The following is a 57671-nucleotide window of genomic DNA, read 5'->3' as shown; positions in this document are numbered from 1 at the left end:
GCATTGATCAACACCCCTTACGGCTGATCAAGAGTGCCAGTTAGTGATCAAGGCGGCAAAAGAGCAGTGGATCCTCGCTGGATCCCGCTTGCCCGAGGTGGTTAGAATAGGGGCTTCCATGGGTCACAGGATGAGCAAGGATGTTACACAAGCAAGTCAGTTTTATCATCGATAGCAAGGGCAACAAGCAGGCTGCCGTCGTCCCCATCGAGATCTACAACGAGCTGATGACCCTGCAAAAGGCACTCTCCGACAACCGGCCGGGGGAGCGCGAGCTCTACCACTTCAACGGCAAAGGGGCAGAGGCCCACGGTTATCCGGTGGGCAAGCGGCAAAATCCGGGCTTTATGGTGCTGGCCGGTTCCACCGCCAATGGCGAGGATGCCGCCTCCCTGCGTGAAGCGGTGATCGAGCTGCGTCACGAACTGCTGGAAAAGGGGGTCATAGTGCCCCGCAGTCAGGGTGGCTTTGTCTTTACCGCCGATCAGCTGTTCAACAGCCCGAGTCTGGCGGCCAGTCTGGTGGCGGGCAATAACCGCAGCGGTCTGGATGCTTGGCAAAACAGCGCAGGCTATACCCTCAAGCAGTCGGGTTTCGGCAAGAAATAATCCCGCGTTTCGACAGCAAACCAATTAAGCGTTAATTGACCTGGATGAATTTTTCTTTTCATCCAGGTGCTAGCATCATTGCCAGATGGTTCTAAAAGGAAGAGACCATGTCTGCGCTCACCCCTGTTATTTTGCTGCTGTCCCTGTTTATCCCTCCCGCCCATGCCAGTAGTGGCCCAGTTCTGTTGACATCCTCCGCCATCGGACTTTTTTGTGTCGGATTGTTTGTGTTGGCCTACGCCCTGGTGATGGCTGAAGAGTATCTGCAACTGCGCAAGTCCAAACCCGTGCTGGTGGCCGCCGGGGTGATCTGGATCCTGATCGGTATCGCCTATGCACAGCAGGGGATGAGTCCGGCGGCCGAGCAGGCCTTCCGCCATACCCTGCTGGAATATGCCGAGCTGATGCTGTTCCTGCTGGTGGCGATGACCTATATCAACGCCATGGAGGATCGGCGGCTGTTCGATGCCCTGCGCGCATGGCTGGTGCGATCCGGCTTTCACTTGCGCACCCTGTTCTGGTTGACCGGCGGGCTTGCTTTTTGTATCTCGCCAGTGGCAGACAACCTGACCACTGCGCTCTTGATGTGTGCCGTGGTGTTGAAGGTGGCCAACGGTGATCGGCGTTTTGTCAATCTTGCCTGCATCAACATAGTGATCGCCGCCAACGCCGGAGGGGCGTTCAGTCCCTTTGGCGATATCACCACCCTGATGGTGTGGCAGGCGGGCAAGGTGCAATTTGGCCAGTTCTTCACCCTGCTTATTCCCTCTCTGCTCAATTTTCTGGTCCCGGCCATCCTGATGAGCCTGATGGTGCCGCGTCATGTGCCGGAGGCTGATAACGAGGTGGTCGATCTCAAGCGGGGGGCCCGCCGCATCGTCGCGCTGTTCTTGCTGACCATCATCACGGCGGTGCTATGCCACAGTTTCCTCCATCTGCCACCCGTACTGGGCATGATGCTGGGGCTCGGTTATCTGCAGTTTTTCGGGTTTTATCTGCGCAAGTCGTTACCGCGCTCGCTGGCCCGCAAGCGTGCGCTCTATGAACGCAATGGTGATGAGGTACGGTTGCGCAGTCTGGGTTCTGTGGTGCCATTTGACGTGTTCAACAAGGTGGCCAAGGCGGAGTGGGATACCTTGCTCTTCTTCTACGGGGTGGTGATGTGTGTCGGTGGGCTGGGCTTTATGGGGTATCTGGAGCAGGTGTCACACTGGCTGTATGCCGGTGGGGATCCCACCATGGCCAACATCTTCATCGGGGGCTTGTCGGCCATCGTGGATAACATTCCCGTGATGTTTGCCGTGCTGTCGATGAACCCGGATATGGCGCTGGGGCAGTGGTTGCTGGTGACCCTGACCGCCGGAGTGGGCGGCAGCCTGCTCTCCATCGGCTCTGCGGCCGGTGTTGCCCTGATGGGACAGGCCCACGGCATGTATACCTTCTTTGGCCACCTGAAGTGGCTGCCTGCCATCTTGCTCGGTTATCTGGTGAGCATAGGGGCGCACCTCTGGCTCAACAGCGCCCAGTTCTGAACGTCTGGCCACCAGTACGAAAAGAGGCTTCCGTTGACGGAAGCCTCTTTCTTTTTCCTGGCCGGGGGAGGGGGATCAATCGCCTCGCTTGCCGGTCAGCAGCCAGTAACTCAGGGTGGAGCCCACGCCGCAGCAGGCGATGGCAATGGCCATGGGCAGCGGCGAGTGGGGCGGATTGAGGTTGACCAGAATGCCGACCAGGGCGCCGATGCCAAAGCGCAGGGTGCCCGCCAGTGCCGAGGCTGTGCCCGCAGATTGCGGGAAGTGGCCCATCAGGCCGGTCATGGCGTTGGCGCCCACCAGACTGATATGGCCGACAAACAGCACCACCGGAATGACGATGCCCCACAGACCGCCGGTCTGGCTCCAGGCGTTGTAGACCAGCAGGGCGCCCGCGCAGGGCAGCACCAGCAGGCCGTATTGCAGCATCCGCTCGGCGCCCACCCCTTTCACCAGTCGGCTATTGACGAAGGTGACCACCATCATCAGCAGAATATTGAGGCCAAACAGCCAGCCGTAGTGCTCGGTCGGCACCTTGAAGTACTCGATATAGACGTAAGGGGAGCCGCTTAAGAAGGCGAACATGCCGGAGCTGGAGAGGGAGCCGCACAGCACGTAACCCATGGCGCCGCGATGGGAGAGCACCCCCCAGTAGTTCTTGAGGATCTGGCCGATTTTGAGCGGCTGACGGTGCTCCGGTTTCAGGGTTTCCTGAATTTTCCACTGCATCACCAGACAGATCAGCAGACTGATACCCACCAGCAGCCAGAAGATCACCCGCCAGTCGGCGTGGGCACTGATATAGCCGCCCACCACAGGCGCCACCAGCGGCGCCAGCGTCATCACCAGAATGACGAACGACATGGCGCGGGAAAACGCATCCTTCTCGAACAGATCGCGCAGCAGGGCATTGACCACCACAGAACCCGCCGCACCGCCTGCCGCTTGCAACATTCGATAGGCCAGCAATTCAGGCAGGGAGTCCGCCATGGCGCAGCCCACCGAGGCGATGGCAAACATCACCAGCCCCGCCAGGATCACCGGCTTGCGGCCATAGCTGTCGGCGAGCGGGCCGTAGAAGAGCTGGCCGATGGCAAAGCCGCCCAGAAAAGCGCTGATGGTGAGCTGGGCACCGTCGATGCTGGTGGCCAGATCCCGGGCAATGGCAGGAATGGCGGGCAGATACATATCCACCGCCAGCGGGGTCAGGCCCGCCAACGCGCCAAGCAGAATAAAGAGAACGCGGGGTGAGAGAGGGAGGGGATGTCTGTGGGGCATAAGTTATCCGGTCGTGAACTATGGCGGCAGAAGAAGAGCGGGAATTCTATCAGCTTTAGCGTCGTCGGGCATGGCGTTCCTGCCCCCTCACCGGAGGGGGCAGGTGTTAGCCTTGGCGCTGGCGCCGCAGGGTGCGGATCTGACTGGCCAGCTGCAGGCTCCAGAGCAACCAGGCGATGAGAGAAAGGCCGTAACCGAGCCGCTCCGACCAGCGGGCGGTCAGGGTGAAGGTAACCTGATGGCGACCTGCAGGCACCCACACCTGTATCAGCCCATTGCGGGTGCTGCTGATGGTCAGTGGCAAGGTTTCATCCAGCTTGGCTTGCCAGCCCGGGTAGTCAAATTGGTGCAGGATCAGTTTGGTAGGAGCAGGGGCATCAACGGTCAGAACGATCTGCCGTGGCTGCCAGTTGAGGATCTGCCATGAGATCCCTTGCTGCTCTGTGGTGACTGCGGGTTGAAATTCATCTTTCCAGGCCAGCAGGGTCGGTGAAAACATGCCTTTTGGCACCTGCTTTGGCCGGTATTCGCGGGCGCTGCGTTTGCTGTCAAACTCCCCGTCCAACGCGCTCTTTGGCGGCGCCTGAGTGAGTGGCGACTCATGCACATAGACCGCCTGCGAAAGCAGGGTGAGGGCCAGTACCGCCCACCAGAGCCCTTGCCATGGTCGATAGGCGGGGGCGCCCAGCGCCACCACCGCCACGGTAGCGATCACCAGCAGCAGATTGAGCCGCCAGGGAAACTGGACCAACTGTAGTGGAGGTAGCAGGTGCCAAAGTGGCTCGCTCAAGGGGAGCATCATTAAAAAGCTGAGGGTGCCCAGGGTGCCCCAGATCAGCAGTTCTGGATGGCGTGGCTCCCGTGCCGCGGCCCATGCCACCAGTAGCAGGACGAGGGTGAGTAGGGTCAGCCAGGCCAGATGGCCGCGAAAACGCCAGTCACTACTACTTTCGGGCAGACGGTCAAGGAAATTGCGCTGAAACTCGAACATGCCAATGCGCATCTGCTCCATGGAGATCCCCCCCTGATCCAGCAGAGCGGGCAGCAGTAACAGGCTGGCCATCGCCAACCCCCAGAGCTGGCCCAGCAAGGTGCCGATAAATGGGGCGGCGGTGACAGGGATACTGACAAGCGTTGTGCTCCTCTTGTAGCGCCAGACCAGCAGCAGGCTGCGCAGGGTGAGCAAGCCCAGAATGAGCAGGGTGCTTGGTAGATGGGAAAGCGTCAGCATGGAGACGGCCAGTGCGAGCAGCAGTAGCGCAAAGGGGGCGCCGCGGCAGAGGCGATCCTGCGCCAGCAGTGCCAGCGGTGCCCAGACGAAGGCCCAGCTCTCCGCCAGGGCAAAGCGGGCGTAGATATCGATGGCCAGATGATAGGGCAGCGCCATATAGAGCAGACTGGCCGCCAGCGCCCGTCCGTGGCCGGCAAAGGGGCGCAACCAGAGATAGGCAAACAGGCCGGAGAGCCAGAGTGCCACGCTGCTGCTCCAGAGCAGCGGCGTCATCGCCTCGTGGGCCAGTGGGGTGGGGCCGGCGAACAGGGCGCTCACATAGTAGGGCAGGGGGGGATAGAAGAAAAAGACCGGGCTGCCAAAGGCGCCGTTCATCTCCATCAACCAGCGCGGATAGAGCTCACCTTGCCACAGTTGCACGGCAAAGAAGTGACCGGAGAGCAGGTGGTGAAACAGATCATGGCCCTGACTGCCGCCACGCAGCCAGAATGGCAGCAAAAGGAGGGCACAGGCCCCGGTCAGCACCGACAAAACCCACAGCCACTCTCTGGTTACACGCATAAGGAGACTCGTCTGTTATGGATGCGCAGTGAGTGTAACCGAGTTGTTCCCCTCATTTTTAGTTGTCTTGGCGGATTTTTGTGCTCTTTCTATGTTTCTTGTCACTTTACCCATGGGGTGTCTGCAGCGAGGGAATGGCGAGCCAGAGTCCGGGCTCGGCGGCAAAGCGCGGGGCAAACCAGTGCTGGCGCACTGCAGTTGGCATCTCGCTCGCAGCGATGGGGCGGCGACTGAGGCGGCAGGCTCCCTGAGAGAGCGCCAGCGCCGCATCTCCCTTGTACCAGCCATCGGTCACCGGCAGTGCCGTGGTTTCCCGCAGCAATCTTACCCCCCACTGGGTCACCAGCGCCGGGCAGCTTTTCTCTGCGAGCCTTGCTGCCTGCACCATGGCGGGCGGACGGGGCAGGGTGAAGGTCGCGCCGAGCAGCAGCAATCCGGCGACTGCGACCACCCACTCGCCACGGCGCGGCAGCCAGCCTGTCAGCAGCACGAGACCGAGCAGGGTGACGGGGGCCAGATGGCGGGGATTGTCAGGGTTCTGGCCAAACAGGGTCCAGAGCAGCAGGGCGAGCCAGTAGAGCGTCCAGAGCGGAGATAGGGCTGCCTTGTGATCTTTTGACCGTTGCCAAAGCGGCAGCACCAGCAATGCCCCCATCAATAGCGGCCAGAGCGGGGTCAGCTGATCGTTGAAGGTGCTCGCCCAGCTCAGCAGTCGATCGCCGTGGGCCGCCGCCGTGTTGCCCCAGAGGGTAAAGTGGCCGTCGGTAAAGCGGCGCCCCTCGCTGAAATAGGCCCAGCCATCGGCTTGCCAGACAAAGAGCAGACTGATAAGCCCAACCAGCGCGATGGGGAGCACAAATCTGATGCGTGTTCCCTTTTGCGCCATCCCCAGCCACAGGGGCAGTAGCGCCAGCACAAAATAGGAGGGTCGCAGCGCCAGCAATAGACCCAGCAGCAGACCCGCCAGTGCAATTCTGCGCTGCTGCAAGGCCAAGAGCGCCCCGAGCCAGGCGGCGAGCGCGGGCCCGTCCGAAAGGCCGGAGAGCGCCAGCGTCGGGGTGAGCGGCAGTGCCAGCACCAGCAGCCAGACGGGTGCCAGCAGGCTTGGCCGTTGCCATAATCTCACCGCCAGCAAGGCGGCGAGCGGCGCCAGCAAACTGCTACCGAGCAGGCTTGCCCACTGCACCGCACGGGCCGGATCGTCCACCAGCAGATTGATCAGCCGCGCCAGCCAGATAAAGGCGGGGTAGCCCGGAAAGTGGGGGGAGAACTCCAGCACGCTAAAGCGCGTCACCCCGTGGGCGAAATTGAGGGCATCGTCGGAATCGAGCGCCACCGGGAAGGCCAGCAGCCAGCCGAGCCAGACCAGTTGCAGCAGGATCAGCAAGTAGGGTCGATTAGCGAAGCGTAATCGGCCGTGGTGACGCCCCCCTTCTCCCCTTGCGGGAGAGGGGCCGGAGATGAGGGGGCCGTCGGCATCAATGAGAGGTCATCAAAGCGGCGCCAGCACGGCCATCAGCGCTTTTTCTGCATCGCTAAAGGCGGCGGCGTCGGCGGGCTTGGCGCCCACCCCGAATACCCCCGGGTTACCGATGGCGTCGAGCACCTTGGCCAACGCCTGTTCGGCCACCTTGCGATCCACTTCACTGAGGGAGGGGAGGATCAAGTCGAGGAAGCGCTTGCTCTTGACCACCAGCACCTTGGCGGTCTGGTAGTCGCCAAGATTCTGGCTGGCCCCTTCGAGGCGGCGCTCGATCTCCGCCTTGTAGGCCCGGTTGAGCAGGGCGGCGGTTGCTGCGGCGTCTTTCCCCTTGATGGCGGCGGCCAGCGGCCCTTGCAGCTCCACCTTGTGGTGCTGTTCCAGATAGGTCAGCTCGTCGGCAATCTCGCTCAAGGTGGCGCTGGCATCCTTGCCGTCAGTGGCGGCGGTCAGCAGTGCCTCGCGGGCGTCGATCAGTGGCTCCTTGCCGGCGGCGGCGTAGGAGTAAGCCTGCGCCTGCCCGCTCAGGGTCAGCAGCAGGGTGAGGGCGAGTAAACCCGGGCGGATGGTCATCCTGTTCTCCTTTCTTAGCCAAGAGGCTATTCCAATGGCGCGGCCCTCAGGCCACGCTCTGGGTCTCGATCACGGTGTTTTCGTTGCGATGGTTAAAGATGGCGTGGCGTCTGTCCACCCCGTCGATCACCACATTCAGGGGCCATCAGGCCACGCTCTGGGTTTCAATCACGGTATTTTCGTTGCGATGATTGAAGATGGCGTGACGTCGGTCCACCCCGTCGATCACCATGTCGGCGGCCATCATCCCCATCTCCATGGCGGTGTCGGTGAAGATGTAGCGGAATGTCCCCTGACGGCCGGTCATGATGAGGTTATTGATCGGCATCAGCGCCTTGATCGCTTCGTTGCGGCGGGCCTGATAACCAAGATCCATCAGCGGATAGGCGTACTCGCTGCGGGCTTCGAAGGTCTCATCGCCAAGCTTGGCGGTATCTACGCCGAGGCTCGCCAGATCAGCGATGACCCGACCGCGCAGATCGGCCAGCGGTGCCTGCCAGGTGGCATCGCCCGGGTTGCAGGGGATCTCCAGCATCACCGAGGTCTGGCCCTGAGGCGCCATAAAGGGGCTGCGGCGGCGCGGCTCCTGCAGGCGGGTGGCCAGAATATGGGGGTCGGAGAGGTACTGCCAGGTGTTGTCCGACAGGTTTTCCTGTTTCAGCGGCATATTGACGAAACGCAAGGAGCGGTAGTGCAGATCGCACGGCAAGCCCAGATGCTGGCAGGTGAGCGGCAGCGGCAGGGTGGAGATCACCTGATCAAAGCGCTCGCTCTGCTCAACGTCATCTTGTTTCCAATACACCCGTTCGATGCGGCCATCGGCCTGCTCAAGGCGGGTGATGGTGGCGCCGGTTTTCAGCTCAACGCCTTCGGCAACTAACCGCTCGCCCAAGGTGGTGAAAATCTGGCCGAAGCCATATTTGGGGTAGCGGTATTTGCGGGCATAGGTGCGCACCGAGAGGTTGCCGTTGCGTCTTGGCAGCAGGCGGCGCGCCACGTCTTTGAGATCGATCAGGCTGATGCGTTGGCCGGCCCAGTCGGCGGAGAGCTTGTCCGGGTTGATGCCCCATAGTTTGCCGGTGTAACCCTCGAAGAACTGGCGGTAGAGGGTGCGACCGAAGTGACTCTGGATCCACTCGGCAAAGCTCGCCTTGGCAAAATCATCCGGCTTCTTGCTAAAGGGCAACAGCAGCAAGTCTTTTACCGCACCGGCCATCAGGGCGAGCGGCGCCGTCTTGAGCAGGTTGGGCAGGTTCAGGGGGTAGTCATAGGTGCGCCCGCCAAAGCGGATGACGCTCTTGCGCTCGGCGTGGAGCAGATCGTCCCCCATCAGCTCGTCGATAAAGGCGAGCAATTCGGGGTTCTTGGTGATAAAGCGGTGGCCGCCGTAGTCAAAGCGATACTCCCCATCGCGTCCCTTGAAGGTCTGGGTGGCGCACATGCCGCCGACCACCGGCTCCTGCTCGAACAGGGTGACGGCAAAACCGGCGCGGCGCAGGCGCCAGGCCGCCATCAAACCGGCGGGGCCAGCGCCCAGCACTGCAATGCTTTTCTTGTTGTTATCGCTCATGACCTATTCCGAAACTGCTTGATAGATAAGGGAACCGCGCCAAGGCGCGGCTCCTGAATAGTGTTGTTACCCCGTGGCCTTGTTGCCACAGGGCGTGTTGGCTCAGCCCTTGCTGGATGCGGCGTTCACCTGCGGGCGATAGCTGCGCTGCCAGAGGGTAACGAAGATCGCCAGATAGAGGGCCCAGGTCAGCAGCTGCAAGCCAGCTGGTGAGGCATTGTAGCCAAACAGGGCGCGCAGGAAGGTACCAAATACCCCCTGATCGTCGAGAATGTGGCTGATGTCGAACACCGGCGTGGTCCAGAAGGTGATGATCTCTGCCGCCTGCAACATGTTGACGGCAGACGAGAGCAAGCCTGCGGCGATGATGATGATAAGCAGGCCGGTCCAGCGGAAGAAAGGAGCCAGCGCCACCTTGCGGGTGGAGCGCAGCAGCCCCCACACCAGCGCGATGGAGACCAGCAGCCCCGCCAGCGCGCCTATCAGGCCGGATTGCAGATCCACCCCTTGCCCCGAGTAGAGCAGGGCGGAGAAGAAGAGCACGGTTTCAAACCCTTCGCGTATCACAGCAAGGAAGGCAAGCAGCACCAGACCAAACAGGTTGCCGCCATCGATGGCCGCATCGATGCGCGCCGTCATGGCCCCTACCTGGGATTTGGCCTGCTTTTGCATCCAGATCGCCATATAGGTGAGCACCAAGGTGGCGAAGATCAGGATCCCCGCCATCAACAGGTGGTTGTAGCGCTCGCTCTCGAACTGGCTCACCACCACCTGGAACAGGAAGGCGACGATCAGGGAGGCGACAAGGCCAAGCCCCACCCCCAGATAGATGAATTTGTTGTAGCGGCTCGCCCCCAGCTTGGCGAGGTAGGAGAGGCAGATGCCGACCAGCAGGAAGGCTTCCAGCCCCTCGCGCAGGGTAATCAGAAAACTTGCAAACATCAGGATTGAGGCTCCGTAGCGGGCGTGACGAGGAGAGGCTGCAAGGTAAGTTGCAACCGATTTAGCTGCACTATGGGTGGCTCCGGCAAGCTGGGCTCGGCGGCGCGCACCGCATCATTGACCCACTTGGGGTAGGTGCGGAAATTGAGTTTGATATCGGCCTTGAAGGGCCCTTGGGCATCAGCGGGCAGCGGCCAGGCTTCATCGCGCCAGCCATCGGCCGGAATGCGGGTATCTTCTAGCAGTTTGGCGTAGCGCCAGAACTTGAGCCCCACCGGCTTGCCCTCGGCATCGCCGAACACTTTTCTGAACAGTCGCGCATCCTCGGGGACAGCGCCATCCACCGGCTGGCCGCTGGCAAGCACCACCTTGCCGCTGGCGTCGGTGACGGTCAGCTCCAGCCAGAGTTCACGAAAATCGGCCACCCCGGTGGGCAGAGCATGGCCCGCGCCGGTATTGGCGACTCTTACTACCAGCGAAGGTTGGCCACTCTGGTTTTCAATGCGGGCTGAGAGGGTAGCGCTGGATCGCAAGAGCGCCAGGCTCTCCTGCTCAAGGTCGGGATTGCGCAGCCCCACCAGCTGGTGCTGGGCGCCGGTGAAATTGTGGCGATAGAGCCGCGCTTTCATGGTGCCATTTTCGGTGGACTGGCCCGCCACCGGCGCGCCGCCATTGCCCGGCGCCGGGTTCATATGGCAGTCGATGCAGGTGCGCCGCTTGGCGGGATCCTCCGCGTTCGCGAAGCTGGATTTTTCCCACTCGTCCCAGGTGTTGACGATATTGGCGCCGGTGCCCGGGGCAAACTCGTTGTGGCACGATTTGCACAGGGCTGCGTCGCGGTAGAAATTCTTCTGGTAGGAGGCTTTGTGGGCCGCCGGACGGGCGTTGATCTGCCGCTCCGCCAGCCAGTGCTGGAGGCTGCCGCCCGGTGCATCCTCGAACACATAGCTCTCGCGGTCTTTCAAATTGACCGTAAAGGCGCTGTTGCCGCCCGCGTCTTCCACTTTGGTGATGCGATGGCAGAGTACGCAGCCGGTCCCTTCTTCAACCACCGCTTCGCCAGCCTTGTGGGCGGCAATCAACGAGGCACCGCCCTGCTCGAACATGTGGGAGCCCTTGGGCAGATCGAGTTGGCCTGTCATCACCTGCTGGGGCATATGGCAGCCCTGACACCACTGCCCGAACGCTTCCCCCTCGGTTTCGCGGGCCTGCGCCTGCACCACCTTGTAGTAGGGGTGGGAGTTGCCCATCAGCCGGTGGTTGCTCTCGCTCCAGTCCTTGAACGCCTGTTGGTGGCAGTTCTGGCAGGAGGCGGAGTTGAGCCACGCTTTCGGGTGAGTGGTCGGTGCCTTGGCGGGATCCGTGCGCGGGGCATCGAGCCGCAGCCAGTTGGCGAGATAGGGGAGGTTGCCATCGGCGGTGACGAAGGCGTGCAGATCTTCCATCATCGCTTTCACTTCCGGTTGGGGCCTCGCGGGGTCAACTGTCTCGGCCCCATCGCGGGTGTCATGCCCCATGCCGCCCTGGGTCTGCTGGGTCATGCGCAGGTATTCGCCGACAAAATCCCCCGCCACCATGTTGCTGAGGTTGGCGTGCCCGTTGATGGCGTTGTCGCCGCTCTTCTGGCGATGGGCCGACATCAGATAGCGGTTGGTGAAGTTGAACCCGTCCAGATGGCAGGAGTTGCAGCTCATCCAGTTGTCCCCCGCCATGGGGAAGCGACTGTTCGCCGCGGTATTAGCCTGGTTGAACAGCCGCTCGCCGCGCTGAAGCGGTTCGGGGCGGGGATCTGTCTCTACCAGCTTGGCGAAGTGGGGCACATCGACGGTGACCCGGGCAAACGGGCCGCTGCCGCCGCTATTGAGGCGGGTGAGATCCTGCCCCATGGCGTTGTGCACCAGAATATGGTCACCGTCGATCAGCAGATCCCGCGGATTCTGGCCCGGCAGGTGGCGCAGGAGCTGGGTCGCCTTGGCGCCCCCCTGAAACTTCTTGCGGCGGTGGCGGTTGTTGTTGGACTTGCCGCTGCGGGAGAGATCGAACACCAGCAGATCTTCCGAGCCCGCCAGGGTCAGATAGACCCGCTTGCCATCGGCGGCGAAGCGCGCGGCGAACGGGTTGGAGACGATCTGGCTGCGGTTGCCGACGCTTGGCAGATTGATCTGCAAAAAGAGCTGCTTTCTTTCATCGACCCGCTCTTTCGCCTCATCCAGATCGATGATGGAGACCGCCGGAAAGACGGTGCTCTGAAACTGGAAGGGGTGATCGAAACTCCACAGCACGTGGGGCAACCAGGCCTCGCTGCCATCGGGGGAGAGGGCGATGCCATCGAGCAGGCGTGGCAATCCTTGAGAGTCGCTTGGGGTGTCGCTGTGGGTCTCGGCCAGGGTAATGAGCTTGGGCTTGGGAAGCGAAGATCCCTTGGCGCCGTGGCCAAGCTTGGCGAGATCATAGATAGCGAGCTGGCCGGTCATGGCGTGGGTGAGCAGCAGGCGATCGTTGTCGGTCAGGGCCAGCCCGCGGGGTGTCTCGGCGGTTTTGGTATCCAGCTGGAGGTTGCCCGACCTGTCGTAGGCCTGCAGGCGAGCTGATTCGAACAGTGTGACCCAGAACCACTGCCGCTTGGGGTCAAAGATGACCCCGTAGGGGCGATGGCCGGTGGGGATCGCCTTTTCCAGGGTGAGATCATCATCCAGCAGCAGCAGGCGATCGCCGCTGTAGTCGGTGACCAGCAGGGTGCCGTCATCGGCGCGGGCAAGCTGGCGCAGATCGCCCCCCAGCTGCACCTCCTTGAGCCACTTGCCGCTATCGCGCTCAAGCAGGGTGACCGAGCCTGCGCTCAGGTTGGCGGTGACGAGGCGCGGGCTTTGCCCCTCCTCATAGGCGATCATCCCGGCGCCCATCTGCTGGGCCAACGCAAAGGGGCTGGCCAGCAGCAAGATGAGGGTCAGCAGGGGTGACAAATATGCAGAGAACGATGACTTCAACATGGGATCAGGAGCGCCATTTCAAGATGGTCCAGCGCCAGGCGTGGCGCAGCACCAGAGGAGTTAACGCCAACGCGCTCAGCCAGTGGGCCCAGCTGGCGAGGTTGCCCATGGCATCGCCCGGGGTGCCGTGCAGCACCAGCAGCAGGCCGCTGGCCAGACAGACCAGCAGCAGGGCTTCGATAATCCGCCCCGTGGTGCGCAAAAAGGGTTTGCTGCTGCGGTTCAACAACGAGCGGTGGGAGAGCCAGAAGGCGCCAAACAACAGCGGAAACAGGGTGAGCGAGAGCATCACGTGCAAAAACAGATTCCAGCGCGCCAGCGACCAGATCGGGGTCAGCGGCTCCCACAGCAGCAGGCCGGAGAAGAACATCAGGTAGAGGGTGCCCTCGGCGGCCTGATGGTGGTAGGCCAGCCACTGCCAGAATTGTCGGGGTGAGAGGGAAAGGCTTGTCATAAAGGCTCCAGCACCCGGGCGGGGCAGCCCGGGGGAGCAAGTTTATAACGCAGTAAGAGTAATGAAAAGTGTTATCAATTGTATTGCTGGTGAATCAAGGCTGAACAAGCACAGTGATCAAGCCCGACTATTTGTGATCCGCCATCCGCTCGGTCACCGCATAGATGAGCGCGGCCAGCGAGAAGGCGAGAAACACCACCACGGACCACTTCATCTCCACCTCATTGGTGATGCCATCTTCGAGAAATGCCTTGAGCACCTCGACCCCGGCGATGGTGACCAGCGAGTTGATGACGATGAGCTTGAGGGAGGCAAAGTTGATCTTGCTGAGCCAGTTGTCGCCGATAGCCTCGCGCTGCTCCTGAGTCTGGATAAATTGCACATAGCCGCAGACTGCCACCAGGATCAGCATCTGGGCTACCAGCACGAAGTCCACCAGTGTCAGCACGCCGGTGATGAGGTCCATGTAGGGGATCTCGATGATGTTGATGCAGAGCAGATAGAGCTGCATGGCAAACTTCACCATCAGCAGGGCCACGCACACCAGAATGCAGACGTAGAAGGGGAACATCATCAATCGGCTGCCATTGAGCATGAAATTGAATCGACGCATGAAAACTCCGATGTTGGGAACAGGGGTAAATAGAGTGAGTATGACGCGAGCAGCCCGCAGCGTTGTACCACTGTGGGGACTCATTATGCCGGGTCGCCCCCTGCTTGCGCCTATAAAAAAATAAAAAGCCATCATAAAAAATAAAACCGCATCCCGCCGTCTTATTTATGATTTTTCCCTGCCGTAACATGCCGCTTCTCGATTCCGGGGGCGATAGCCTCCCTCCTATTTATCAGGCTAGGCCACCGTTAGTGGCCGCTTGCCAGGAGTGTTGCGATGCGTATTGGTCTGCTATTGGGTATGGGTGTACTGGTTGCAAGCGGGGTTCAGGCGCAAGATCTGGGGGCAATTCCCGGGGAATCTGGTTTTTCCGGCAGTGTGCTGGCAGGGGCCAGCGTTGGCGAGACCAGGTCCAATTTTGCCACGGGAAGTGCAGGTAGCGAGCGGATTGACGCACTGGGGGCGGCGGTAAAGCAACACAATGTTGCACCGGCGATCAACGGGGATCTGCGCTACACCTTTGCCTCCACCGGCAGTCAGTTATTCTTGGGCAACCTCATTCAGGATGCCATTCGCGGCGACGGCACCCAGCAGTTCGGGCTGCGCCAGCAGCTGGGTGACAAGGGGATCGTGGCCGGTTCGCTGGTGTTCAATGCCACCCCGGTCAAGGTGTGGCGCGATCCCTTTGCGGTGGGGGTGGCACGTCAGGAGAGCGAGGTGCGCTCCCACGGTGCCCGTCTGGCATGGGACAACATCTGGCGCAGTGCGCTCAGTGGCAGCGTCACCAGCCGCGACGTCAAGGTGGATGAGGAGTCCAGTGGCGAGCAATATTGCCGTGCGGTGATGGGGATGCTGGATCGCAATGGCCGGGTCAACACCGCCGAACTCTCCTACCAGTTCCGGCTGGCAGACGATCAGTTCCTCGAGCCGGCATTGCGCTACCAGAAGGCGGATCTGGCGGGCAGTGCCGAGTCTTATGTGAGCAAGGGGTTGCAGCTCACCTACGCCAAAACCTCGCCCCGCTGGTCGTTTGTCAGCAACCTCTATCTGGGCAAACGCGACTATGACGAGGCCAACCCGCTGTTTGGCCAGTGTGCCGACAGCCGCGACATGGCCATTGATGCCACCCTCTTCTGGCACCAGCTGTTTGGCATCGTACCGCTCTCTGCACTCCTCAGCGCCAGCTAAGCCAATGCAGACTCCGGGATCGACTTTTACGACATTCGCTCCACCAGCATGACCACGGGCCTGCTCTACCGCTTCTGATCCCGGCATCCGGCAGCGAGATGAGGTGCACACACTGGGGCTGGTCAATCCAGCCCCTTGTTGATGGGGTGGCGCGCAATAGACAATTCAAGCTGTGTGCAGGCTGGTCATCGCATGCCGACAAGAGACGTTATGGCAGAGGACATTTGAGGGGAGCGCGTGGCAGGGAAGGGGGCGAACAGCAGATACGAAAAAGCCCAGCCAAAAGGCTGGGCTTTAGAATTTGGCTCCCTCGACAGGACTTGAACCTGTGACATACGGATTAACAGTCCGCCGTTCTACCGACTGAACTACGAGGGAAAAGTGGCTCCTCCCAAGGACTTTAACCCGTTATCTACGGATTGGATGTTCGCCGTTCTACCGACTGAACAAAGGAGGAATTGCCTGTCTCGTTAAGACGGGGCGGATAATAGTAATCTATCTAATAAAAGTCAATCAGAAAGACATGCAGAATCAGGTAGCTTGCAAACTGAATCGCTAGAAAAAAAACGCCGCAGCTATGGGCTACGGCGTTGTCATATGATACCGATTAATTAATCATCTCATGGCCGTTGCTCATCAGCCATCATCTCCAACCGAAAATCCTCGTTATCAGCCTCTATCTGCAGCTTTCGATCTTCAACTGCATCGGCAAGTGCATCCAGTCGGGTCACCCTCGGCGCAGCTCTTAGCCTATCTGGCACAGCAACCCCAAAATGCTGCCCAATCAACTCAAAAACCCTGTAGAGAAACTGATTACGCCCCCAGTCAGGAGTCTGCGCAATCAGGGAGAATAGTTGACGCTCGAACTGGGGCGTTTGGGCCAAGCTAGGCATATACTGTTTTATCAAGTAGGGGAGCTCGCGACTCCCGTACTTGGGTTTACGAGCCTTCATGGCGGAGCTAAGATAATGGGCCTCCGCAAGAATTTGACGGCCATATTGTTGTTCAGGCATGTGATATCTCCATAGAATTCAGACGACTTTTAACTTCATCAAGACGCTCGGGCTTGAATAAAGGCTCAAGGGGGTATTCAGGGACTTGTCGTAGCAGCAGAGCCAACACCCGCAGCACCTCGCCAGTAACAGGCACGACATTCTCTGGCAGAGCGGCCCGCTTGCTGTTCTTGCAGGTGTCAACCGTAACGGGCAAGCCCACCGATGTCAGCAACGCCGAAATCTCGCCATAAGTCATCGTATGGTCGTACCACGATTTCTGCACCAGTGAACGGGTCAGGATCCGGGTCAAGATGCCCAGCGAACCATCCTCTCGGATCCGCATCGTGGAACCTTGCAGGGCCAGCGCAGATTCGTAGTAGTCCTCCCAACTAGCCCAGTCCTCCAGGGTCTTGAGGCAGTTGTCCTCTCGCCACCCATCGAAACGGGCACGGCAATGATCCGCCATGCCAGCATCGTCCCAAGGCACCGTATCGCAAGCGATGTGCGTTTCACCGGCAACCTCAACCATCCGTGGGTTCACCAGCTGCCGCTTCTGGTCGAACTCATAACTCAGCCTGATCTTCTTCTGTATTTCGATCAGATCGCTTTCCGTCAGCCACTGCTCCCGAAGCGAGATCAGGTGACTGGCGTCGATCTTCTGTCCTGGCTCACGGTCAAGGTAGAGCCGCATGATCCATTCGTTCTGCTCCTCTGTCGTTCCCGCACACTTAACGCCAGCTTTAGCCAGCACAGGGGGCGTATCACCTTGGATAGCGGTGCATTGTCCCCGCGTTTTGATAGACACAATCTGGCGAGCATGGTGCTTCAGTTCCAGCATCGGCACGGGGTCGCCACTCTCATCACCATGCAACTGCTGACACAGCGCCTGATAACGACGACACAGAGGCCCAGTCTGGTCGAGCTCCTCCAAAGGGGCATCAGTGAGGAAACCATCGGTAGTGACCGATACCACCGTGCGATGTAAGGGGATCCGGTGAAGCAGCTCGCCACACACAGCCCGGATCAGGCCCGTTGTATGAGCCGCCATGTATGGATTAGTCACAGCCGAGGACCCAATCTTCTTGCTCAAACCGGTAGCAGTATCGAACGCAGTCTTATCGCTTAGCCCCTGGGCCAATTTTCCGTAAAGGCTGTTTCCAATCTCCTTGATCATAACCTCTTCCAGACTCTTCTTGGGGAGGGCTTTGCGTCGCTTCTGGATCATACTGGTGAACGACTCGAACAGGCGGGGGCTGTTCACTACCCAAGGGACGATGACCCCATGTTTGATTTCGATTGTCGCTCCCATAGCCAAAGCAAGCTCAATTTCAGGCGCAGTGACATAGGCGTCACCTTCAAGAGGAAAACGCAGGCCATATTGTTCAGAACGCACCGGTATGCACGGATAGCGGGTGACAGCAGGGAATTTAAACGTCACGTAAGCAAAGCCCATTACATGTCCAACAAAAGCATTGGGATTGTCGGTCATGTAAGCCTTGGCGTAGTCGGGCACCAGCAAATCACAAAGCCCAGTTGTATACGCTCCCTTCAAATCCCAGTCATACCAGTGGCCTTCGATGGTGGGTCCCACCATGAAAGACTCATTGCGGCCACCCATGTAACAATCAATAGCCAACGTCTCGAACAAGCATCTCGAAGGGTTAGACCGCTTGTTGCGCTTGGTGGTCACCTTACCGTTACGAGCGTTCCACTCTACATGAGACACGCTCCGCATACCGAACGATGCCATGTCATCAATGCCGTGTTCAGCCAACAAGCGGCGGAACACATTGACCCCAACAGCGCCGAGTGAACGAGGTAAGGCAGTGAGCTTAAACTCATGCGCCAAGTAGTCTTGCACCTTGAGGGCATACTTCACAGCTAACTCAGCATCTCGAAGGGCATATCGCTCGTAAGCCACCTTGTCACCAGCCAGTAGCTCATTCATGCGTTCAATGCTGTAACCTGCGGGGATCTCAACCTTGGGCAGCCCCAGCATGTCACCGAGCGCTGACAGCGGTGACTTGTTGGGAGCCAGAAACAAGGTGTCGACGAATTGAATAATCGACTTCTGCGGTTTCCGGTGTTTGTCCTTCAGAAGTATCGGGGCAGGGCTCGCCTTACGGGAACGCACCGTAGTCTCATCGACGCCATAGCCGCTGTCAGTGAGCACTCGACCCACCACACTGCCACCCTGTCCATTGACGCGAGTCTTCATCTTCCAGAAGGACTGAAAAGTACTCAAATCGGCGCGAAGGAAATGAGCAACCACGATGATTTTTCTCGGCCATTCTTTAATCACTCCAGCAGCACGGCAATCCTCGACCATCATGGAGATCAAATCCTCAAAGCCGAAGCGCTTGCCAGCATCGGGATAGTAAATCTTGCCTAACTCCGTACCGTCCTCGTTGATGCAATAGGTTTGATAAGACAGCACTTGGTTTCTGTTGCCGTCGGCTACCCACTCGGCATCGAGTCCCACATAAAGATCGGCACCGTCAGCTAAGGTAACGGGAGCGAGGTCAAGGGGACGCGTTGCAGAGCCGGGAGTTTTCATCAGCGCGAACGGGTTCGGCGGGGTGAACAGGTCGGTAAGGTCGGGGGCGGCATCGCCCGAGGGAGGCGGAGTCATCAGTTCACGGAGATCGGGGGGATCTAGCATGAAAAGCTGGGTTATTGATTCAGCGAGGAATGAGGGGGTGTACGGGAGCGGTACCCTTTCAAGAGGCATTTTGTGTTCACTTTTCATATAAACTCCAAATTTTTGACGTAAAAAAAAGGCTCCTCAGTGAGAGGAGCCTTGCTTAGGGGTGACGCTGTTTTTAGGCGGTCATCTTGGATACGATATCGTCACGGATCGCCTTAGCGGTTTGGTTGTCCGCCTCCGAGACCCATAACAGCTTTTCGCCTTTGGTATTCAGCAGCATGACGCCGTGGTCGGGATAATGGGCGCAAGATCCGATCAAAGAGATCAAGACTGCGTCGCCAGTGGGCAGGGTGATGAACGATGGCTTGGCCATAGTAGATTCCTCAATTAAGTGTTTAAGTTTCATCGGGACCCGAGCACAAGCTCGGGAAGGGGGGGGACGAGTCAAATAGCCGTTCAATTCAGGCGGTTTGCGTCGGATCTGCAAATAGCCGTTCAATCCCGCAGACTTCAGCGGTGCTATTAATGGCCGTTCAATCCTGTTGATCGCGCCAACTCAATTCACTCGTCCTTATAGATATGTTGTTCTTTTCGGGGTCTTAAACTAGAGGAGTGCCAGGTACGGTGAACGGGTTCACCAAAACGGCCAGCGATCCAAGCAGGGTGCGGAGCCTAAAAAAACAGCGCTAATAAATGGCAACGAAGACGAGACAAGAAGAAGAGTTCGCGACCAGCAGCTGATCAGATCTGCAATGGAGCCGAGCCCCCAGAGCAATTCCGATGTCCTGCGCACGACTCAAACTGGGGAAACCGCGTCTGATAAGAACTGCTGCCATGGTGTAGTAGTGCTGTTGGGGATGGTGCAGATCCACCGCACCGTCCCTATCATGAGCGACTGATGGATCTTGGTGGCTGCGCGAGCGGGATGTTCCAATTCCAGAGAACGACGTGAGCATCATCGGAGCCCCCCATCGCAGATTAACTTCATGGTCATACTCCAGATAACCGTATAGGCAACATGGCAGGGGATGGAGAGCGCTACGATGGGGCGTGTGATCCGCTCTCCATCCCCAACGACGTTATTACCCCGCTCTACCATCCCTTGATATGCTTGCTTTCCCGAGTTTTCACCTTGCGCGTATCCCCCGAATCTGCGCCATCGTGTTAGTACTAGATTTGCCTCCCTGCGTCATTACTCCAATAACGGTGTCGGTAGGCCCGTTGGTATAGATAAAGGCACCTGACCGCCGTTGTGAAAACGCAAGCAATGAGCCCAACTTGCTATTCCTCTGTAGATGACTTCCTTAGCCCACCCGAGATGCGAAAGGGCTACGAACGGTGCTGAAAATGGCGGTTAAACTGCGCGAAAATCCGAAAACGCGCCGATGTGAATTTCGGGAGTCCATGCGGGGCATGGGCCCGTGGGGTGGTGTGTTATGCCCGTTGGGGATGAGGGTGAGCCCCACCCGCCCTCATCTGGGGCTCTGCCCCCCTGATCCGGCTTCAGCGTGAAAAAATGTGGAGCAAATGGAAGGGGAAACTTCTCCTCTCCAGCCTTCTCTGTCAGCGTTGTCCGCTGGCTTCTCTGGTGGCCAGACTGTCTTGGTCTCTTACTTGGTTTCCTCGGCGTCTCTGAGTCGAGCTTGTCTTGTTGGCTAGAGTGGGGGCACGCCCTCCGGGCTGCTTGTTATAAATATGTTTGGCCTGCAGAGCCCATATTTTCTGTCTAACCCTTGTCATCGTCTGACGGTGCAGCGAGCCTCTGGCCGCTACCCAATGCAGGATAGGCTGTTTCATGCGCATTGGCCCCGCGCACCCCACGTAACTGCAGCCCTATGCCATCAGAAAAAAGTAAGGCGAGATCACTCCCGCCTCATGTCATCAGCCTTCGTGTCGTGCCACCTTTCTTATCCCACACGTTTCAACCCAAGCGGCTCTGAGTTTATCGCGCTGTTGATAAGCAATGCCTGTTCCACACAGTTCGCCACTTGCGCGCTGGTATGGCGCAATCTGCTGGCGTGTAGGTGGGCATACCGTTGACTGGATTGGCTGCTTGAATGGCCCAGCTGGGCCTGTACGTCATACAAGGTTCCGCCACTGGAGACGATCAAGGCTGCAACGGAGTGGCGGCAGGTATGGATGCATACTGGCCCTTCAATCCTCGCTCGCTTGAGCATCCGGTTAAATGGTCTGGTGACGTTGTTGAGCGGCTGACCCTGTTTCTGTCCTGGAAACAGATAGGGGTTTCCTTCAATGGGGTGGGTCTCCTTGAGGATCTGCATAGCCATATGGTTGAGGTGGAGGATCCGGCTTTTCCCATTCTTGGTGTGGGGGATGAACAAGGTTAGCTGGGATTGATCGAGGTGTTCCCACTTGGCCAGCCTCAACTCATCCTTACGCAACCCTGTCAGCAACAGCAGTTTGACGTACTGACCGGCATAACGGTTTTCATCGATATCCGCAGCCATAAACAGCCGCCTGATCTCCCCTTTGTCCAGATAGCGGGTACGTTGGTTGTTCTCGGTCAGGGTCTTGAGATGTCTCATTGGGTGTTGCTCCAGATAACCCATCCGAACGCTCCAAGTCAGGATCGCTTTGAGTAAGGTGGTGATCCGGTTGTTGGTGGCTGGCTTTACCTTGCTCAGCAAGTTGGTTTGCAGGGCTTGGCCCTGTTCCAGTTTTATTTCCGAGAGTAACCGTGATCCCAAGGCGGGTTTTAAGTGGTCACGAAAGCGTTGTGCATCATCCCGCCATGATCGTTTGTGGTGCATGGCATAGGGGAAGTAATGTTGTTCAAACAACTCGGTCAGGGTGAGTTCCTGCCGCTTATCTTCCTTCTGTTGCTTGGGGTCGATGCCTTGCGAAAGCAGCCGTTTATAGTCTGTGGCGATCTCTCTAGCCGTGTTCAGGTCTACATCGGGGAAGCGGCCTATGGATATAGCCCGTTTACGTCCTTGCCAGAGATAACGCAGCAGGAATTTCTTGGAACCTTCCCCTTTGCCTACCAAACATTTAAAGCCTGGGGTCTGGGTGTCACTGTATTCGGCTTCTGTTGATCTGGCATGGGGTGGGTTCGGTGGTAGCGCTTCAATGGCCTTTTGAGTGAAGCGAAATCGGGAGGGAGCATTTGCCATCGTCAGTCTCCTGTCATTTGATGAGTGGGGTGGGTTGGCTTGCCCAAGAAAAAACAGCACAGGGATGTCAATTCCTTGTGCTGCCGGGGTGAGATTGGGGATTGGCTGAGCCTAATGCTGGTCTTAGGCCAGAGGTGGAACAGGGCTTGGCCTACTTCCGGTCGATATCCGGTCTTCTGGGCGGAAAAATTCGTCAAGCGTAGAGATTTGCCGTCGGTGGCGACGAGCTGACGGATTGACCTAAACGGTTCCCGACGCTCCGTCGCCACCGACACGACTTTTCAGCTTTTTGCCTGAACTGGATCAGTCAGGTGTCACCGTCAGGGTGAAAACATCCATCTGGGCATAGCAGCAAAAGTTAAGCTGCCAGAGCTCAAACCACTCATGCACCTCTGCCAGTGACATTTTCCCCATCAACGAGTGGGTGTACTCACCCATGCTGAAATCGAAATCCAACTCCTTGGCCAACTCAGTGCACCAGCCTTGGCCCACATAGGCAAAGTCAGTGACATAGCGCAGATGCCAGCCGTCATCCCAGCGTTCTAGGCGGATCTCGACAGGGTGATAACCACCTGTGGTGGCACTGTAGTCTGGGTCTCGATAGTTGAGGGTCAGGGCTGCTGGTGTTGGACCATCTGGGATTTCATCAGGGAAATCCTCCAGCGCCGAGCTGATGGCCTGCTCCAGTAGCGTTTGCAGGTCGTGACTTATCCTCACAGGCAAGCCCGTGATAACGAGGGTAGGTTTCATATCTTGGTTCTCGTTGAGGTTGAGTAAAGGGGTAGGGGAGAGTAGGAGGCTGGAACGGTTACTGGGCTGCGTTGGTCGCTTCTGGGAGTTTGGCCTTCAGGCTATCGAACCACTCGGTATGCTTGCCCGTGATCAGATGGCCGAACCGGACGTCCGGTGCTGCCTTGGTCAACTCCAGATGGCGCAGCACAGCAGCCAAGAACCCCGCGTTATTGCTGCTGCCTTTGAAGTGCCAGATCACCTTGAACAGGCCGGAGGTAAATGCCTTATCCGGCTGTTGCTCGTTTAGCAGAACGACGACTTGTGCCAGACCGAACCACTCCTTGGAACAGAGACCTCCACCGCTGCTACCGGTCAGACGGATCAACAGTTCATCCTGTTCGGGTTCATGGCCAATCTCATAGCCCACGGTGGTAGTTGAGCCTGGCGAGAGCAGGGTGGCTACGCCACTGACCAAGACCACTTTGGCTGGTGATACTTGTATGCCATCAAACTTGGCTGTAGCAGTCGTATTTACTTGCTGTTTGGCTGCTTGCTTATCGGTTTTGGTATTCATGCTTAGCATCCTTCGAGATAGTCAGATAGTGGATTTCAGGTAGATAGTGGTGCCCAAATCAGGCGAGGTTTGATCTGGCTTGAGAGCAAAGGCCAGATGCAGAAATACAGGGAGTGGTGCAGACAAGGCATCAAACGGTGAGCCATAGCCAGAGAAGCGATATGCCTCCCATGCTTCGACAGCTGGGAGAGGCAGCCAGAACACGGCATCTTCAGCACAGTCGATCAGCTTGATAGTTCCCGCCGCTAGCCGCCAGTAGTCAGCGTAGTAACCGTTGTCGTCATCCCGGACTGACTCACCAGTGTGGGATGCTATCGAGATCAATACTTCGGGCGCTTCGCTGTGCAGGGACTTGGCCTTGAGCACGGTCGCCTCTTTGATCACGACCAGCAGCACAGGCTGATTTTCCTCTGGCAGGAACTCAGGAACATACATACCGTTTGTGATGACCTCTTGCATCAACAAGCTCAACGTCTGCCAGCTGTAGGCGTACCCCTTGAGCGTTTCGTGGGATGCGTATTTCCCTTCTTGAATGAACTCATCCATGGCTATCTCCCTCAGTCCGCTTGCCCAGTGATATAGCCGATCGTGCCGCCGATGATGGTGCCAGCGACGGCTCCTGGGATACCGCCTCTGGCACCGATACCGGCACCGGTGATAGCGCCTTTGATCGCCCCCTTGGTGCTGCCCTTTACCGTGAAATCAAAACTGCCGTCTCTCATAGGCTTGATGCTGATCGTGGCTACTTGTTTGCGCAAAATGTGACGGATAACCATGTTTTTTCCTTTGAATAGTGGATACGAAAAGGCCCTGAGTGGTTAGCTCAGGGCACTGAAGTGCTGGATAACATGAAAATAATATATGTTTGAAAGCTTAATGGACTCGGATGAGGTTTTTGATGTAAAGTTAAGTCAGTATATTTTTCAATGTACTATGAGTACATAAGGTAGGCTGTTTAATGGACAGTGTTGAGCGATTTAGAAAACAACAAATATTACGTTCTAAAATAAGGAACACTTCTGATTTAAATAAAACACCTTCCAAAGAAGGTGTTGATGACATTTTAAATGTGAAGATTGATGGAGAAAGAGTTGCCTCAGTATATTATGCAGGTAACATGCACTCACCTATTCAGGCTGATCCTCTTGCTGTACAGGCGTTGTTAGAGGAGCTTCATGATATGTTTAATCAGGCTGGATTAGACCAACTGTTTGGCAAGCTACGTTGTGAGGTGATCCAATCAATCGTTGGTCCCCTTGGCATCGGGAAGCTGGTTGGGAGTTATGATAAAGTCGGTGGTAATGTTGATACAATTCATAATGCTCGCAAGCATATATATGCAACTGAAGGTTCGAAAGCATCATATAAAATGCGTGGTGAATATGATAATACTATAAGTAACGTCGTACACAGGAATTCAAACTATATTGCACATAACAAACGACATACGGTTAACAAAAATACTGTTGGTGTTGAAGATGCGTACATTAAAGAAAGGATTTATTTTGATCAAAAAATGGATCTTGATCATGTAATATCAGCAAAAAAAACTCATGATGATCCTGGTAGAGTATTATCGGGTGTAAGTACTGATGTATTGAGCAATATTGATGAAAATTTGATGCCCACGGCGGCTTCAGTTAATCGTGCTAAAAAACAAAAGTCCCCAGCTGAATTTGTAAATTATCTAGAAAATACGGCGTCATCTCGCAAGAAAAGAATATCTGATTTACATCAAAAAAAACATTTTACTAATAAAGAAAAGAAAGAGTTAAATAAGCTAATAAAACTTGAGGCTGTTGACCATGATGCTGTAAGAGCTAAAGGTGAATTGGCTCAATCTGCACAAGATAAAATAGTTAACAGCACTTATTATCATGGGAATGATTTTCGTAAAAATATCTCGGAGACTAGTACGCATGAAGGCGTGAAAATGGGGCTTCAGCAAGCGCTAGGTTTATTATTAGCCGAACTTTTTACTGCATCAATGGATGAAATAAGAGATGCTGTTAAAAACGGGAAGGAAAATAGAGCGATATTTGAGGACATCAAGGATAGATTATTTCGAGTATCTAAGAGAGTTACCTTAAAATGGAAAGATGCTCTTGCTGCTTTTAAAGATGGTTTTGTTTCTGGTTTTATTTCAAATATTGTAACTGTGCTAATAAATGTTTTTGCCACTACCAGCAAGCGACTGGTTAGGATGATTCGTGAGGGTGTGTTTTCTCTTCTTAACGCGCTGAAAATTATTTTTTTTCCACCTGAAGGTCAATCACACACACAGGCTGCGCACGAATGTATAAAGTTGATCGCATCTGGTGTTATTATGGTCGGTGGCATAGCGCTAGAAGAAATAGTAGAAAAAAATTTGATTGCTAGTATTCCTTTCTTAGCTCCAGTTATCCCTATTTTTACGACTATCATTGTCGGGGCTATAACAGGTATATCAGCATCTCTAGTTTGTTATTTAATAGATAAAATGGATTTTTTTGGCGTAGTGAAAGAAGCTCGTGACATATTTGTTGTGGCGATGCTGGATAAAAATATAGTGTCATCGCTTGAGAACTGCACTGCCTTGGCTGATAACATCGATGAACTTTTAGGCAGATAAGTCATGTTTTTATGGCTTAAATAACATTAGGCGTTATATTTTACAGGGGGCAGTATGTCATTCTTTGATAAAATCACTGAATATTTTGAGGATAGTGCTGAAAAATTATTGGAAGATTCTCTTCAGGGGCGGATTAGAAGAGCGATTATGCCCAGGCCTGTAGGAGTACCAGTAGGATTCCTTCTTGAACGTGAAGTTCAAAAGAGAAGGGAGAATAAAATACGACAAGAAGGGTATGATCAAGGTGAATCGGATGTTAAAATTGAATATGCAGTGAAATTTAAAGAGTTAGAGCTACGTTTGTACAATTCTTTTCAGTCATTGAAAGGTAGTGATAGATTGTTTGAAACAATCATAGCCATGAATGCTGTAGCTATTTCAGCTGCAAACTGTGATGGACCGATATCATCTGAAGATCGAAATAACATAGACCTTTTCATTGTTGGTATTTCTGGTAATAATCTGCCTACGCACATTAAAAACAGGATTGATGAATTATATTGCAGCCCCTTAAATATAAGGGAGGCTATGAAAATTGCTATAAAATCAGGTGTCAATATTGATATCTACGATGAGATCATAGCAATGATCATTTATTCTGATGGACCTGCAAACAAAAAAGAACATGCATTTTTAATTGCATGGGAAGAGCTTAAATATAAACATTTAACTAATTCTCATTCTAATGATATAGCTACCCCCCCCCCTCAGGAGATTAATGCCAAGAGAGTGTCACGATCGAAAAATAAATCCAAGCCCGTTGGCTTAAATAATTATGTGGGCGCGAATTTAATAAAAAATGAAAAAACTGCAATACATTCAATCAAGTATCGTTATGAGATTAATGGAGTGGAAAAAATATGGACTGGGCGAGGAAGAATGCCTTCTGTGATTGCGAAAGCAGTTGCAAAAGGTAAGCCACTAAAGGAATTTGAAATTTGAAATTTCATATGCAGTAAAAACAAACATACCATGAAGCTATTTCTGTTCTGCCCCGAGAGTCGGCGGTTTAGCAAGAAAGGGCCAAGTGTCAGCGGTAATATCTTCCGTGGAAGTTACCGACGATGGCGTCGGCATGACGCTTCGTCGGCATCGACGGGACTTCGTGCGACCGTAGGCTAAATAGCGTTAGGTCGCAAATATTGTATATGGCTAATCTTCGTTAATCTAAAATGAGGTGCCATTGATCATTTGATGTCGCATATTTTACGCAAGTTTTTAAGAAAATCTTTGGAGTCGGCAAAGTAGTTGGGATATGCCTTTTTGAGGTTAGCAATTGAGTTTGCAGATACAAGAACTGCATCATAGTTACTGTTTTCAGCTGCTTTTTTCTCCAGTTTAAGATAGTTCTCCGTCGCTTCTTTTAGCTGGTTTTGTGGATATTGATGTATCCGAACCATACTCGCATTTTCTATTAGCTCAAGAATAAAATAGTCTGACTTGTTGATTTGTTTCTTAGCTATAGTATTCGATGAAAGTGCAAAAGCATTTAACTTTTCAATTACACCAAGTTCTTTTACTAAAAGTTTAGTAAATTCTAGTGTATTAACATCTTTAAGATGTTCCCCAATGGGCCTTTTTTCAAGCTTTGAAAATTCAGCACTGGCACATTTGAAAAACTGTAACCATTTATCCTCACCATGGCTTGCTTTGAGAGCCTGATTGGTGAAGGTATCAATGATCTCTACCGCAGTTGCCCAAGAGTGTTGAATTTTGGATCTTAGTTGAATTTCGACAAAAAGATCTTTGTATTCCTCTTTCGCTCCATTGTATTTGTAGACTATATGTATCCCCCTATATCCTGATTCCTTGGGGTTTTCAATGTAGTTATCAATCTTGTGTAGCGTATGTCTGGAGCGGCCTGATATGAGATGCGAGTGTAGTGTTTCAACAAGAGTTACATTGCTCATAACTGCACGTAGACCACCAATATCTTGCATTCTATGTAATTTCATTTGTCCAAAGCGTTTTAACTTCCCCAATATTGAAGGAGTGCGTTTTAGGCGCTGAACTACGATTCCATTAGTATCTATATCTGATACTTTTTTTCTTAACCAAATTAGCATGGCATGCATTGGATACGCATGTATTGACCGCCAGTTAGAAAGAACATCCATAGCCTCATCAATATCATTTTGATCTTGATTTTCGCTTGCTAATAGCTCACCAGCTTTCTTTACTCTTTTTTTAGAGTGCTCAGGAATAATCCACTTCATTATTTGCCTCTTGCCAAGGGATTCTAATTTTAGAAAATAGTTTTTTTGAAATTTAATGTCTAACTTAGAATTTTAGTCGTTATTCTATTGAGTTATATGTTGAAATTCAATGAAATGTGAATTTATGGCTGTTGAGATCGCTTGCGGACGATAGACCGTGAGATGTTGACAAGTGTTTTAAAGATGATATCGACGGTCGTGTCGGCGTGACGACCCGTCACCTCGTCGGCATCGACGCGACTTTGCACAACTCCTGGCAAACTCAGCTACAGCCCAAAAGACCGGATATGCCCCAGAAACTCTCCGGTCTTGCCCACTAACCATTCCTCCTCCCTTGCCCTTCGTGAGCGCCTCCATCTTTCAATCTGTGTTATCTCCACGCCAGTGCAACCAGCTCCGGTCTGAGCATTCCCATGGTCTCCCAGCAGAAAGACCGGAAGCTGTGACCGGAGGTTTTTTCTGGGGGTATTTACGCCAGGGGAGGGGATGGCTTCTGGTTTGGGCTAGATCGTGACCCATTCGCCAGCTGAGCTGACCGGATAGGGACCGGAGTAATCGGTAGTCGAAGTTGAGTTGAGAGATAACAGGGAGAGTGGATCGTTCACTGCGAGGGGAATGTGGCAGAGCAAGCGGTGAGGGATAGCTGGCTCAGCTTGAAACAATAGAGAGATGGATATGAAAAAGCCCAGTTCGAAAACTGGGCTCTTTTCGCAATCCGAAGACAGGACTTGAACCTGTGACATACGGATTAACAGTCCGCCGTTCTACCGACTGAACTACGAGGGAAAAGTGGCTCCTCCTACTGGACTTGAACCAGTGACATACGGATTAACAGTCCGCCGTTCTACCGACTGAACTAAGGAGGAATTGCCTGTCTCGTCAAGACGGGGCGAATATTAATGACCAGGGCGGCGGGTGTCAACCCGCGAATTTCCCGAAAACCGGATTTTCGGACTGTTTGCCCAAAAGTTGCGCTTTGCGGTTTATTTTCAGCACAATCAGTCCCTTGCCATCGCTCCCCCCAACCGGCGCAGGGGGCATTGGTTCGGTTCGCATCAACCTGATGATGACAGCATGATGTCGCGAACGTGCTGGCAACTCGATGAGGCTCAAATGGTAATCTTTGTGGCAAAAAGGGGGAGAGCAGGAGCCAAGATCGGCGATTTGGCGGCAAATAGGCCAAATAATGGGTGAGCGCGCGTTTCATTGATCCTGCCCATCGAAAAAATGGCCCGTCTGGAGTAAGGTTACGCAGGATACCATCGCCGCGTCGACAGCCCTGCCGGCCCTTGATGATGATCGGGCGCCGGATCTCTCCGGCCTTTATCTCCCTCTTCTGGTATTACGATATACATGCACAAGCAAGCCTCTTTAAATAGCGTGAAGCTCGCCATAGCCTTACGCCAGTCCTGTATTGATGAACCCTACAGCATGGCCCGCTTAGGCCGTGATCTTATCGCCGGTGTGACGGTGGGCATCATCGCCATCCCGCTCGCCATGGCACTGGCCATCGCCAGCGGTGTACCGCCGCAACACGGTCTCTATACCGCCATCATTGCCGGTATCGTGATCGCAGTGACCGGTGGCTCCCGCTACTCCATCTCCGGCCCGACCGCTGCCTTTGTGGTGATCCTCTATCCGGTTGCCCAGCAGTTCGGGGTTGGCGGTCTGTTGATGGCGACGCTCATCTCAGGCCTCTTTCTGGTGGCGATGGGGATGGCCCGTCTTGGCCGCCTTATCGAGTACATTCCTCCGTCAGTGACGCTGGGCTTTACCGGTGGTATCGCCATCGTGATCGCCACCTTGCAGATCAAGGACTTCTTTGGCCTGAGCGTGCCCGAGATGCCGGAAACCTATTTGGGCAAGGTCGAAGCGTTGGCCGCCGCCCTGCCAAGCTGGCAGTGGGGCGATACCCTGGTGGGGGTCGCAACACTGGCCGTGCTGCTGCTCTGGCCACGCCTGCGTCTGCCGGTGCCCGGCCACTTGCCCGCTGTGCTGGTCGGGGTGGGTCTGGGTTTTGGCCTCCATTACTTTGGGGTGGATGTGGCCACCATCGGCAGCAAGTTCAGCTATACCCTGGCCGATGGCACTCAAGGGATGGGGATCCCGCCCATCGCGCCGACCCTGGTGATGCCCTGGGCCTTGCCCGGACCGGATGGCTTGCCAGTTGAATGGAACCTGGCGGCTGTTGAGCGGCTGCTGCCTGCCGCCTTCTCCATGGCGATGCTGGGGGCGATCGAGTCGCTGCTCTGCGCCGTAGTGCTCGATGGCATGACCGGTCGCAAACACAGCTCCAACGCCGAGCTGGTGGGGCAGGGGCTTGGCAATATCTTCGCCCCCTTCTTTGGCGGTATTACCGCTACCGCCGCCATCGCCCGCTCTGCCGCCAACGTGCGGGCCGGCGCTACGTCCCCCATTTCGGGGATCGTCCATGCGCTGGTGGTGCTGGCAGCCATTCTGGTGCTGGCCCCCTGGCTCTCCTGGTTGCCGCTCTCGGCCATGGCTGCCTTGCTGCTCATCGTGGCCTGGAACATGAGTGAAGCGCACAAGGTGGTGGAGCTGATCCGTCGCGCGCCCAAATCCGATGTGCTGGTGCTGCTGGTCTGCCTGTCACTCACCGTCATTTTCGACATGGTCATCGCCATCACCTTCGGGGTGATCCTTGCGTCCCTGCTCTTTATGCGCGAAATCGCCAAGATGACCAAACTGCACGATTTGGCCGAGCACAAACGCTATGCCCACGAGGTGCCGGACAACGGCCTGCTCTACAAGATCAACGGCCCGCTCTTCTTCGCAGCGGCCGAACGGGTCTTTGCCGAGCTGGAAGCGCAAGTGAAAGGGCACAAGGTGCTGGTGTTGCAGATGGAGGCGGTTTCCATCCTCGATGCGGGCGGCCTGTCTGCCTTCCTCCACTTTGGTAAGCAGATGGCTAAAGCCGGTGTCGAGTTGCGGGTGGCCGAGTTGCAGTTCCAACCGCTCAAGACCCTGGCCCGTGCCAAGGTGCGGCCGCAGCCCGGCAAGCTGGAATTTTACGGCTCGCTGGAAGAGGCGCTCAAAGGTGAACATTTGCACGAAGCTGCAGTAAATTGATTGAAAGGGATACGAAACGGCATTTTTTTGGTCACTTGGTTCGGATATTGAGCAAACGAACGCAAAAAGTAAAAAATTGCATTGACCAAAAGCCATCGTATCCCTTACATTACGCCCCGTCGCCGCGGCATGGTCCGCCAGCGAATGTGCAGCTCAAGCACATAAAGCAGTGAGCAAAAATTTGGTGAGGTGTCCGAGTGGCTGAAGGAGCACGCCTGGAAAGTGTGTATACGGCAACGTATCGAGGGTTCGAATCCCTCCCTCACCGCCAAATTGCAAAAACCGACCTGATGGTCGGTTTTTTGTTTTTAAGCGCCATCCTGATGTGGTGTTGGCAGGGCAGAGTGAAAACCCTCGCCCAGTCTGCACTGAGTCGCTTGCTCGGGATATAAAAGCGGCAATGGAGAATGGTCTGTGGCTTGTCGCTGCTGCTCTGACGTTCCGCACCACAGTGCACTGCCAGATTGAAAAGCCCTGATGGAAACATCAGGGCTTTTTGCTATCCGCGTTTTTCGCGGGCGCAATGGGCAAGCCGATGGCGATGGGGGGCTGGCTCGGGTATAGTCCTGCGCCAATGGCGTTATCCTGTTTTGCTGACCCGTCGTGGCCCTGGTGCTGGCGAGGGGCTGGCCTGTGTAAGGAGTGTTATGAAGTTCAGTCCCCTGCTCGATGAGATGATGAAAGCCCTGCAGGTATTGCCGGGGGTGGGGCCCAAGTCTGCCCAGCGGATGGCCTTTACCCTGCTCGAGCGCGAGCGCAGCGGCGGTTTGCGTCTGGCCCAGCTGCTCTCCCGGGCGCTGACCGAGATCGGTCACTGCAGCCACTGCCGCACCTTTACCGAGAACGATCGCTGCGATATTTGCGCCAATCCCAAGCGGGAAGAGAATGGCCTGCTTTGTGTGGTGGAGAGCCCGGCAGACGTGGCCGCCATCGAGCAGACCGGCCAGTTCTCCGGTCGCTACTTCGTGCTGATGGGCCATCTGTCGCCGCTCGACGGCATCGGCCCGGAGGAGCTGGGGCTCGATATTCTCGAGCGGCGTTTGAAGGATGAGCACATCAGCGAGCTGATCCTTGCCACCAATCCCACCATCGAAGGGGATGCCACCGCCTGGTATATCGCCGACATGGCCCGTCATGCCGGGGTAGAGGTGAGCCGTATCGCTCACGGGGTGCCGGTAGGAGGTGAGCTGGAGCTGGTGGATGGCACCACGCTGTCGCACTCTCTGATGGGGCGCCAACGCTTGAAATAGCAAGGCGAGCCTGCCTGCAGTCCCGCATAAACAAGGGGCGAGCTGGGCAATAAATAACCGTTTGAGCGGATTTAAAGGGGCGAGTGAGCAGGATTGCACACTCGCCCCTTGATATTTGATTGGCCGTCCCCATCTAGGTTGGGCATATGTTCAACCCGATGTTTCTGAGGATTGGTCCATGACCCAAAGTGTTCATGCCGAAACCCACGGCTTTCAGACTGAAGTCAAACAACTGCTGAGCCTGATGGCTCACAGCCTCTACTCCAACAAAGAAGTATTCCTGCGCGAGCTGATCTCCAACGCATCCGATGCGGCGGACAAGCTGCGCTTCAAGGCGCTTTCCGATGCCTCTTTGTTCGAAAACGACGGCCAGTTGCGTGTGCGTCTGGTGGTGGACAAAGAGAAGCGTACCCTGACCATCTCCGATAACGGGATCGGTATGACCCGTGATCAGGTGATTGAGCACCTGGGTACCATCGCCAAGTCCGGCACCGCCGAATTTTTCAAGAACCTCTCCGGTGATCAGGGGCGCGATTCCCAGCTGATCGGTCAGTTTGGGGTCGGTTTCTACTCCGCCTTTATCGTGGCCGACAAGGTGACCGTGGTTTCCCGCGCCGCCGGTACTGCTCCGGAGCAGGGCGTGCAGTGGGAATCTGAAGGGGAAGGCTCCTTCACCGTCGCTGACGTGACCAAAGAGGGTCGCGGTACCGACGTTATTCTGCACCTGCGTGCCGAGGAAGAAGAGTTCCTCGACGATTGGCGTCTGCGCTCCGTGGTGAGCAAATACTCCGATCACATCAGCGTGCCTGTCGAGATGTTCAAAGAGGGTACCCCGGATCGGGAAGAGGATGGCGAAACCATCGTCGGCACCCCGGGCGAGTGGGAGCAGGTCAACCGCGCGACCGCACTGTGGACCCGTAACCCGAAAGATATCAAGGACGAGGAGTATCAGGAGTTCTACAAGCACGTCGCCCACGACTTCGAAGACCCGCTCTTGTGGGGTCACAACCGGGTGGAAGGGGCGCAGGAGTACACCAGCCTGCTCTACGTACCGGCCCGCGCACCGTTCGACCTCTACAACCGCGAGCAGAAGCACGGTCTGAAGCTCTACGTGCAGCGCGTCTTCATCATGGATGACGCCGAGCAGTTTATGCCGACCTACCTGCGTTTCGTCAAAGGGGTGCTGGACTCCAACGATCTGCCGCTCAACGTCAGCCGTGAAATCCTGCAGGACAACAAGGTGACCGCCTCCCTGCGCAAGGCTTGCTCCAAGCGCGTCCTGACCATGCTCTCCAAGCTGGCGAAAGACGATGCCGAGAAGTACGCCAAGTTCTGGAAAGAGTTCGGTAACGTGCTCAAAGAGGGCCCGGCCGAGGATTACGCCAACCGCGAAGAGATCGCCAAACTGCTGCGCTTTGCCAGCACCGCTGGCGAGGGCGAAGCCCAGACCGTCTCTCTCGAGGATTACGTGGGCCGCATGAAGGAAGGCCAGCAGAAGATCTACTACATCACTGCTGACTCCTATGCCGCTGCCAAGAACAGCCCGCACCTCGAGATCTTCCGCAAGAAGGGTGTCGAAGTGCTGCTGATGTGGGAGCGTGTCGATGAGTGGCTGATGAGCCACCTGACCGAGTTCGACGGCAAGCAGCTCATCTCCGTCACCCGTGGCGAACTGGATCTCGGCGATCTGGAAGACGAAGCCTCCAAGCAGGCCCAGGAAGAGGCCGAGAAGGCCAACGCTGGTCTGGTTGAGCGGGTCAAGAAGAGCCTCGGCGAAGCGGTGAAAGAGGTGCGCGTTACTCACCGTCTGACCGATTCACCCTCTTGCATCGTCACCGACGCTTACGGCATGAGCACCCAGATGATCAAGCTGATGCGCGCCGCCGGTCAGCCGGTACCGGAGCAGAAGTACATTCTGGAGCTCAACCCCGACCACGCGCTGGTGAAGAAACTCGACACCATCGAAGACGAGGCACTGTTTGGCGAGTGGGTCACCCTGCTGCACGAACAGGCCCAGCTGGCCGAACAGGGCGGGCTGAACGATCCGGCGAGCTTCGTCTCCCGCATCAACCGTCTGTTGCTGCAAGCCTAAGCCGCAACTCCGATAACAAAAAGCCCACTGCATGCAGTGGGCTTTTTTGATCCCGCCGTGTCAGAGCGGTGGGGAACAATGGCAAGGGAAGCGGCCAGCGCCTCTCTATTTGCGGTATTCGTTGTTGTAGTTCTGGATGAGGCGTCGGGTCACCTCATGCTGGGGATCGGCAAACACCTTGAGGGTTTTGCCGCGCTCCACCACCCGCCCTTCGTGCATCACCAGCACCTCGTCGCTGATGTGGCTGACGATGCCCAAGTCGTTGGCCACCAGCACATAGCTCAGCCCCATAGTCTCCTGCATCTCCAGCAGCAGGTTGATGATCTGGGAGCGCACCGAGATATCCAGCGTGGAGAGCGCTTCATCGGCCACCACGATCTTGGGGTTGAGGATCAGCGCCCGCGCCAGCGCCACCCGCTGCTGCTGACCGGAGGAGAGCATCTGCGGGTAGAACAGGGCGTGATCTGGCAGCATCCCCACCATGCGCAGGGTCTGCACCACCTTCTCGCGGCGCTCCTCCTCGGTCATCTCGGTGTTGAGGCGCAGCGGGGTCTCCAGGATCTGGCCGACCCGGATCTTGCGGTTCAGCGAGGTGTTGGGATCCTGAAAAATCATCCGCAGCAGTTTGCAGCGAGTCTGGTAATCGCCATGCACCATCAGCTGGCCGTCGATGGCGATGTCGCCGCTGGTGGGCTCGATCATCCCGGCCAGAATACGGGCGAGGGTGCTCTTGCCGGAGCCCGCCTCGCCGACAATGGCCAGAGTCTGCCCAACTTCGAGGTCGAACGAGAGAGGTTTGATCGCCTCCACCGCCTGACGACGGAACAGACCGGTGCGGTTCTGGTAGGTTTTGCTAAGGCCTCTGACCTGCAACAGGGATGGCTCGATCACAAGCGGGGCTCCTTCATGGGGGCATTAACGGTCATCATTTTTTCGGCTCCTCCATGTTCAGCGGGAAGTGACAGCTAAACTGATGGCCCTTGATCTTGTTCATCAGCGGGGTCTGCACGCACTGCTTCTGGGCGTAGGGGCAGCGTGGCCCCAGACGGCAGCCGATGGGCAGGTGTTGCAGCGGCGGGATGACGCCGGGCAGGGTTTCAAGCCGCGACTTGTGGCGCACCAGCTTGTCAAAGTCGGGGATCGATTTGAGCAACGCATCGGTATAGGGGTGATGCGGGGTCTCGAGGATCTGCTCCCGGGTGCCCACCTCCACCATCTGGCCGCAGTACATCACGTTGATGGTGTCAGTCAGATTGGCGATGGCGGCGATGTCGTTACTGATGATCAGGATGGTGGTGTTGCCCAGCTTGTTCATCTTGTCCAGCAGTCGCAGGATCTGGGAGTGGGTGGTGGACTCCATGGCGCTGGTGGGCTCATCGGCCACCAGCAGGCGCGGCTTGTTGGCAATCGCCATGGCGATCATCACCTTCTGGCACATGCCATCCGACAGCTCGTGGGGATAGGCACGCATCACCTTGCGGTGATCCTTGACGCCGACCCGGTGCAGCAGGGCGATGGCCTTCTTCTTGCGCCACTGGAAGCGCTGCCAGAACTGCCCCTCGAACGAATCGGTCGGGATCGCCTCTTCCAGCTGGGTGCCGATCTCTTCGGAGGGGTCGAGACAGCTGATGGGATCCTGAAAAATCATGGCGATCTCGCGACCCATGATGCGGCGGCGCTCCTTGGGGGCCATGGTCAGCAGATCCATGTCGTTGAAGCGCATCCGGTCGGCACGTACCGTCCAGTTGTCCTTCTCGATGCCGACGATCACCTTGGCCACCAGACTCTTGCCTGAGCCGGATTCACCCACCAGACCGCGGATCTCCCCCTCGGTCAGGGTCAGGCTCACCTTGTCCACCGCCTTGACCTTGCCTTGCGGGGTGTCGATCTCGATGGTGAGATTGCGTATGTCGAGCAGAGGCATCAGTCATTCCCCTCTTTGAGTGCTTCGCGAATGCCTTCACCAACTAAATTGGTGACCAGCACGCTAAACAGGATGGCGATGCCGGGCAGGGTGACAGTCCAGGGGGCGAGATAGATAAGGTCGCTCGAATCGGCCAGCATAGTGCCCCACTCCGGTTGGGGAGACTGGGCGCCGAGGCCAAGAAAACCGACTGCCGAGATATCGAGAATGGCGGCTGACAAGGTGCGGGTGGTCTGGGCCACCAGGGTCTCGACAATGTTGGGCAAAATAGCCAGCCGCATGATCCTGAAGGGGGGCGAGCCATCGAGGCGGCTGGCGGTGATGTACTCCTTCTGCATCTCGGCATGCACCGCGTTGTAGGTGGCCCGGATAAAGGGCGGGATCAAGGCGAGCGTAATGGCAATCAGGGTATTGCCAAAACCCGGCCCCATGATGGCGACCATGATGATGGCCATCAGCAGGGAGGGGATGGAGAGCAGGGTATCGAGCAGGTGGTGCAGCACGCTCGATTTGAGCCCCTTGCTCATGCCGCCGAGGATGCCGATGGCGGAGCCTACCACCATGGCGATCACCACCACCACCAGCGCATAACCGAAGGTGAGCCGCGCCCCCACCACCAGCCGGGAGAGCATGTCGCGCCCCAGATCATCGGTGCCGAGGAAGTAGTCGATATTGCCGGTCGCCGCCCAGGAGGGGGCCAGCAGCAGCTTGTCGGCATGCTGTTCATCGATGCCGTAGGGGACGACCAGCGGCCCTACCAGCGTGATGAGCAGCAACAGCAAAAAGCACCAGAGCCCCGCCATGGCCAGCGGATTGCGGCTGTAGGAGGCCCACGTCTGCTCAAGGGGCGAGAGGATCTTGAGCTCGGGATAGATGTTCGATTTATCTTGCATAGGATACCTGGCTCCTGGTCACGCCATGAGCGCGTTCAATCTTGTTTGGCATACAACTCTTTGCGCCGTGCCGGATAGATGAGGGTGGTCAGCAACTCGGTGCTGACGCTGGTCAGGATCACGAAACTGGCGACCACCAGGGTGGCGCCACGAATGGCGGCGTAATCCTGCAGGGCGATGCTGCTGATGAGCCAGCGGCCGATCCCGTGCCACTCGAACACCACCTCGGTGATCATGGCGGAGGTGAGCACGCTGCCCAGTTGCAGACCCAGCAGCGGTAGTACCGGCGGCAGAGCGTTCTTGAGACCATGGCGCCAGACGATCTGCGCCTTGGAAAGCCCCCGGCTCGCCGCCGCCTTGATGTAGTTCTGCTTCATCACGTCGATGAGGGAGCTGCGCACATGGCGGATCACCTCGGTGGTGGGCACCACCGCCAGCACCAGTGACGGGAGGATCAGGTGGCGCAGGGCATCGTGCAGCGCCGCTTGCCGCCAGGGCTCGTGGCTGAGCAGCACATCGATCACCGCGATCCCCGTGATGGGCGGCACGTCATAGAGCAGGCTGATCTGACCCGATGCGGGTAGCCAGCCAAGGTCTAGCGAAAAGAGCATAACCACCAGCAGCGCCAGCCAGAACACTGGCACTGCATAGCCGATCAGACCGGCGGTCATGATGGAGAGATCCAGCGTCTTGCCCTGTGACAGGGCCGCCAAGGTGCCGAGGGGAATACCCACCAGCAGCGAGATGGCAAACGCCGCCAGACAGAGGATCAGGGTCGCCGGGAAGTAGTGGCGGATCTCGTCCAGCACCGGCAGCCCGGAGACGCTGGAGAGCCCCAGATCACCTGCGAAAATGCGGCGCAGGAAGTCGGGATAACCGCTCCAGAAGCTGATCTGATGGCCGATCAGCCGATAGTCCAGCAGATAGGCGACGAAGGTCAGCGCCAGCAGGGTGATGAGCAGCAGGTTGATGCGGCGCAAGGTGTATAGAAGCATGCTTACTCCCTGTGAGCCTGGTTGAAGGAGGTGCCGCCAAAGGGCATCAGCGTCAGCCCCTCGATGTCGCTGCGGCTGACCTGGGTACGCAAGGCGTGCGCCAGCGGGATCAGCGGCAGCTGTTCGTTAAGCAGGGTCTGGGCATAGTAGTAGTTGCGCAGTCGGAACGAGAGCTGGGGCGTGGTGACCGCATCATCCAGCAGCTGGTCGAAGGCCGGACTGCACCAGCGGCTGTAGTTGTTGCCGCGCTCCACCGCCGAGCAGCTCAGCAGCTGGCGGAAGAAGTTGTCCGGATCGGCGTTGTCGGCGATCCAGCCGGAGAGCAGGCTGTCGTACAGCCCCTTGGTGAGGCGGCCTTCGATCACCGGCCATTCCCGTTGCACGATCTTGAGCTTGATCCCGACCTTGGCCAGATCACTGCGGATCAGCTGGGCGGTCTTGACCGCATCCGGGTTGTAGGGGCGGGCGTCCGGTTGCACCAGCACCTGCATCTCGAACCCTTTCTCCAGTCCCGCCTCCTTGAGCAGCTGGCGCGCCCGTTTCAGGTCGGGCTTGCGCTCGGGCAGGCTGGGGTTGTACCCCCATGAGAGGGGGGGCAGCAGGCTATTGGCGGGCAGGCCGGTATCGAAATAGACCGCCTGCAAAAGGTTGTCGATATTGATGGCGCTGGCAATGGCTTGGCGCACCTTGACGTTGTTGAACGGCGGTTTGCGGGTATTGAGGGCCAAAAACGCGACGTTCATCCCCGACTGGACCGAGAGGCTCAGTTCAGGATTCTGCTTGATCACCGAGAGCTGGCTGGCGGAAGGGGTGCTCATCACGTCGCACTCGCCGGTCAGCAGCTTGGCCAGCCGTTTGGCGGATTTGGGGGTAATGTCGTAGACCAGCTGTTCAATCTTGGCATCGCCGCCCCAGTAGCCGGGGTGGCGCAGATAGCGGATGAACTCGTTGTGGCGATACTCCTTGAAGCTGAACGGCCCAGTGCCGATGGGGCGGCTATCCAGCAGTGCTGGCGTGCCCGCCTGCAACATCTGTTCGGCGTATTCGGCGGAGAGGATCACCGCATAGTCGCTGGCCAGGGTGGCGAGGAAGGAGGCGTTTGGCTGGTTCAGCTCGAACACCACCGTCTGCGGCCCCTTCTTGCTCACCCGCTTGATCAGCAGATCTTGCCCCAGGCTGTAGAAGTAGGGGTAATCGCCGCCGGAGACATTGTGATAGGGGTGCTGCTCGTCCAGCTGGCGGGCATAGGTGAAGACCACGTCATCGGCATTGAAGGTGCGAGTGGGCTTGAACCAGGGGGTATGGTGAAACGTCACCCCCTTGCGCAGGGTCAGGGTATAGGTGAGGCCATCCTCGCTGATCTGCCAGTCGGTGGCGAGCGACGGCTCCAGCGCCAGGGTGTTGGGGTTCACCTCCAGCAGGCGGTCGTAAAGCGGACGGGCACTGGCATCCAGTGTCACCCCGGAGTTGGAAACATGGGGATTGAAGGAGAGGGGGGAGCCCTCAGCACAATAGATGAGTCCGGTTTTGGAGGCCTCGGGTTGCTTCTGGCAGCCGGTGACCAGCACCAGCAGACCCAGCAGCAAGGGTGTGAGCATTCTCATTGTTGAACCATGTTCTTATAGGGGCTTTGTACGCACGTTTTGATACAAATGTGCCAGCGCGAAGGCTGGCGTGTTGCTGGCGTCGGCATCAGCCGCGTTCCTTCACTCTTGTTCTGCATCGTTATCGCCATCCAGCAGCTGATACTTGCGTAGCATGCCACGGAACTGGTGATAGCTTAAGGCCAGCAGTTGAGCGGCTTTGCGCTGATTATACTGGGATTGCTGCATCGCTTGCTTGAGTAAATTAATCTCGTATTCCGCCACCGCCTGCTTGAGATCGAGTGGCAGGGTGAGGGGGGATGCGGATTGTACCTCGCTTCGGGCCTCTTGCGCAGGTTGCGAGGCCTGTGGTCGCCAGGGGGAATCAAACGGGTTGATTACCAGGGTCGAGAGCGGCAACTGGGGATTGCCCTGACGGTAGATGCTGCGCTCCACCACGTTCTTCAGCTCCCGCACGTTGCCCGGCCAGTGGTAATCCAGCAGCAACTGGGTCGCCTTGCGCGAGAAACCGGCAAAGAGCGGATAGCCCAGCTCCCGGGTCATGCTGTGGGCGAAGTGCTCCGCCAGCATCAGGATATCTTCCCGCCGCTCCCGCAAAGGGGGGAGGGTGATCACATCAAATGCGAGCCGGTCGAGCAGATCGTGGCGAAACTGCCCCCTGTCGGCCAGCGCAGGGAGATCTTCGTTGGTGGCGCAGACCAGCCGCACATCCACCTTGAGGGGCTTGGCCCCGCCCACCCGCTCGAACTCGCCATATTCGATGACCCGCAGCAGCTTCTCCTGCACCCGGGCGCTGGTGGTGGCCAGCTCGTCGAGGAACAGGGTGCCGCCATCGGCCCGCTCGAAGCGGCCCTGATGGCGCTTGGCCGCGCCGGTAAACGAACCCGCCTCGTGACCGAACAGCTCGGTCTCCAGCAGGCTCTCGCTCAGGGTGGCGCAGTTGATGGTGACAAAGCTTTGATCCCAGCGCGCCGAGAGATAATGTAGGCGGTGGGCGATCAGCTCCTTGCCCGTCCCCCGCTCACCGATGATCAGCACGGGTTTGCGCAGCGGGGCGAGCCGTGAGGCCTGCTCAATGATCTCGAGAAATGCGTTGGATTCCCCCAGCAGGCTTTCCGTGGCCGTGGTCATAGTGATCCCTGTCAGTTGTAAAAGCTGGTCAATCTTACCAAAAGTTGGTGAATTTAATCATCACTTGCGCGAGGCATCTTGCAATCCAGCCATTCTGCCCCATATAAATCAACAAGTTAAATTTTGTTCCAGATTGGCACACAAGTTGCCATTGTCAATGGAGAAACAACGCCATGCCAATAACAGGAGTGCAATCATGAGTATTTTTTCCCGTCTGGCCGACATCATCAATTCCAACCTGACGGCCCTGCTCGACAAGGCAGAAGATCCCCAGAAGATGGTGCGCCTGATCATCCAGGAGATGGAGGACGAGCTGGTCAAGGAGCGTTCCAATCTGGCCCGCTTCCTCGCCAGCCAGAAAGAGATTGGCCGTCAGGTCGCCCGTCATCAGGAGCGGGTCGACGAATGGCAAGCCAAGGCCGAGCTGGCCCTGACCAAGGGACGTGAAGATCTGGCCCGCGCCGCCCTTATCGAGAAGAAGAAACAGACCGAGTTGTCGGAGACCCTCTACCGCGAGCAGCAGGCGGTCGACAGCGGCATCGAGAAGCTGGGTGAGGAGATCCGCCAGCTCGAGGCCAAGCTGGAAGATGCCCGCGCCCGTCAAAAGGCGATGGCCATTCGCACCGAAGCGGCCAGCAGCCGTCTCAATGTGCAGAGCCAGGTAGCCCGTGGCGAGAGCCAGGCGGTGGTGAGCAAGTTTGAGCGGATGGAGCGTCGCATCGACGAAATGGAAGCGCGCGCCGATCTGGGACAGTCCGACAAGGCGCTGGCGCAGCAGTTTGCCGAGCTGGAAGTGGACGATCAGATAAGTCGTGAGCTGGAAGCCATGCGCCAGAAGCTGGGGCAGGGCGACAGCAAAAGCGAAGGCAAACAGGGGGAGTAACAGATGGAAGATCTGCTGGGCGTATTGATGGTTCCCATGGTGGTCTTCATGGTGGTGGTGGCCCCCATCTGGCTGGTGCTGCACTATCGTGCCAAGGGGCGCATCGGCGCCGGTCTTGCCGATAGCGAGCGGGAACAGCTGCAAGGGCTGCTGGCTCGCACCGAGAAGATGCAGGAGCGAGTGGGCGCGCTGGAATCAATTCTGGATGCAGAAGTACCCGGTTGGAGGAACAAGGTATGAGCAGTGTCAGTCGTGAAGGGCGTAACCTCTATCGCGATCCCCTGCGTGGCAAGATAGCCGGGATCTGTGCCGGTTTGGCTGAGTATTTCGGGGTGGAGACCTGGATCGTGCGGCTGCTCGCCATCAGTGGCCTTATCTTCGCCGGTTTCATTACCTTCACCGCCTATATCGCCGCCTGGTTCTTGCTCGACAAAAAGCCGGTCACCCTCTATTCGCAAGAGGATGCCGACTTTGCCGAGGTGCGGATGAAAGCGCGCAGCTGGCAGGCGGGGATCACCCCTCATCAGGCGCTGGGCCGCATCGCGCAGGAACTTGACGCGCTGGAGCCCAGAGTTCAGCGGATCGAGAAGCTGGTGACCTCCAGGGAGTTCACCCTGCAGCGGGAATTTCGCAAGCTGTAGTGCTTGCTCAAGCACTCAATGTCGATGGTGGAATCTTCTGTGATGATCCACCATCGACACCAGCTATCCAGATGCAACCACCAAGGGAGAACGGGTCAAGCTTTGATACTCAATAAACTGGAACAGAAGTTGACTCGCCTGCAACACAAGGCGAACGACGTGGTGAACCGGGTGCGGGATCGCCATATTCGGCTGGCGGTGACCGGCCTCTCTCGCAGCGGCAAAACCGCCTTTATCACGGCGCTGGTCAACCAGCTGGAACACGCGGCCATCGATGGCCGTTTGCCGTTGTGGGATGCCCTGCGTCAGGGGCGCATCCTCGGCGCCCGCCGGGTGCCGCAGCTCAATGCCCACATCCCCACCTTTGCCTACGAGCGTGGCCTCGACTCCCTGTTTGGCGATCCACCAGCCTGGCCCGAGCCCACCCGCGGCGTGGCCGAAGTGCGTCTCGAAATTCGCTATCGCACCCGTCATCCCCTGCGCAAACATCTGGGGGAGATCTCGACCCTCTACGTGGATCTGGTGGACTATCCCGGGGAGTGGCTGCTCGACTTGCCGCTCCTTGATATGAGCTACGAGCAGTGGAGTGAACAGGTGCGTGAGCAACTGCGTCGTCCCGAGCTGCAGGCGCTCGCTGCCAGCTGGCTGACACCCGGGTGGCAGGCCGATCAGCGCTTCGAAGAGCGGCCGGTGGCTCAGCTCGCCGAGCGCTACACCGCCTATCTGCACGCCTGCAAACAGGAGCTAGGATTGCACCTCATTCAGCCCGGCCGCTTCGTCTTGCCGGGGGAGTATGCCGGTGCCCCCATGTTGCAGTTTGTGCCCTGGGTGTGGGATATGCCCGTAGGCGAGCCCGCCGATGGCACCCTCTACGCCACCCTCAGGCAGCGCTTCGAGCAGTACAAGCAGCATCTGGTGCAGGGTTTTTATGAGCAGCACTTTGCCGGTTTCGATCGCCAGATCGTGCTGGTGGACTGCCTGCAGCCCCTCAACTCCGGGGCAGCCAGCTTTGGCGACATGCAGCAGGCCATCGCCCGCATCATGGAGAGCTTTGCCTACGGCAAGAGCAACTGGTGGCGGCGACTCTTTTCGCCCCGAATCGACAAACTGCTCTTTGTGGCGAGCAAGGCCGATCACGTCACCCCCGAACAGCACGCGCCCATGGTCTCCCTGCTCCAGCATCTGGTGCGCAGTGGCCGCGGTCAGGCCCGTTTTGAGGGGATCACTACCGAGTGTCTGGCGCTCGCCGCCATCAAGGCGACCGAAGTGGGCAAGGGGGTGGCCAATGGCCGCGAGTTCCCCGCCATCCGTGGCACCAGCCTCGCCGGAGAGCCGTTGCTGTTGTTCCCGGGTGAAGTGCCGCCCCATATTCCCCCCGTACAGTGGTGGAACAGTCAGGGCTTTGATTTTCAGGCGTTTCGTCCCATGCCCATGAGCGCCCATCAGGCGCTGCCCCATATCCGGCTCGATGCGGCGCTGGAGTTTCTGCTCGGGGATCACCTCGAATAACGGTATGCGGCCTTGGCTCCTGAGCCGAAGGCCGCATACAGGAGACTGTTTTCAGGAGAACAAGGCGATGAACGATCAGATAAACGAGCGGCCGCGGCTACAGGGCAAGGTGATCCTTGAGCCTGCCTTGACGGTGGCCAGTGACGAGCGACGGCCCGCACCGGCCCAGCGGCTGGAGGAGGCGAGCTTCGAGCGCCTCGACGAGCTGGACGAGCTCACCGAGGTGGAGAGCGCTCTCGTCATCAAACCGCGCCGCCGTCATCGGCTACTGGCGTGGGGGCTGGGGGCGGTCGGTCTGCTCTCGTTGGGTCAATATGGCGCCTTCCTTTACGAGCAATTTCTCACCACTCCGTTCTGGGGCTGCGCCTGGCTGGCGGCCTCGGCACTGGTAGCTGCAGGCACCGCCAGCGTGGTGGGGCGCGAGTGGCTGCGACTGCGCACCCTCAAGCGGCGGCAGGATGTGCGCTCGCGAGCAGAAGATCTGCTGGCCCATCAGGGAGTCGGGCAGGGGCAAGCCTTTTGCGAAGGGTTGGCGGTCAAAAGTGGCGACAAGGGGCGCGAGGGGTATCAAACCTGGCTGGCCCAGCTCGACGAGAGCCACAGCGATCGGGAGGTGCTGACCCTCTACAGTCAGCTGGTACTGAGCGAGCGTGACAAGCTGGCCCAAGCGCGGGTCGCCAAATGGTCGGGGGAGGCCGCGGTGCTGGTGGCGCTAAGCCCGCTCGCTACCGTCGACATGATGCTGATGCTGTGGCGCAACCTGCGGATGATCGAGGATATCGCCGATGTCTACGCCATCGAGCTTGGCTACTGGAGCCGCATTCGCCTCATCCGTCAGGTGTTTCGCAACATGCTCTACGCCGGCGCCACCGAGTTGGTGACCGAGGTGGGGATGGACTTGCTGGGCGCCGAGCTCACCGCCAAGCTCTCTGCCCGCGCCGCACAAGGGGTGGGGGCCGGGCTGCTCACCGCTCGCCTTGGCCTACGTACTATAGAGGCGTGCCGTCCGCTGCCCTGGTGTGCGGACGAGAAACCGAAACTCGGCGAGCTGCGCAAGCGGCTGATCGGCCAGCTGGCGGGGTATCTCAACAAATCCTGATAGCCCTGTCTGCACCTTGCTGCGATGACCCATGCCCCTGTCGTGCTTGCCAAGCCACAGGGGCATGGTTTTAATCGGCAGATCATTGAGTTGGCAGCATGGCCCGATTTTGGCGAGGCGCCCGTTTGCGGTTAAGCTGGCAGCTAATCGTACCAATCACACCAATCACACCAATCGTACCAATCGGCAAGGATGCCCGATGAACTTTACCTTTCGCCAGATCCGTTATTTCGTCGCCGTGGCCGACAGCTTCTCAGTGAGCCGCGCCGCCGCCGAGTTGCATATCTCCCAGTCGGCGGTCACCAGCGCCATCCGCGAGCTGGAGACCGAGCTGGGCGCCCCGCTATTCGAGCGCAATCCGCGCGGCGTCACCCTCACCACTCAGGGCCACCAGTTTTTGCTCCACGCCCGCCGCATTCTCGGTGCCATGACCGAGGCGAGCCACTCCCTCAAAGTCGTCGCCCAACAGGATCAGGGACGACTCACCATCGGCGTGACCACGTTGGTGGCGGGTTACTACCTGTCCGAGGCGCTTGGCCGTTTTCGCCGCGCCTTTCCGGCGGTACAGATCGAGGTGAAGGAGGATGAACAGCCTTTTCTGGAGCACCAGATAGTCAACGGCGAGGTGGATGTGGGGATCCTGATGACCAACCGCACCATCCGGCAAGAGGCGTTTGATACCGAGCTGCTGACCCGCTCGCCGCTGCGGCTCTGGCTGGCCGCCAACCACCCGCTCTGTACCGAGTCGACCCTCTCGCTCACCGCGCTGGGGGAGGAGCCGATGATCTCGCTGACCGCCGATCAGCTCGATCAGATCATCGGTGGCGGCCTGCGCCGTTACGGCATCGCCCCCCGTATCGTGCTGCGCACCGCGTCGGTGGAGGCAGTGCGCAGTCTGGTCGCCAGCCAGCTCGGGGTCGCTCTGCTGCCCGATTTTGCCTATCGCCCCTGGTCGCTTGAGCAGGAGCGGGTCGAGGCGCGCACCATCAAGGAGCCCATTCCCGCCATCGATATCGGGCTGGTGTGGCGCCGTGGTTCTCGGCTGGATTGGACGGCGCGGGAATTTATCGATATCGCGCGGGATCAGAGCCGATTACGGGCCCGTCAGGCGCTCCCTCGCTAGCCATCTCTTGCGGGGTAGCCACCAAAAATCAGATTCATCTGCGCTCGATATCGATTTAGCTGATACCTAAGCCACCAAAAATTGAAATATTCATCGTATTGCCACTCCCCTAAGCTCATTGCTGGTTAACAGGATGTTAACGCCCATGGCGGCGTTCCTTCACCTGATGCAAGTCAACACAATGCAAGGAGTGCATGATGAAATTGACCCCTCTGATGCTGGCTCTTGTTCCGGCGCTGCTGGCAGGCCAGACCCAGGCTGCCCCGACCGAGCTCGGCAAGGGTGAAGGCCAGCTCAATATCGTGGCCTGGGCTGGCTACGTCGAACGTGGCGAGACCGACAAGAACTACGACTGGGTGACCGGCTTCGAAAAAGAGACCGGCTGCAAGGTGAGCGTCAAGACGGCGGCCACCTCGGACGAGATGGTGGCGCTGATGAACGAGGGGGGCTTCGATCTGGTGACCGCCTCCGGCGATGCCAGTCTGCGTCTGATTGCCGGTGGCAAGGTGCAGCCGCTCAATCTGGCGCTCATCCCGAGCTACAGCAAGATTGATCCCCGGCTGCAAAATGCCCCCTGGCACACGGTGGATGGCAAGCACTACGGCGTGCCCTACCAGTGGGGCGGCAATATCCTGATGTACAACACCAAGGTGTTCCCCAAGGCGCCGGACTCCTGGAATGTGGTGTTTGAGGAGCAGACCCTGGCGGATGGCAAGTCCAACAAGGGGCGGGTACAGGCCTTTGACGGCCCGATCCACATCGCCGATGCCGCCCTCTATCTGATGACCCATCAGCCTGCCCTTGGCATCAAAGACCCTTACGAGCTGAACGAGGATCAGTACAAGGCCTCCCTCGATCTGCTGCGCAAGCAGCGCCAGCTGGTGGGACGCTACTGGCATGATGCCTTCGTCCAGATCGATGACTTCAAGAATGAAGGGGTGGTTGCCTCCGGCTCCTGGCCGTTCCAGGCCAATACCCTGATCGCCGACAAGCAACCTATCGCCACCACTGTGCCCAAGGAGGGCGTCACCGGTTGGGCCGATACCAGCATGGTGCACAGCGATGCCAAGAACCTCACCTGCGCTTACAAGTGGCTGGAGCACTCCCTGAACAACAAGCTGCAGGGGGATCTCGCCTCCTGGTTTGGCTCGGTGCCTGTGGTGCCTGCCGCCTGCGAGGGCAATGCCCTGCTGGGCCCGACCGGGTGCAAAACCAACGGTATCGACAACTTCGATCGGGTTCGCTTCTGGCGTACCCCGGTCTCCCAGTGCAAGAGCCAGGGAACCTGTGTGCCCTATTACCGCTGGGTCTCCGACTATATCGCCATTCTGGGTGGTCGCTAAGGCAGGGTGAGCAGCGCCTCCTCTGCACAACTGCCCAAATCGGGTAATCAAGCGGGCCGGACAGGAGTCCGGCCCATCCCAGCACAGACAAGGACGCCCCATGAACGCCGTACAATTTGACCGGGTCAGCCGCCACTATGGCGAGGTGAAGGCGGTCGATGACATCTCTTTCCAGATCCCCTCTGGGGAATTTTTTACCCTGCTGGGACCGAGCGGTTCCGGCAAGACCACCTGCCTGCGGATGATCGCGGGCTTCGAGTATCCGAGCGACGGGGAGATCCGCCTGTTTGGCGAACCCTGCTCCACAGTGCCGCCCTATGATCGCAACCTCAATACCGTGTTTCAGGACTATGCCCTGTTTCCCAACATGGATGTGCGTGACAACATCGGCTACGGCCTGATGCTCAAGGGGGTCGCCAAGGCGGAACGCTACCGCAAGGTGGACGAGATGCTGGAGCTGGTGCGACTGCCCGGGGTCGGCAAGCGCCGTCCAAGCCAGCTCTCCGGCGGCCAGCGCCAGCGCATCGCCATCGCCCGGGCCCTCATCAATCAGCCGCGCATCCTGCTGCTGGATGAGCCGCTGGGGGCCCTCGATCTCAAGCTGCGCGAGCAGATGCAGCTTGAGCTCAAGGCGTTGCAACGCCAGCTTGGCATCACCTTTATCTTCGTCACCCACGATCAGCAAGAGGCGCTCTCCATGAGCGACCGGATCTGCATCTTCAGTCAGGGCAAGATCGAGCAGATAGCTGCGCCAGATACCATCTACGACGCCCCGGCAACGCCGTTTGTGGCCCGCTTCGTCGGCACCGTCAATCTGTTCGAAGGGGAGCAGGCCAGACGGCTGTGTGGCGACGGCAGCCAGATGATGGTGCGCCCGGAGCGGATCCGGCTCAATGAAGCGGGCACGCCGGGCTGGTCGGGAGAGATCCGCGAGGTGGAGTATCTGGGCCCCTTCGTCCGTTATCGGGTCAGCCTCGGGGAGCAGATCGAGATCATCGTCAACCATCCCAATGAGGGGCAGGCCCGCCTGAGCCGTGGTACCCAGGTCAGCCTCAGCTGGCCGGAGCAGGCCATCCATCGCCTGAGCGCCACTCATCAAGGGGCGCAGCCATGAGTGCCCCTCACAGTGCGAGTCTTGCCATGAACCATCAGCCCGACCCTGCCCGTTTCAGGCCGCTACGGCGCCTCTCGACCCTGCTCTATGGCCGACCCGGCCTGCTGCTGGCGATCCTGTTGGGGCCGCCGCTGTTGTGGCTCGGCATCATCTATGTCGGCTCCTTGCTGATGCTGCTCTCCAACTCCCTGTTCGGGCTGGACGAGTTCAGCGGTCAGGTGCGCCACGAGCTGGGGCTGCAAAACTTCGTCGCCCTGCTGCGACCGGAGAATCTGGATGTGATCGGCCGCACCGTCGGCATGTCGCTGCTGGTGACCCTGGCCTGCGCCCTGCTCGGTTTTCCGGTTGCCTACTACATGGCACGCTACACCAGTGGCAAGACCCGGGCGCTGTTCTATGTGGGGATCATGCTGCCGCTCTGGTCCAGCTATCTGGTGCGGGTCTACGCCTGGAAGCTGATCTTGGCCAAGGAGGGGGTAGTGAGCTGGCTGGCGGACAGCATGGGGTTGGAGTGGCTGCTCGATGCCATCCTCTCCCTGCCGGTGATCGGTGGCCCGTCGCTCTCCTTCTCGCGGCTCGGCACCTTTATCGTGTTCGTCTATGTCTGGCTGCCCTTCATGATCCTGCCCATTCAGGCGGCGGTGGAGCGTATTCCGCGATCCCTGCTGGAGGCGAGCAGCGATCTGGGGGCGACACCCGCCCAGACCTTTCGCAACCTGATCCTGCCGCTGGCGTTGCCCGGTGTGGTGGCGGGCTCCATTTTCACCTTCTCGCTGACCCTAGGTGATTACATCATCCCCGGCATCATCGGCAACTCGACCATGTATATCGGTCAGGTGGTCTACATGCAGCAGGGAACGGCGGGCAATCTGCCCTTTGCCGCCGCCTTCTCGCTGGTGCCGATCCTTATCATCGCCATCTATCTGGCGATTGCGAAACGACTGGGGGCTTTTGATGCGCTTTGACCCTATCGATTTGAACCGGCAGCAAGGAGGCCGTCATGTCAGCTAGCTCAGTGAGCCGTCAGGGAGAGCGCCCTTCGGGCCTGATCAAGTACGCCGCCATCGGTGGACTCTTGTTCCTGCACTTTCCCATTCTGTTTATCTTCCTCTACGCCTTCACCAGCGAGAGCAAGAGCTACCAGTTTCCGCCCCCCGGACTCACCCTCAAGTGGTTCGAGGTGACCCTCAATCGCCCCGATGTGTGGCGTGCCATCCAGCTGTCGCTGGAGGTTGCTGGGCTGGCGACGCTGGCGGCCATGATCCTCGGCACCTTGGCGGCAGGGGCCATTGCCCGCAGCCGCTTCTTCGGTCAGGAGGTGGTGTCGCTCTTGCTGGTGCTGCCCATCGCGCTGCCCGGTATTGTCACCGGTATCGCGCTGCGCTCGGCCTACGGCTTGATGGAGATCCCGTTCAGCTTCTGGACCATCGTTATCGGCCACGCCACCTTTTGTGTGGTGGTGGTCTACAACAATGCGCTGGCCCGTTTTCGCCGCACCAACCAGAGCCTCATCGAGGCGTCGATGGATCTCGGGGCCGACGGCTTCCAGACCCTGCGCTACGTGATCCTGCCCAATCTGGCCACGGCGCTGCTGGCGGGGGGCATGCTGGCCTTTGCCCTGAGCTTTGACGAAGTGATTGTCACTACCTTCACGGCGGGCCAGCAGACCACCCTGCCCATCTGGATGTATCAGGAGCTGATCCGTCCCCGAGACAGGCCGGTCACCAACGTGGTGGCCCTCATCATAGTGGCCTTCACCACTATCCCTATTTTGCTTGCCTACTACCTCACTCGCGACACCCATGATGTCGCTGGCAGTGGCAAATGATGACTCAACGCGTGCGCAAGGATGCAACCATGAAACTCTCTACCCAACTCTTGATTGATGGCCAGTTTGTGACCGGCGAGGGGCAGGCCGAACCCATTCTCAACCCGGCCAACGGCGAACAGATCGCCGCCGTGCCCGAAGCCTCGTTCGAACAGGTGAACCGGGCTGTGAACGGTGCCCAGCGCGCCTTCGCCCAGTGGAGCCGCACCACCCCGGCAAGCCGCAGCAACCTGCTGCTGCGTCTGGCGGATCTCGTCGAGCGCCACGCCGAGGAGTTTGCGGCGCTCGAATCCCTCAACTGCGGCAAACCCTATCTGGCGGTGCTCAATGACGAGCTGCCTGCGGTGGTGGACTGCTTCCGCTTCTTTGCCGGGGCGGCCCGCTGTCTGCAAGGGCCGCTGGCGGGGGAGTATCTCGAGGGGCACACCAGCATGATCCGCCGCGACCCCATAGGTGTTGTGGGCAGTATCGCCCCCTGGAACTACCCGCTGATGATGGCGGCCTGGAAGATGGCGCCGGTGCTGGCGGCGGGCAATACGGTGGTGCTCAAACCCTCCGAGCAGACCCCGCTCACCGCCTTGCGTCTTGCCGAACTGGCCAGCGAGATCTTCCCCCGCGGCGTTATCAACGTCATCTGCGGGCGGGGGGAAAGCGTGGGGGCACCGCTGGTGGAGCACCCGCTGGTACGGATGGTGTCGCTCACCGGCGATATCGCCACCGGCCAGAAGATCCTGCAAAGCGCCGCCCGCACCATGAAGCGCACCCACCTTGAGCTGGGGGGCAAGGCACCGGTGATCATCTTCGACGATGCGGATCTGGAGGCGGTGGTGGCGGGTATTCGTACCTTCGGTTTCTACAATGCAGGGCAAGATTGCACCGCCGCCTGCCGTATCTATGCCCAGGGCAAGATCTACGACAAGTTCGTCGCTGCCATGACCGAGGCGGTAGCCTCCATCAAGGTGGGCAGCCAGTACGAGGAGGGGGTCGAGATGGGGCCACTTATCTCCGACAGACAGCGTAACCGGGTCGCCAGCTTTGTCGAGCGGGCCCAGAGCAGCGGTCATGTGGAGGTGACGGCAGGGGGCAAGATACGCCCCGGCAACGGCTTCTTCTTCGAGCCAACCCTGATTGTCGGAGCTCGGCAGGAGGATGAGATCGTGCGGCGCGAGGTGTTTGGTCCCGTGGTGTCGGTGACCCGTTTCAACGATGCCGAGCAGGTGGTGCAGTGGGCCAATGACTCGGACTATGGTCTAGCCTCGTCGGTCTGGACCCGGGATTTGAGCCTAGCCAGCAAGGTGGCCAGCCACCTGCAATATGGCTGCACCTGGATCAACACCCATTTCATGCTCACCTCCGAGATGCCTCACGGCGGCATGAAGATGTCGGGCTACGGCAAGGATCTCTCCCTCTATGCGCTGGAGGATTACACGGTGCCGCGCCATATCATGGTCAAGTTGTAGTGGGGATCGGTTAGCGGGTTGTCACAATTTATTTACAACTGTTTCCGGCAGCCGACTCATGGGTCGGCTGCTTTTTTTGTTGCCATTTCGTTACAGTAAAACCGTGATGAAACGGCAAGGCGCCTGGATGTGGCGCCAGAGGATGGAACCGCTATGGCAACCTGTTATACCGCCCACCAGCCGGATGCTGACGGGGTGATCCACTACAGCAACGAGGAGCATGGTACCTGGCAGATCCTGATTGAGCGCCAGTTCGCCGCTCTTGCTGGCAAGGGGTGTGACGAGTATCTGGCCGGTCTCGACAGGCTGGGATTGCCCCGTGATCGCATCCCCCAGCTGGCCGAGATCAACGCCGTCTTGCAGTCTGCGACCGGCTGGTCGGTGGCGGCAGTGCCTGCGCTTATCTCGTTCGATCGCTTCTTCGCCCTGCTGGCCAATCGCCAGTTTCCGGTGGCGACCTTTATCCGGCGCCGTGACGAGCTCGACTACCTGCAAGAGCCCGATATCTTTCACGAGATCTTCGGCCACTGCGCCATGCTGACCAATCCGGCATTTGCCCACTTTACCCATCTTTACGGCCAGTTGGGGCAGCAGGCGAGCAAGGAGCAGCGGGTCTTTCTGGCGCGGCTCTACTGGTTCACCGTGGAGTTTGGCCTGCTGGCGACGGCGGACGGGCTGCGGATCTACGGCGGCGGTATTCTCTCCTCCATCGGCGAGACTGCTTATGCCCTTTCCGGTCAGCCGCTGCTGCAACCCTTCGACCTGCTGACCGTGCTGCGCACCCCGTATCGCATCGACATCATGCAGCCCACCTATTTTGTGCTGCCGAGTCTCGATCATCTCTACCAACTGACCGGGGAGGAGATCATGGCAGCTCTGGCCGAGGCCAGTCGGCTTGGCCTCTATCCGCCGCGTTTTGAGGTTGCCGCTGGCAAACAGGCGAGCTGACCAAAAGCAAACAACCCTATTTCATTTTCATTAATTTTTCATTAATTCAAGCAGGAGTAACCCATGTCCGAACTGGCCAGCCAACAGTGTGAAGCGTGTCGCGCCGATGCCCCCAAGGTGAGCGATGAGGAGCTGCGCGAGCTGATGCAGCTTATTCCCGACTGGCAGCCGCTGGTGGAGGAGGGGGCGCTGCAACTGCGGCGGGAATTTACGTTTCGCAACTTCAAGGAGGCGCTGGCCTTTACCAACAGCCTGGGGGAGCTGGCGGAAGCGGAGTTCCATCATCCGGCCATCCTGACCGAGTGGGGGAAGGTGACCGTCAGCTGGTGGACCCACAAGATCGGCGGATTACACCGCAACGACTTCATCATGGCTGCGCGTACAGACCAATTGCCCAGATAATCTGAGAACAGGTTGAGGCGGAGTATCCCCCTTCCTGCATTTCTGACCGAATGGGGGAAGGTGACCGTCAGCTGGTGGATGCATAAGATCGGCGGTTTGCATCGCAACGACTTCATCATGGCGGCGCGCCCCGATCAGTTGCTCCGGTAATCGCACCCCACACCAGCGTCATCGGTTGACCCGGGCCTGCCTGCGAAAGCGGGGCAGGCCCGCATTTTTATGGGCTGGCGCTCGCACTGGGGGGATCGAGACTGTATTATCCGCTCATTCATAGAGTTAGCTAGGAAGTGTGTCCCGAATGCGTCTTGAAGTCAGCTGTGAAGACCGCCTGGGCCTGACCCGGGAACTGCTCGACCGCTTGGTGGAGCACAATATCGATCTGCGCGGCATCGAAATCGATACCTCAGGCATCATCTATCTCAACTTTCCCGAGCTGGAGTTCAGTGATTTTCAGCACCTGATGCCGGAGATCCGCCGTATTCCCGGCGTCTACGACGTCAAGACCATCCCCTACATGCCTTCCGAGCGAGAGCACCACGAGATCGAGGCGCTGCTCAAGGCGCTGCCGGATCTGGTCTTCTCCCTCGACAGCAAGGGCAAGGTGACCCAGGCCAACCAGTCGGCCCTCACCACCCTCGGCTTGCCGGTGGAGGAGGTGCGCGGCGTGGCGCTCGGTTCGCTGGTCAAGGGTTTCTCCTTCACCCGCTGGCTGGAGGCGAGCGAGATCAAGCCGCAGACCTGCAAGCTCAGTTTCAATGGCGAAGAGTATCTGGCAGATCTGATGCCGCTGTTCGTGGCAGAAGCCCGCGGCAAGCAGGCGCTGGCCGGTGCCGTGGTGGTGCTCAAATCTGCCCGTCGGGTCGGCCTGCACTTCAGCGCGCTTCATGCGGTGGAAGTGGGGGGCTTCGAGCATCTGCAGGCCGAGAGTCCCAAGATGAAAGAGGTGCTGTCGCAAGCGCGTAAACTGGCGATGCAGGACGCACCGCTGCTGATTGTCGGCGAGACCGGCACCGGCAAGGAGCTGCTGGCCCGTGCCTGTCACGGGGCCAGCCTGCGCTCCAGCCACCCCTTTATGGCCCTCAACTGCGCCGCCATGCCCGATAACGTGGCCGAGAGCGAGCTGTTTGGTTATGCCCCCGGCGCCTTTGGCAACAACACCGAGGGCAAGCGCGGCGTGCTGGAGCTGGCGAGCGGCGGCACCCTGATGCTGGACGAGATCGGCGACATGTCTCCCCATCTGCAGACCAAGTTTTTGCGGGTGTTGCAGGATGGGGTATTCCGCCGAGTCGGTGACGAGCAGGAGGTGAAGGTCAACGTGCGTTTCATCTGCACCACCCAGAAGCAGTTGCTGGATCTGGTGCACGAGGGAACCTTCCGCGAGGATCTCTACTACCGCCTCAACGTGCTCAGTCTGGCGCTGCCCCCCCTGCGCGAGCGCAAGGCAGACATCATGGTGCTGGCCCAGCAGTTTGTCTCCCGCTTTGCCAGCGAGTTGCAGCGACCCCGTCCGCGCTTTACCCGCAACATGGCCGACTACCTGACCGCCTATCGCTGGCCGGGCAACGTGCGCCAGCTGCGCAACTGTCTCTACCGCGCCATGACCCTGCTGGAAGGGGATGAGCTGGGGCCCGAGCAGATCGATCTGCCGGTGGCGGCCGATACCATGCCGCTGATCGACGAGTGGTTTGAGGGGAATCTCGACGATGCGGTGAAGCGCTTCGAGAGCCAGCTGCTGGCCCGGCTCTATCCTGCCTTCCCGTCAACGCGCCAGCTGGCCAAGCGCCTGGGCGTGTCGCACACCGCCATCGCCAACAAGCTGCGGGAATATGGCATCAGCAAGAAGTGAGCTCGCGCTTGATGCCTGCCATCACAGAGCCCGTCACCAGACGGGCTCTTGCGTTTATTGACTCTGCGCCCGAAAACGAGGGCAGGGGAGAGTTGTCAGAGCAGCATAAGCCACCTTACTATCAGAGTTCATTTACCCGAACCGCAGTGCCACTGCTGCGGTGTTGTCAAGGCGGCCAGTACCCGATCATGCTGTTACTCGTTTCCCCCCGTCCCCTTGCTCGTCTGGCGCTCCTGTTGGTGGCGTTCGGGCTGCTGTTGCCCCGCGCACTGGCGGAAACGGCGGCGGAGAGCCGGGCGATGGCCGTCAGAGAGCTGGTGCTCGATATTCTGAGCTACACCCGCTGGCCCACCGAACCTGCGGTGCTGCGAATGTGCGTGGCGGCGCCGACCGAATATGCTGGCGCCCTCTTTACCATCGATCGTCAGGCCAATGGCCGCGCCGTTCAGGTCAATCGTTACGAGGCGAGCGACCCCGCCATCAGCGACAACTGCGATGTGCTCTATCTGGGGGTACTCGATGAACCGACCCGGCTTGCGCTGTTTGCCCGCCTGCAGGGCCACCCTGTGCTCAGCATCAGCGAATACAACCACGACTGCTCCACCAGCTCGGTGTTCTGTCTGCAGGCCTCGCCGGGCAGCGAGCGGGTGCGCTTTAACGTCAACCTCGATGCCCTGGCGCTCAGTGGCGTGCGGGTACATCCCGCCGTACTCAAGCTGGCCCATGCCGACAAGGGGGTCCCATGAGACGACAGGTGAGCGCGGCTCCCCGCCGTCTGACTCTGCGTCAGAGCCTGGGGCGAACCCATCTGGTGGCTGCCATCACCGCCGTCAGTGTGGCGGGACTCTTCTTTACGCTGGTTGCCCTGCTGGTGGTGCGCTTTTACGCCGCCCACAATCTGGAGCTGGTGGCCCGCGCCATCAGTTACAGCGCCGAGGCGGCGGTGGTGTTCCACGATGAGGAGGCGGCGAGCGAGGCGCTCGGCGGGATTGTCGCCCACGAGGAGGTCGCCGAGGCTCGCATCGTCCTCACCGATGGGAAACCGCTCGCCAGCTGGGTGCGCCCCAGAAGCAATCCGCTGGTGACGCTCGAAGACTATCTGGCCCAACTGCTCATGCCGGGGCCGGTCAAGACGCCCATGCTGCGGGGCGGCGAGCAGATCGCCACCATCGAGTTGCGCGGTCATGGCGAGTACCTGCTGCTGTTTTTACTCTCGGCACTGCTGGCGATGGTGGTCTGTCTGGTGGTGAGCGCACTGGTGGCACTCTATGTGGCTGGCCGGATGCAGGTCTCCATCACCTCGCCGCTGCGCAAACTGGCACGGGTTGCCCACTCGGTACGCCGGCAACGCACCCTGGGGATGCGGGCGCCACCGGCCGATATCGTCGAGCTCAACGAGCTGGGGGATGACTTCAACTCCCTGCTGGATGAATTGCAAGCCTGGCAGGCTCAGCAAGCCCGCGAGAATGCCAGCCTGCTCCATCAGGCGACCCACGATGCCCTCACCGGTCTACCCAATCGCGCCCTGTTTGAAGCGCGGCTCGCGCAGGCCATCTCCCTCGGCGAGCAGGAGGGATTTGCGCTGCTCTATCTCGACTGCGATCGCTTCAAGCAGATCAACGATACCTTCGGCCACAATGGTGGCGACGATGTGCTGATCGCCCTCTCGAGACGGATACAGCATCAGTTGCGTCCGGACGATCTGGTGTTTCGCCTCGGGGGGGACGAGTTTGCGGTGCTGGTTGGCCCGCTCCAGCGACAGCATGAGGTGGAAGAGGTGATAGGCCGCATCCAGCAGGCGATGAGCGAGCCGGTGGCGCTGCGTGATGGCCGTCAGCTGGTGGCCGGGGTGAGCATCGGCTTTGCCATCTATCAGGCGGGCATGAGTGCCAGCGCCTTGTGTGAGCAGGCCGATGCGGCCATGTATCAGATCAAACGGGGGCGTCACAGAGAGCCGGACACGCTGGCTCAACAGGCATGAACAACATAGAAAAAAGAGAGGAGCAAACCATGAAGATCACCCACCTGTTGAAAGTCACCCTGCTGGGGTTGATGTTGTCGCTGCTGGCCGGTTGCCAGAGCGCGCCCAAGGGGTTGACCGCGGAGCAGATTGCCGTGCTCAAGGAGCAGGGCTTTTATCTGACCGATGAGGGGTGGACGCTGGATCTGGCCAACCGGGTGCTGTTTGCCAACAACGTGGGTGCGCTCAATCCCCAGACTCGCCAATCCGTGGAAAAGCTGGGCAAGACCCTGCTGGGTGTCGGGTTGGACAAGGCGCGGGTGGATGGTCACACCGACAATACCGGCGAGAGCAGCTACAACCAGCAACTCTCCCTGAAGCGGGCCCAGTCGGTGGCCGATGTGCTGGTCTCGGTTGGCATGAAACCCGCCAATCTGGAGATCCATGGCCGTGGCGAGACCATGCCGTTGGCGGATAACAAGACCAGAGAGGGTCGGGCCGCCAACCGCCGGGTCGCCATCGTCATCAGCGATCAATAACCCCTTCTTATCGTTTTGTTACCCATAAAAAAAGAGCGCCTGACCGGCGTAATGCCGATCAGTTAAGG

At 58.3% G+C, this 57671-nt stretch carries 49 protein-coding genes, 4 tRNA genes and 2 pseudogenes; 28 read left to right on the top strand and 27 right to left on the bottom strand.

The window, feature by feature from the left end; genetic code table 11:
* The first annotated feature begins 140 nt into the window (after positions 1 to 140).
* A complete protein-coding gene (locus tag BN1115_RS13990; protein ID WP_005333716.1) occupies positions 141 to 608 on the top strand; it encodes a DUF4357 domain-containing protein in 468 nt (155 codons plus the stop codon).
* Between the two features lie 107 nt (positions 609 to 715).
* On the top strand, positions 716 to 2140 hold the full coding sequence (nhaD, locus tag BN1115_RS13985; protein WP_042657626.1) for a sodium:proton antiporter NhaD: 1425 nt from the start codon (positions 716 to 718) through the stop codon (positions 2138 to 2140).
* 75 nt (positions 2141 to 2215) lie between these two features.
* Here nhaD and BN1115_RS13980 read toward each other — a convergent pair whose 3' ends face one another.
* From BN1115_RS13980 to BN1115_RS13940, 9 genes are all read right to left on the bottom strand, one after another.
* Positions 2216 to 3418, bottom strand: a complete 1203-nt coding sequence (locus BN1115_RS13980) for a Bcr/CflA family multidrug efflux MFS transporter (protein WP_042657625.1) — start codon at positions 3416 to 3418, stop codon at positions 2216 to 2218.
* Between the two features lie 106 nt (positions 3419 to 3524).
* The gene (locus BN1115_RS13975; protein ID WP_042657624.1) at positions 3525 to 5210 is read right to left on the bottom strand and encodes a hypothetical protein; all 1686 of its coding nucleotides are present in this window, start codon (positions 5208 to 5210) and stop codon (positions 3525 to 3527) included.
* Positions 5211 to 5316: 106 nt separating this feature from the next.
* The gene (locus BN1115_RS13970; RefSeq protein ID WP_042657623.1) at positions 5317 to 6597 is read right to left on the bottom strand and encodes a hypothetical protein; all 1281 of its coding nucleotides are present in this window, start codon (positions 6595 to 6597) and stop codon (positions 5317 to 5319) included.
* Between the two features lie 105 nt (positions 6598 to 6702).
* Complete coding sequence (locus BN1115_RS13965) at positions 6703 to 7263, bottom strand: hypothetical protein (RefSeq protein WP_042657622.1); 561 nt, start codon at positions 7261 to 7263, stop codon at positions 6703 to 6705.
* Between the two features lie 145 nt (positions 7264 to 7408).
* A complete protein-coding gene (locus BN1115_RS13960; protein ID WP_042657621.1) occupies positions 7409 to 8833 on the bottom strand; it encodes an NAD(P)/FAD-dependent oxidoreductase in 1425 nt (474 codons plus the stop codon).
* A gap of 102 nt (positions 8834 to 8935) precedes the next feature.
* Entirely contained in the window at positions 8936 to 9775 is an 840-nt protein-coding gene (locus BN1115_RS13955; protein ID WP_042657620.1) for an FTR1 family iron permease, read from the bottom strand.
* Positions 9775 to 12765 (bottom strand): YncE family protein, encoded by a 2991-nt coding sequence (locus tag BN1115_RS13950; RefSeq protein ID WP_042657619.1) that lies wholly within the window; start codon positions 12763 to 12765, stop codon positions 9775 to 9777. The genes BN1115_RS13955 and BN1115_RS13950 overlap by 1 nt, the downstream gene beginning before the upstream one ends.
* Positions 12766 to 12769: 4 nt before the next feature.
* Entirely contained in the window at positions 12770 to 13219 is a 450-nt protein-coding gene (locus BN1115_RS13945) for a hypothetical protein (protein WP_042657618.1), read from the bottom strand.
* Between the two features lie 127 nt (positions 13220 to 13346).
* A complete protein-coding gene (locus tag BN1115_RS13940) occupies positions 13347 to 13832 on the bottom strand; it encodes a YqhA family protein (RefSeq protein WP_042657617.1) in 486 nt (161 codons plus the stop codon).
* A gap of 276 nt (positions 13833 to 14108) precedes the next feature.
* Between BN1115_RS13940 and BN1115_RS13935 the strand changes: the two are divergent.
* Positions 14109 to 15098, top strand: a pseudogene (locus BN1115_RS13935) (DUF2860 family protein).
* Between the two features lie 224 nt (positions 15099 to 15322).
* On the opposite strand, the gene BN1115_RS13930 reads toward BN1115_RS13935, so the two are convergent.
* From BN1115_RS13930 to BN1115_RS13885, 10 genes are all read right to left on the bottom strand, one after another.
* A tRNA-Asn gene (locus BN1115_RS13930) sits at positions 15323 to 15398 on the bottom strand.
* A gap of 4 nt (positions 15399 to 15402) precedes the next feature.
* Positions 15403 to 15477: transfer RNA gene (locus BN1115_RS13925), tRNA-Gly, on the bottom strand.
* A gap of 163 nt (positions 15478 to 15640) precedes the next feature.
* Positions 15641 to 16033, bottom strand: a complete 393-nt coding sequence (locus BN1115_RS13920; protein ID WP_042062157.1) for a hypothetical protein — start codon at positions 16031 to 16033, stop codon at positions 15641 to 15643.
* Complete coding sequence (locus BN1115_RS13915; RefSeq protein WP_050070518.1) at positions 16026 to 18764, bottom strand: DNA polymerase type-B family protein; 2739 nt, start codon at positions 18762 to 18764, stop codon at positions 16026 to 16028. Before BN1115_RS13915 ends, BN1115_RS13920 begins: the two co-directional genes overlap by 8 nt.
* 73 nt (positions 18765 to 18837) lie before the next feature.
* Complete coding sequence (locus BN1115_RS13910) at positions 18838 to 19035, bottom strand: hypothetical protein (protein WP_042657616.1); 198 nt, start codon at positions 19033 to 19035, stop codon at positions 18838 to 18840.
* 1534 nt (positions 19036 to 20569) lie between these two features.
* The gene (locus tag BN1115_RS13905) at positions 20570 to 21796 is read right to left on the bottom strand and encodes a tyrosine-type recombinase/integrase (RefSeq protein WP_042657615.1); all 1227 of its coding nucleotides are present in this window, start codon (positions 21794 to 21796) and stop codon (positions 20570 to 20572) included.
* A 303-nt stretch (positions 21797 to 22099) separates the two neighbouring features.
* Entirely contained in the window at positions 22100 to 22546 is a 447-nt protein-coding gene (locus BN1115_RS13900; protein WP_042657614.1) for a DUF2787 family protein, read from the bottom strand.
* Between the two features lie 58 nt (positions 22547 to 22604).
* The gene (locus BN1115_RS13895) at positions 22605 to 23102 is read right to left on the bottom strand and encodes a hypothetical protein (protein WP_042657613.1); all 498 of its coding nucleotides are present in this window, start codon (positions 23100 to 23102) and stop codon (positions 22605 to 22607) included.
* A 21-nt stretch (positions 23103 to 23123) separates the two neighbouring features.
* A complete protein-coding gene (locus BN1115_RS13890; RefSeq protein ID WP_042657612.1) occupies positions 23124 to 23648 on the bottom strand; it encodes a hypothetical protein in 525 nt (174 codons plus the stop codon).
* 11 nt (positions 23649 to 23659) lie between these two features.
* Positions 23660 to 23878, bottom strand: coding sequence for a hypothetical protein (locus tag BN1115_RS13885; protein ID WP_042657611.1), 219 nt, complete (start codon positions 23876 to 23878; stop codon positions 23660 to 23662).
* A 182-nt stretch (positions 23879 to 24060) separates the two neighbouring features.
* Between BN1115_RS13885 and BN1115_RS13880 the strand changes: the two genes are divergently transcribed.
* Both BN1115_RS13880 and BN1115_RS22920 read left to right on the top strand, forming a co-directional pair.
* On the top strand, positions 24061 to 25713 hold the full coding sequence (locus tag BN1115_RS13880) for a lactate permease (protein WP_128821557.1): 1653 nt from the start codon (positions 24061 to 24063) through the stop codon (positions 25711 to 25713).
* Between the two features lie 54 nt (positions 25714 to 25767).
* The gene (locus BN1115_RS22920; RefSeq protein WP_050070516.1) at positions 25768 to 26655 is read left to right on the top strand and encodes an H-NS family nucleoid-associated regulatory protein; all 888 of its coding nucleotides are present in this window, start codon (positions 25768 to 25770) and stop codon (positions 26653 to 26655) included.
* A 245-nt stretch (positions 26656 to 26900) separates the two neighbouring features.
* Here BN1115_RS22920 and BN1115_RS13870 read toward each other — a convergent pair whose 3' ends face one another.
* Both BN1115_RS13870 and BN1115_RS13860 read right to left on the bottom strand, forming a co-directional pair.
* Positions 26901 to 27929 (bottom strand): RelA/SpoT domain-containing protein, encoded by a 1029-nt coding sequence (locus BN1115_RS13870; protein WP_042657610.1) that lies wholly within the window; start codon positions 27927 to 27929, stop codon positions 26901 to 26903.
* A 790-nt stretch (positions 27930 to 28719) separates the two neighbouring features.
* Positions 28720 to 28795: transfer RNA gene (locus BN1115_RS13860), tRNA-Asn, on the bottom strand.
* A gap of 49 nt (positions 28796 to 28844) precedes the next feature.
* Between BN1115_RS13860 and BN1115_RS22305 the strand changes: the two genes are divergently transcribed.
* The 5 genes from BN1115_RS22305 (at position 28845) to htpG (ending at position 34361) form a co-directional block, all read left to right on the top strand.
* The gene (locus tag BN1115_RS22305; protein WP_128821555.1) at positions 28845 to 29123 is read left to right on the top strand and encodes a hypothetical protein; all 279 of its coding nucleotides are present in this window, start codon (positions 28845 to 28847) and stop codon (positions 29121 to 29123) included.
* A gap of 159 nt (positions 29124 to 29282) precedes the next feature.
* Positions 29283 to 31019 (top strand): C4-dicarboxylic acid transporter DauA, encoded by a 1737-nt coding sequence (gene dauA, locus BN1115_RS13850; RefSeq protein WP_042657609.1) that lies wholly within the window; start codon positions 29283 to 29285, stop codon positions 31017 to 31019.
* 183 nt (positions 31020 to 31202) lie between these two features.
* Positions 31203 to 31290, top strand: a tRNA-Ser gene (locus BN1115_RS13845).
* Positions 31291 to 31666: 376 nt separating this feature from the next.
* Positions 31667 to 32269 carry a recombination mediator RecR gene (recR, locus tag BN1115_RS13840; protein ID WP_042062229.1) on the top strand — a complete coding sequence of 201 codons (603 nt, stop codon included), beginning with the start codon at positions 31667 to 31669 and terminating at the stop codon, positions 32267 to 32269.
* Between the two features lie 178 nt (positions 32270 to 32447).
* The gene (htpG, locus tag BN1115_RS13835) at positions 32448 to 34361 is read left to right on the top strand and encodes a molecular chaperone HtpG (RefSeq protein WP_042657608.1); all 1914 of its coding nucleotides are present in this window, start codon (positions 32448 to 32450) and stop codon (positions 34359 to 34361) included.
* Positions 34362 to 34466: 105 nt separating this feature from the next.
* Here htpG and BN1115_RS13830 read toward each other — a convergent pair whose 3' ends face one another.
* The 6 genes from BN1115_RS13830 to pspF all read right to left on the bottom strand — a co-directional run bounded on the left by BN1115_RS13830 (position 34467) and on the right by pspF (position 40908).
* A complete protein-coding gene (locus BN1115_RS13830) occupies positions 34467 to 35252 on the bottom strand; it encodes a peptide ABC transporter ATP-binding protein (protein WP_005333681.1) in 786 nt (261 codons plus the stop codon).
* A gap of 34 nt (positions 35253 to 35286) precedes the next feature.
* Positions 35287 to 36285: a peptide ABC transporter ATP-binding protein gene (locus tag BN1115_RS13825; RefSeq protein ID WP_042657607.1), complete on the bottom strand. Its 999-nt coding sequence runs from the start codon at positions 36283 to 36285 to the stop codon at positions 35287 to 35289.
* Complete coding sequence (locus BN1115_RS13820; protein ID WP_042657606.1) at positions 36285 to 37178, bottom strand: ABC transporter permease subunit; 894 nt, start codon at positions 37176 to 37178, stop codon at positions 36285 to 36287. The genes BN1115_RS13825 and BN1115_RS13820 overlap by 1 nt, the downstream gene beginning before the upstream one ends.
* Before the next feature lie 35 nt (positions 37179 to 37213).
* Positions 37214 to 38173: an ABC transporter permease gene (locus BN1115_RS13815; protein ID WP_042657605.1), complete on the bottom strand. Its 960-nt coding sequence runs from the start codon at positions 38171 to 38173 to the stop codon at positions 37214 to 37216.
* Positions 38174 to 38175: 2 nt separating this feature from the next.
* Positions 38176 to 39771, bottom strand: a complete 1596-nt coding sequence (gene sapA / locus BN1115_RS13810; protein WP_042657604.1) for an ABC transporter substrate-binding protein SapA — start codon at positions 39769 to 39771, stop codon at positions 38176 to 38178.
* Positions 39772 to 39879: 108 nt separating this feature from the next.
* Positions 39880 to 40908, bottom strand: coding sequence for a phage shock protein operon transcriptional activator (pspF, locus tag BN1115_RS13805; RefSeq protein WP_042657603.1), 1029 nt, complete (start codon positions 40906 to 40908; stop codon positions 39880 to 39882).
* Positions 40909 to 41104: 196 nt separating this feature from the next.
* Here pspF and pspA point away from each other — a divergent pair, with 196 nt between their 5' ends.
* The 18 genes and pseudogenes from pspA to yfiB all read left to right on the top strand — a co-directional run bounded on the left by pspA (position 41105) and on the right by yfiB (position 57603).
* Complete coding sequence (pspA, locus tag BN1115_RS13800; protein WP_005361184.1) at positions 41105 to 41791, top strand: phage shock protein PspA; 687 nt, start codon at positions 41105 to 41107, stop codon at positions 41789 to 41791.
* Between the two features lie 3 nt (positions 41792 to 41794).
* Positions 41795 to 42031, top strand: a complete 237-nt coding sequence (gene pspB, locus BN1115_RS13795) for an envelope stress response membrane protein PspB (protein ID WP_005333672.1) — start codon at positions 41795 to 41797, stop codon at positions 42029 to 42031.
* The gene (gene pspC, locus BN1115_RS13790) at positions 42028 to 42432 is read left to right on the top strand and encodes an envelope stress response membrane protein PspC (RefSeq protein ID WP_042657602.1); all 405 of its coding nucleotides are present in this window, start codon (positions 42028 to 42030) and stop codon (positions 42430 to 42432) included. The genes pspB and pspC overlap by 4 nt, the downstream gene beginning before the upstream one ends.
* A 102-nt stretch (positions 42433 to 42534) precedes the next feature.
* Positions 42535 to 43941 carry a YcjX family GTP-binding protein gene (locus BN1115_RS13785; RefSeq protein ID WP_042657601.1) on the top strand — a complete coding sequence of 469 codons (1407 nt, stop codon included), beginning with the start codon at positions 42535 to 42537 and terminating at the stop codon, positions 43939 to 43941.
* A gap of 67 nt (positions 43942 to 44008) precedes the next feature.
* Complete coding sequence (locus BN1115_RS13780) at positions 44009 to 45040, top strand: YcjF family protein (RefSeq protein ID WP_042657600.1); 1032 nt, start codon at positions 44009 to 44011, stop codon at positions 45038 to 45040.
* Positions 45041 to 45239: 199 nt separating this feature from the next.
* Positions 45240 to 46163, top strand: a complete 924-nt coding sequence (locus BN1115_RS13775) for a LysR family transcriptional regulator (RefSeq protein WP_042657599.1) — start codon at positions 45240 to 45242, stop codon at positions 46161 to 46163.
* A gap of 197 nt (positions 46164 to 46360) precedes the next feature.
* Positions 46361 to 47506 carry an ABC transporter substrate-binding protein gene (locus tag BN1115_RS13770; protein ID WP_042657598.1) on the top strand — a complete coding sequence of 382 codons (1146 nt, stop codon included), beginning with the start codon at positions 46361 to 46363 and terminating at the stop codon, positions 47504 to 47506.
* A gap of 100 nt (positions 47507 to 47606) precedes the next feature.
* Positions 47607 to 48620, top strand: coding sequence for an ABC transporter ATP-binding protein (locus tag BN1115_RS13765; RefSeq protein WP_042657597.1), 1014 nt, complete (start codon positions 47607 to 47609; stop codon positions 48618 to 48620).
* Positions 48617 to 49585 carry an ABC transporter permease gene (locus BN1115_RS13760; RefSeq protein ID WP_042083340.1) on the top strand — a complete coding sequence of 323 codons (969 nt, stop codon included), beginning with the start codon at positions 48617 to 48619 and terminating at the stop codon, positions 49583 to 49585. The genes BN1115_RS13765 and BN1115_RS13760 overlap by 4 nt, the downstream gene beginning before the upstream one ends.
* 35 nt (positions 49586 to 49620) lie before the next feature.
* Positions 49621 to 50448 (top strand): ABC transporter permease, encoded by an 828-nt coding sequence (locus BN1115_RS13755; protein ID WP_042657596.1) that lies wholly within the window; start codon positions 49621 to 49623, stop codon positions 50446 to 50448.
* A gap of 29 nt (positions 50449 to 50477) precedes the next feature.
* The gene (locus BN1115_RS13750; protein WP_042657595.1) at positions 50478 to 51908 is read left to right on the top strand and encodes a gamma-aminobutyraldehyde dehydrogenase; all 1431 of its coding nucleotides are present in this window, start codon (positions 50478 to 50480) and stop codon (positions 51906 to 51908) included.
* A 153-nt stretch (positions 51909 to 52061) separates the two neighbouring features.
* Complete coding sequence (phhA, locus tag BN1115_RS13745) at positions 52062 to 52856, top strand: phenylalanine 4-monooxygenase (RefSeq protein WP_042657594.1); 795 nt, start codon at positions 52062 to 52064, stop codon at positions 52854 to 52856.
* A gap of 63 nt (positions 52857 to 52919) precedes the next feature.
* Positions 52920 to 53258 (top strand): 4a-hydroxytetrahydrobiopterin dehydratase, encoded by a 339-nt coding sequence (locus tag BN1115_RS13740; protein ID WP_042657593.1) that lies wholly within the window; start codon positions 52920 to 52922, stop codon positions 53256 to 53258.
* A 33-nt stretch (positions 53259 to 53291) separates the two neighbouring features.
* A pseudogene (locus BN1115_RS21770) lies at positions 53292 to 53408 on the top strand (4a-hydroxytetrahydrobiopterin dehydratase); the annotation flags it as partial.
* Between the two features lie 148 nt (positions 53409 to 53556).
* Positions 53557 to 55104: a transcriptional regulator TyrR gene (tyrR, locus tag BN1115_RS13730; protein WP_005333656.1), complete on the top strand. Its 1548-nt coding sequence runs from the start codon at positions 53557 to 53559 to the stop codon at positions 55102 to 55104.
* A 188-nt stretch (positions 55105 to 55292) separates the two neighbouring features.
* Positions 55293 to 55850 carry a regulatory sequestration protein YfiR gene (gene yfiR / locus BN1115_RS13725; protein ID WP_042657592.1) on the top strand — a complete coding sequence of 186 codons (558 nt, stop codon included), beginning with the start codon at positions 55293 to 55295 and terminating at the stop codon, positions 55848 to 55850.
* Positions 55847 to 57085: a diguanylate cyclase DgcN/YfiN gene (dgcN, locus tag BN1115_RS13720; RefSeq protein ID WP_042657591.1), complete on the top strand. Its 1239-nt coding sequence runs from the start codon at positions 55847 to 55849 to the stop codon at positions 57083 to 57085. The genes yfiR and dgcN overlap by 4 nt, the downstream gene beginning before the upstream one ends.
* A 29-nt stretch (positions 57086 to 57114) precedes the next feature.
* Positions 57115 to 57603 (top strand): outer membrane lipoprotein YfiB, encoded by a 489-nt coding sequence (gene yfiB / locus BN1115_RS13715; RefSeq protein ID WP_042657590.1) that lies wholly within the window; start codon positions 57115 to 57117, stop codon positions 57601 to 57603.
* Positions 57604 to 57671: the final 68 nt, after the last annotated feature.

The sequence above is a fragment of the Aeromonas allosaccharophila genome, from assembly GCF_000819685.1.
Taxonomy (GTDB): Bacteria; Pseudomonadota; Gammaproteobacteria; order Enterobacterales; family Aeromonadaceae; genus Aeromonas; species Aeromonas allosaccharophila.
The sequence above is the reverse complement of the archived record's forward strand: the minus strand, read 5'-3'. Positions and strand labels throughout refer to the sequence as shown.

Coding starts and splice junctions, on each gene's coding strand:
- BN1115_RS13755 (WP_042657596.1), top strand. CDS start 49,621: ATGTCAGCTAGCTCAGTGAGCCGTCAGGGAGAGCGCCCTTCGGGCCTG.
- BN1115_RS13950 (WP_042657619.1), bottom strand. CDS start 12,765: ATGTTGAAGTCATCGTTCTCTGCATATTTGTCACCCCTGCTGACCCTC.
- BN1115_RS13775 (WP_042657599.1), top strand. CDS start 45,240: ATGAACTTTACCTTTCGCCAGATCCGTTATTTCGTCGCCGTGGCCGAC.
- BN1115_RS13980 (WP_042657625.1), bottom strand. CDS start 3,418: ATGCCCCACAGACATCCCCTCCCTCTCTCACCCCGCGTTCTCTTTATT.
- BN1115_RS13750 (WP_042657595.1), top strand. CDS start 50,478: ATGAAACTCTCTACCCAACTCTTGATTGATGGCCAGTTTGTGACCGGC.
- BN1115_RS13770 (WP_042657598.1), top strand. CDS start 46,361: ATGAAATTGACCCCTCTGATGCTGGCTCTTGTTCCGGCGCTGCTGGCA.
- pspB (WP_005333672.1), top strand. CDS start 41,795: ATGGAAGATCTGCTGGGCGTATTGATGGTTCCCATGGTGGTCTTCATG.
- BN1115_RS13890 (WP_042657612.1), bottom strand. CDS start 23,648: ATGGATGAGTTCATTCAAGAAGGGAAATACGCATCCCACGAAACGCTC.
- BN1115_RS13945 (WP_042657618.1), bottom strand. CDS start 13,219: ATGACAAGCCTTTCCCTCTCACCCCGACAATTCTGGCAGTGGCTGGCC.
- BN1115_RS13815 (WP_042657605.1), bottom strand. CDS start 38,173: ATGCTTCTATACACCTTGCGCCGCATCAACCTGCTGCTCATCACCCTG.
- phhA (WP_042657594.1), top strand. CDS start 52,062: ATGGCAACCTGTTATACCGCCCACCAGCCGGATGCTGACGGGGTGATC.
- BN1115_RS13915 (WP_050070518.1), bottom strand. CDS start 18,764: ATGAAAAGTGAACACAAAATGCCTCTTGAAAGGGTACCGCTCCCGTAC.
- pspA (WP_005361184.1), top strand. CDS start 41,105: ATGAGTATTTTTTCCCGTCTGGCCGACATCATCAATTCCAACCTGACG.
- BN1115_RS13820 (WP_042657606.1), bottom strand. CDS start 37,178: ATGCAAGATAAATCGAACATCTATCCCGAGCTCAAGATCCTCTCGCCC.
- nhaD (WP_042657626.1), top strand. CDS start 716: ATGTCTGCGCTCACCCCTGTTATTTTGCTGCTGTCCCTGTTTATCCCT.
- BN1115_RS13940 (WP_042657617.1), bottom strand. CDS start 13,832: ATGCGTCGATTCAATTTCATGCTCAATGGCAGCCGATTGATGATGTTC.
- BN1115_RS13990 (WP_005333716.1), top strand. CDS start 141: ATGTTACACAAGCAAGTCAGTTTTATCATCGATAGCAAGGGCAACAAG.
- BN1115_RS13900 (WP_042657614.1), bottom strand. CDS start 22,546: ATGAAACCTACCCTCGTTATCACGGGCTTGCCTGTGAGGATAAGTCAC.
- BN1115_RS13920 (WP_042062157.1), bottom strand. CDS start 16,033: ATGCCTGAACAACAATATGGCCGTCAAATTCTTGCGGAGGCCCATTAT.
- BN1115_RS13885 (WP_042657611.1), bottom strand. CDS start 23,878: ATGGTTATCCGTCACATTTTGCGCAAACAAGTAGCCACGATCAGCATC.
- sapA (WP_042657604.1), bottom strand. CDS start 39,771: ATGCTCACACCCTTGCTGCTGGGTCTGCTGGTGCTGGTCACCGGCTGC.
- pspC (WP_042657602.1), top strand. CDS start 42,028: ATGAGCAGTGTCAGTCGTGAAGGGCGTAACCTCTATCGCGATCCCCTG.
- BN1115_RS13780 (WP_042657600.1), top strand. CDS start 44,009: ATGAACGATCAGATAAACGAGCGGCCGCGGCTACAGGGCAAGGTGATC.
- BN1115_RS13765 (WP_042657597.1), top strand. CDS start 47,607: ATGAACGCCGTACAATTTGACCGGGTCAGCCGCCACTATGGCGAGGTG.
- BN1115_RS13905 (WP_042657615.1), bottom strand. CDS start 21,796: ATGGCAAATGCTCCCTCCCGATTTCGCTTCACTCAAAAGGCCATTGAA.
- BN1115_RS13975 (WP_042657624.1), bottom strand. CDS start 5,210: ATGCGTGTAACCAGAGAGTGGCTGTGGGTTTTGTCGGTGCTGACCGGG.
- BN1115_RS22920 (WP_050070516.1), top strand. CDS start 25,768: ATGTCATTCTTTGATAAAATCACTGAATATTTTGAGGATAGTGCTGAA.
- BN1115_RS13910 (WP_042657616.1), bottom strand. CDS start 19,035: ATGGCCAAGCCATCGTTCATCACCCTGCCCACTGGCGACGCAGTCTTG.
- dauA (WP_042657609.1), top strand. CDS start 29,283: ATGCACAAGCAAGCCTCTTTAAATAGCGTGAAGCTCGCCATAGCCTTA.
- BN1115_RS13760 (WP_042083340.1), top strand. CDS start 48,617: ATGAGTGCCCCTCACAGTGCGAGTCTTGCCATGAACCATCAGCCCGAC.
- BN1115_RS13880 (WP_128821557.1), top strand. CDS start 24,061: ATGGACAGTGTTGAGCGATTTAGAAAACAACAAATATTACGTTCTAAA.
- BN1115_RS13960 (WP_042657621.1), bottom strand. CDS start 8,833: ATGAGCGATAACAACAAGAAAAGCATTGCAGTGCTGGGCGCTGGCCCC.
- tyrR (WP_005333656.1), top strand. CDS start 53,557: ATGCGTCTTGAAGTCAGCTGTGAAGACCGCCTGGGCCTGACCCGGGAA.
- BN1115_RS13740 (WP_042657593.1), top strand. CDS start 52,920: ATGTCCGAACTGGCCAGCCAACAGTGTGAAGCGTGTCGCGCCGATGCC.
- pspF (WP_042657603.1), bottom strand. CDS start 40,908: ATGACCACGGCCACGGAAAGCCTGCTGGGGGAATCCAACGCATTTCTC.
- BN1115_RS13955 (WP_042657620.1), bottom strand. CDS start 9,775: ATGTTTGCAAGTTTTCTGATTACCCTGCGCGAGGGGCTGGAAGCCTTC.
- yfiB (WP_042657590.1), top strand. CDS start 57,115: ATGAAGATCACCCACCTGTTGAAAGTCACCCTGCTGGGGTTGATGTTG.
- BN1115_RS13965 (WP_042657622.1), bottom strand. CDS start 7,263: ATGACCATCCGCCCGGGTTTACTCGCCCTCACCCTGCTGCTGACCCTG.
- dgcN (WP_042657591.1), top strand. CDS start 55,847: ATGAGACGACAGGTGAGCGCGGCTCCCCGCCGTCTGACTCTGCGTCAG.
- htpG (WP_042657608.1), top strand. CDS start 32,448: ATGACCCAAAGTGTTCATGCCGAAACCCACGGCTTTCAGACTGAAGTC.
- yfiR (WP_042657592.1), top strand. CDS start 55,293: ATGCTGTTACTCGTTTCCCCCCGTCCCCTTGCTCGTCTGGCGCTCCTG.
- recR (WP_042062229.1), top strand. CDS start 31,667: ATGAAGTTCAGTCCCCTGCTCGATGAGATGATGAAAGCCCTGCAGGTA.
- BN1115_RS13825 (WP_042657607.1), bottom strand. CDS start 36,285: ATGCCTCTGCTCGACATACGCAATCTCACCATCGAGATCGACACCCCG.
- BN1115_RS13870 (WP_042657610.1), bottom strand. CDS start 27,929: ATGAAGTGGATTATTCCTGAGCACTCTAAAAAAAGAGTAAAGAAAGCT.
- BN1115_RS13895 (WP_042657613.1), bottom strand. CDS start 23,102: ATGAATACCAAAACCGATAAGCAAGCAGCCAAACAGCAAGTAAATACG.